Raw genomic sequence first — 57,671 nt, forward strand, 5'->3', positions numbered from 1 at the left:
ACTGATCTGGCCTGGCTCACCGACGGGTACGCCGCCGTCACCGCTGTCCGGGCCCTGCCCGACCTGGTGGTGCCGACGGCGGAAGCCGGCGGCCCTGCCGTCGGCTGATCCACCCGGTACCGGCCACCCGTTCCGTCGCCGGATGGCGGTGGGGCGGGTGGCCGGTACCTCGTCAGGTCAGGTCGCGCCGGCGATGGGGGTCGTCGGTCAGCTGTTCAGCCTGGCCAGCAGCGCGTTGGCCATGCCCTGCTCGCCCCTGGCGTTGGGGTGGAAGGGGGCGGCGGCGTTCTGCGGGACCAGCCCTTCGACCCAGCGGGTGCCGCTGCTCTTGCACGTGTCGCGGCCGACCGACGGGGCGTAGACGTCGGCGTAGGTGGCGTTGTTCGCGGCGGCGGTGCTGGCGAGCATCCCGTTCAGGGACTTCTGGACGCCGCGCAGGTACGGCACGTCCTGGTAGGCGATCGGGACCACCGGCCAGCAGCCGTAGCCGCTGTCCGGCACGATCGCCGGGTAGCCGAGCACCACGACCCGGGCGCCCGGCGCGGCACGGTGGACGGCCTGCAGCACGGCGGTCACCTTCGGCGCCGTGGCGGCGATCCTGGCCTGCAACTGGTCGACGCCACCGGCGGTGTACCGGTTCTTGCACGGAGACCCGAGGGGGCTGCTCAGGCTCGCCTCGGCGCAGTCGGTGATGATGCCGGAGAAGCCGATGTCGTTGCCGCCGATCTGCACGGTGACCAGTGTCGTGTCCGGGGTGACCGCGCTGAGCTGCGGCGGCAACGAGATGCCCAGTGCGCCGCTGCCGCCGACGAGGATGTCCTCGGTGGTGGCGCCGGAGCAGCTCACGTCGGCGAGCGCCGACGAGCCGACGGAGGCGGCGACCAGCGACGGGTAGTTGCGGTTGGAGCGCAGGCAGTTCAGGTCGACCTGGGTGGGGATCAGCGGGCCGGAGGTGTACGAATCACCCAACGCGACGTAGCGCCCGGTGGGCGCGGCGGCGTTGGCCGGTGCGGCGAGGGTGAGCAGCACACCGGCGGTGGCCGCGGCGAACGCGGCCAGCCGGCTGGCGGCCCGGAGGAACGGCAGGCGGGGACGGGTCATGGCATCTCCCAGCGGGGATCATGGTGGGTGCCGTGATTCTGTCCGCGCCGTCGTCGCACGTCAATATCGACGGCCATTGTCGCCGCGGGCCGTCGAGCGGAACGCGGCGGCGGCTCGGCCACCCCTTCCGCGCGCGGGAAGGTCCGACGCACTAGCATTGCCGCAGTCCGGGACGGCTCTGCTGAAACGAGGCGAAATGCGTTGGCTCCAGCGACTGCTGGGCGGCGGGCGGGTGCAGCTCGATCCGGAACGGCAGCAGGCTCTGCTACGCGACGTCCAGCACCGGTACGGCGCCCACGCGCAGCTCCGGTTTCCCGAGCAGGTCGAGGCCGTCGCCGGGATGCTGAACGGCGACGACGACGGCGTGGTGGTGGCGGCCCGGATCGTGAACCAGGTCGCCGACGAGGCCTACGTGGACCTGCAGGCCCAGGCCCAGGACGTCCACCGGCGAACGGGTCGCCGTCTCCTGGTGCACCGCCGCAACTACCGGCCGCTGTGGATGGAGGCCGGCCGAGCCCTGCGCTGGCCGCTGTTCGCGTTGCCGTGCGGCTTGCACCCGTACGCGCAGGTGGCCGCCGCCGTCGCGGTGCTCGGCGGCCAGGCTGCCCGGCTCGACCGGGTGACCGACCCGAATCCTCTCGTGACCCGCGTGTTCGAGGTGCTCGACCTCACGACCGCCGGCTGGGAGTACGGCCGGGTGCGGGTGGACACCGACGCCGCCGCCCTCGCCGATGGACTGATCACGAGCGCCGGACAGATCCTCGCAGCCATGGACGACCCGCCCCGGCTGCCACCTCCGGTGCGTGAGCTCATGCGCCGCAACAACACGCTCGACGTGCACGATCCGGCCAGCCCCCGGGTGGTGGGTGGGTTCAATCCGGGCGCCAGGATGCGCGAGCAACTGCTGGCCTGACGGCACCGCGACGGTCACCCGGTCGTGCGGCCAGGTGTGACGCCGTGCACCGGCCGGCTGGAGCCGACGCCGGTAACCACCTCGCGCTGAACGTCCTTGTACGCGGTCGGCAGCCGGCTCAGTCGTCGCGGGCCACGACCGGCGGCTGCGGCGACATCCCCAGGACGGACGGCGTGCGGAGCCGCACGCGCCGCGCTTTCGCGAGAAAGGCTCCAGTTCGGAGCGAAAACCGCAAAGAACTCGATCCCACTTCAACGTATATCGCACTGGGGGGCTTGCCACAAGACCGGGGTATTGCCGCAAAATCGGCGGCCGGACCCAGAATTGACGAAGAAATGGGGCACGCCGTGCGTGTGTTGTTGTCGATCCGCGGAAGGCGCGGTGACCTCGAACCGCTGGTGGCAACGGGCGTGCGGCTGCGGCTGGGGGCGGCTGCCGTGGCGGTGTCGCGATGATCGAGCAGTACGTCTTGGATCTCCAGGACGTCGACGACACGCAGGTGCCCATCGTCGGCGGCAAGGGCGCGCACCTGGGGGCTCTGTCGCGGATCGACGGCATCCACGTGCCCGCTGGCTTCTGCGTCACGACGGACGCCTTCCGGCGGATCATGGCCGAAGCGCCGTCCATCGACGATCAGCTCGACCGGCTGTCGCGCCTGGACCCGGACGACCGGGAGACGACCCGCGCGCTCAGTGCGGAGATCCGCCGTACCATCGAAGCGGTCGTCCTCCCCGACGACGTGGCGGCGGCGATCGTCCGGGCCCTCGCCCGGCTCGGGGAGCGGGCTGCCTGTGCCGTCCGGTCCAGTGCCACGGCGGAGGACCTGCCGACGGCCTCCTTCGCGGGCCAGCAGGACACGTACCTGAACGTGGTGCGGCAGGAGGCGATCCTCCAGCACGTCAGCCGGTGCTGGGCCTCGCTCTTCACCGAGCGGGCCGTGACCTACCGTCGACGCAACGGCATCGACCACCGCGCGGTCCAGATGGCCGTGGTCGTGCAGAAGATGGTCTTCCCGCAGGCGGCCGGCGTCCTGTTCACTGCCGACCCCGTCACGCACCACCGGAAGGTCGCTGTCGTGGAGGCGAGCTTCGGCCTCGGCGAGGCCCTCGTCTCGGGGTTGGTGAACGCCGACGCCTACCGGGTGCGGGACGGTGAGATCATCGCCAAGGCGATCGCCGCCAAGCGACTTGCCATCCACGCCCTGCCGGGCGGCGGGACGGGGCAACAGGCGATCGACTCGGAGCGGCAGGAGCAGCCGGCCCTGACGGATGCGCAGGTCGTGCGGCTGGTGCGGCTCGGCCGGCGGATCGAAGCCCACTTCGGCCACCCCCAGGACATCGAATGGTGTCTGGTCGACGACGACTTTCAGATCGTCCAGAGCCGGCCGGTCACCACGCTGTTCCCCATCCCCGAGGCCGGCGACGACGCGAACCACGTCTACGTCTCCGTCGGTCACCAGCAGATGATGACGGACGCCATGAAGCCCCTGGGGATCTCCATGTGGCAGCTGACGGCCATGGTGCCGATGCACGAGGCCGGCGGGAGGCTGTTCGTCGACGTCACCGGGCGCCTGGCCACGCCCGCGAGCCGCGCCGGCCTCCTGGAGATGGTGGGGCGGTCCGATCCGTTGATCAGGGACGCGCTGGAGACCGTCCTCGGCCGCGGCGACTTCATCCCGTCGCTTCCCGACCAGGGTCCGGCGGGGCCGCCCGCTGGCGGCGCGCCGGCCCCGATCGAGACCGATCCGGCCATCGTCACCGAGCTGATCGAACGCAGTCAGGCGGCCCTCGCCGCCTTACGGCGCGACATCCGGACGAAGTCCGGACCGGCGCTGTTCGACTTCCTGCTGGAGGCCTTTGAGGAGCACAAGCGGGGCCTCGGCGATCCGCTGAACATGCAGGCGATCATGGCGGGCATGGAGGCCACGTGGTGGCTCAACGACAGGCTGTACGAGTACCTGGGCGAGAGGAACGCCGCCGACACGCTCACGCTCTCCGCGCCCGACAACGTCACGTCGGAGATGGGACTGGCGCTGCTGGACGTCGCCGACGTCATCCGCCCGCACCCGGAGGTGGTGGCCTTCCTGCGGGAGGTCGAGGACGAGGGCTTCGTGGACGAGCTGCCCCGGCTCCCGGGCGGCCGGGAAGCGCGCGACGCCATCCGGGCCTACCTCGACAGGTACGGCATGCGCTGCGCCGGCGAGATCGACATCACGAGGCCACGCTGGAGCGAACGCCCCACCACACTCGTGCCCCTCATCCTCGACAACATCAGGAACCTCGAGCCGGGCGCCCGCGAGCGGCGCTTCGCGCAGGGGCGCCAGCGGGCGGCGCGCAAGGAACAGGAGGTCCTGGAGCGTCTGCGGGCCCTGCCGGACGGGGAGCGCAAGGCGGACGAGACGAAGCGGATGATCGACCGGGTCCGGACCTTCATCGGGTACCGGGAGTACCCGAAGTACGTCATCGTCAGCCGCTACCTCAGCTACAAGCAGGCCCTGCTGACAGAGGCCGAGCGCCTCGTGCGGGCCCGCGTGCTTTCGGAGCCGGAGGACATCTTCTACCTGACGTTCCAGGAACTCCACGACGTCGTGCGCACCAACGAGGTGGACGACCAACTCATCCAGCGGCGCAAGGACGCGTTCAGGTCGTATCGGACGCTCACCCCGCCCCGGGTGCTCACGTCGGAGGGCGAGGGCATCGCCGGCGCGTACCGGCGCGAGGACGTGCCGACCGGCGCGCTGGTCGGCCTCCCGGTCTCCGGCGGGACCGTCGAGGGGCGGGCCCGCGTCGTCCTGGACCTGGCCGAGGCCGACCTCGAACCGGGCGACATCCTGGTCACCGCCTACACCGACCCGAGCTGGTCACCCCTGTTCGTCGCGATCGCGGGACTGGTGACGGAGGTGGGCGGCCTCATGACCCACGGGGCGGTCATCGCCCGGGAGTACGGCCTGCCCGCCCTCGTCGGGGTGGAGCAGGCGACCCGGCTGATCCGCAACGGACAGCGGATCCGCGTGCACGCGACCGACGGCTACGTCGAGATCCTGTCCTGACCGGCCACGGGGCGGCGACCGGGCGCGCGCAGCCGATCACGCGTTGACATCCGGCGTCCCTCCACTCCAGACTGGCGCCACAACTCAACCAACGCGCGTGCGTGCGGGGGAAGTCCGGTCGAAGTCCGGCGCTGGCCCGCAACGGTAGGCCGTCGAGGTGCACCTCCGACGGCGAGCCCGAATACCCGACGTACGCGCAGAATCCGCTCCCCACCCGTCGTGGCCCACGGGTCGGAGTCCCGGTCGACCCCTGCGCTGCGGCGGGTGGCCGGGCTTCTGACGACCGCCGGGCCGGAAAGGCGCTTCCGATGGTCGTCCGCCTGAGCCGGCACCGCCTGCTCACTCTGTTCTGCGGCGTGCTCGCCGCCCTCACCCTCGCCACACCGGCATCCGCCCACGCCTCCCCCACCTCGCCTGCCGGGATCGGCCGGTCGGAGGCCGCGGCCGGCTGGCTGGCCCGGCAACTCGTCGCCGGCGAACGCCTCGAAGTCGTCTTCGACGGCGTCACCTACCCCGACCAGGGCCTCACCCTCGACGCGGTGTTCGCCTTCGCCGCCGCCAGCGTCGCCGACGACTCGGGGGCCCGGGCGCTGGCCTGGGTCACCCGGCCGGACATCCGCGACGCCTACCTCGGCGACGGCGCCACGGAGGCGTACGCGGGCGCGACCGCCAAGCTCGCCCTCGCCGTCCAGGTGCGCGGCGGCGACCCCACCGACGTCGGCGGCGTGGACCTGATCGCCCGGCTGCGCTCGCTGCAGGCCCCCGGCGGCCGGTTCACCGACCGGTCGGCGTACGGGGACTACAGCAACACCTTCAGCCAGTCCTTCGCCCTCCTCGCCCTGGACCGCACCTCGCAGGGCACGCCCCCAACGGCCGCCGCCTGGCTGGCCGCCACCCGCTGCCCGGACGGCGGCTACCCGCTGCTGCCCGCGCAACCGGTCTGCACCTCCGACGTGGACGCCACCGCGCTCGCGGTGCAGGCGCTGCGGGTCACCGGCCGCCCGACCGACGCCGCCGCCGGGCTGCGCTGGCTGCTGTCCGTGCAACGCGCCGACGGCGGTTTCGCCAACGCCGCAGGCATCCCGAACGCCAACAGCACCGGCCTCGCCGCGCAGGCGCTGCGCGACGGTCACCGGCCGCTGGCCTGGGCCCGCGCGCGGGTGTTCCTCGCCGGGCTACAGGTCGGCTGTGCCGGGGCGCCGGCCGACCGGGGCGCGGTCGACTTCGACGGCGGCGCCTTCGACCCCGGCACCGCCGGCCGGGCCACCGGCCAGGCTGTCCTCGGCCTGACCGGCACCGGGTACGCCCGGCTGGCCGCGACCGGCGCCACCCCGGGCGCACCGGTCCCCGCCTGCCCGTGACCCGTCCCGTCGCTCCACCGATTCCAGGAGGAACCGTGTTCCGTCACCGATCCACCGTCCGTACCCGGCTCGCCGGCCTGTTGGCAGCCGCCGTCGCCGCCGTCGCCCTCACCGCCGTCGAACCCGCCCCCCGGGCCGGGTACGCCGCGGCCTGCACCGGCACCTCCGGTGTCACCGTCGTGGTCGACTTCGCCGCGCTCGGCGGTGGCGTCCAGGTCGCCTGTGCTCCGGGCGACCCGGCCACCGGGCTGGCCGCCCTCCAGGGCGCCGGCTTCACGGTGACCGGCACGCAGCGCTGGGGGCTGGCGTTCGTCTGCCGGATCAACGGCAAGCCGACCGCCGCGGCCGATCCGTGCGTCAACACCCCGCCCGCCACGGCGTACTGGTCGTACTGGCATGCCCCCAGCGGCGGCGCCTGGTCCTACAGCACGTCCGGCGCGAGCAGCTACAACCCGGCCCCGGGCACCGTCGAGGGCTGGTCGTTCGGCGCGGGCGCCCCGCCGAGCATCGCCGCGCCCTGACCGTGGCCGCACACGAGTTGTCACCGTAGTGGTGCACCGGGTGCCGGCCACCGCCCTGGCGTCGCGCGACGTGCGGGCGGTACGGTGTCGGCACCCGGTGCACGCCGGTCCACAACTGCATACGTCCCGAGTGGGGGGAAGCCGGTTCGAAGCCGGCGCTGACCCGCAACCGTGAGCGAGGCCCCGGCCTCGCGAGCCGGAATGCCTCGCCCGGGACGAGCGGCTTCCACTGTCGAGGTTTACAGGGTGAAGTCCGGGCCACCGAGGTCCGTTCCACCCCGCTCATCGCATCACGCGAGCGGGGTGTCGCTGTCCCCGGGTGCTTTCCGGAGCTTCCACCGACCGCTCTGCGAAAGGCACCCCCTCATGTCCCGGTCCCGTTCCCGGCGTCTCGGCGCCGGCGTCGTCGCCACCACAGCGGCGACGATCGCCGCGCTCACCGCCGTACCCCTGACCGTCGTGGCCGCACCCGCCCCGACCCACGCCGCCGCCGCGCGCGATGCCGCCTCCTGGCTGGCCGGCGAGTTCGCCGACGGGGTGCTGCCCGGCCCGTTCGGCGGTCCGGACTGGGGTCTGACCATCGACGGGCTCCTCGCCCTCTCCGCCACCGGGGTGGACGCGCCGGTCCGTCAGGCCGCGACGGCGCAGGTCGCGGCGCATGTGCGGTCCTACAACAGCCTCGACGACTGGGGCATCCCCGGCTTCACCGACGGCGGGTCGACCGCGAAGCTGCTGTACGCCGCCTCCGCAGCCGGCGCCGATCCCACCGACTTCGGCGGCTTCGACCTGCGGACGGAGACCCTGTCGCTGGTCGCCGGGGCGGACGCCGGACACCAGCGGGGGCGGATCACCAGCCGCACCACCGCCGACACCGGTCCGGACGCCAGCAACGCCTTCGACCAGTCCTTCGCCGTGCTGGGCCTGGCTCGCAGCGGCGACGTACCGCAGGACACCGTCGACTTCCTCATCTGCCAGCAGTGCGCGGCCGGTGGGTTCCGGCTCTACCCCGACACCGCCGACGGCCCGTCCCCGTCCTGCGACGAGCAGGCCGGCGCCACCCTCGACGTCGACTCGACCGCGATGGCCGTGCAGGCGCTGCTCGCCGCCGCTGCCGACGGCGCCGCCGGTGCCACCGCGGCGGCCGCCAGGGGCGCGGCCTGGCTGGTGGCTCAGCAGCGCGCCGACGGTTCGTTCGGCGGCTCCGGCCCGACCACCGGCGCGAACTCCAACAGCACCGGCCTGGCCGGACAGGCCCTCGCCGCCGCCGGCCGCGACGCCGAGGCCGCGCGGGCCGCCGGCGCGTTGGCCGCACTACAGCTCACCACGGCACACGGCGGCGCGGCCGCCGCCGACGCGGGCGCCGTCGCCTACAACACCGACAGCCTGACGACGGCCGTCGCGTCCGGGATCACCGACACCGACCGGGACCAGTGGCGTCGAGGCACCGCACAGGCCGTGCTCGGCCTCGTCCAGGTGCCGCTGGGACGCATCGGCCTCGACCCGCCGCCGTCGTCGCCCGGGCCGACCCCGACCGGCACGGCCTCGCCCACCGCTTCCCCCAGCGCCACCACCTCCCCCACGCCCACCGGGTCACCGACGCCCACCGGGACGGCCGTCCCGACACCGAGCCCGTCCGCGACCACCGTGCCGTCGACCCCGTCCGCCCCGGCGTCGACGACCGTCGCCCCGGGCGCGGCCCCGACCACCCCGGGCCTGGGCGGGCTGCCGACGACCGGCGCGGCGATCACCAGCTACGTGCTGATCGCGTTCCTGCTGGTCGGCGGCGGGGTGCTGCTCGTCGTACTCGGCCGTCGGCGGGCGGCGTGACCGTCCGGGCCGCCCGCGCCGGACTGGTCGTCGCCCTCACCGCCGCCGGCACGATGGTCGGATCGGGCACCCCCGCGAGGGCCGCCGGATCGGCCGGCTACTGCCCGGACGCCTCCGGTGTGACCGTGGTGGTCGACTTCAACGAACTCGGCGGCGGAACCGTGGTGCGGTGCGCCCGGGGCGAGCAGTCCACCGGGCTGGCGGCGCTCAAGAACGCCGGGTTCCAGATCACCGGCACGCTGCGCTGGGGCGAGGGGTTCGTCTGCCGGATCGAGGGCAGGCCGTCGACGGCGTCCGAGAAGTGCGTCGACACGCCTCCCGCCAGCGCCTACTGGTCGTACTGGCACGCGGCCAACGGTGGCAGTTGGACGTTCAGCGACAAGGGTGTGCTCAACCGCAAGCCGCCGGCCGGCAGCTTCGAGGGCTGGTCGTTCTCCCTCAACCGCAACGCCAACGACGCGCCCCGGCCGGGCGCCGCGCCGAGGCGTCCCGCGCCACCGCCACCACCACCGAGCCCTCCGCCGCCGGCACCGCCCACCCGGGGCGGCCCGGTCGCCCCACCGCCGGCAGGAGACGGTCGACCGGTCGCGCCACCACCTGCCACCGCGGGCCGGCCCGCTGCGGCAGGACCGATGCCGGGCTCCGCCGGGCCCGCGCCGCTCCCCACCGGTACGCCGACGGCCGGCGGCCCGGTCCCGACACCGAGCGCGGGCGTCGCGGCGCCACCTGCGAGCGCTGCCGTCAGCCCACCGGCGGGCAGTTCCGCCGACCAGCCGGTGGTGACCGAGGTCGCCGCGCCCCGTGACGCTCGCGGGATCCCGCTGGGTACGGCGGCCGGCGTGCTGCTGCTGGTCGTGCTCGGCGTGGGCGGCCTGTTGGCCGCACGGCGGCGGCGGACCGTCGAGCCGGATGACTGACCGGAGCACCCCCCGGGTGGAGAGGCCCGTCGGAGCGGACCGGGCAGGGTCGGTGGGCCGAACGACGCGCCTGCCCCGGGCGCTGCACCCCGGCGCGTGGTGGCTGTGGGCTCTCGGCCTGGCCACCGCGGCCAGCCACACCACCAGTCCGTTGCCGCTGGGCCTGCTCGTCGCCGTCGCCGCGCTGGTGGTCGTCCGGCGGCGGGGAGACGCGCCGTGGGCGCTGGCGTTCCGGATGTACCTGGTGCTCGGCGCGGTGATCGTGGCGATGCGGGTGCTCTTCCGGATCGTGTTCGGCGGCGGGCAGGGCGACCACGTGCTCGTCCGGCTTCCCGAAATCCCCCTGCCCGCGTGGGCGGCGGGAATCCGCCTGTTCGGGCCGGTCGCCGCCGAGCAGCTCCTCGGCGGGTTCTACGACGGGCTGCGGCTGGCCACGATGCTGGTCTGCCTCGGCGCGGCGAACGCCCTGGCCAACCCGAAGCGGCTGCTCAAAGCCGTGCCCGGCGCCCTGTACGCGGTGGGCACGGCCGTGGTGGTGGCCCTGTCGGTCGCCCCGCAACTGGTGGAGAGCGTGCTGCGGGTCCGCCGGGCGCGGCGGCTGCGGGGTGCCTCCGGCAGGGGCGTACGGGCGTTGCGGGGCATCGCGCTGCCGGTGCTGGCCGACGCGCTGGACCGGTCGCTGGCACTGGCCGCGGCGATGGACTCCCGGGGTTACGGCCGCACCCCGGCGGTGCCGGCCGGGCAGCGCGCCGTCACCGGTGCGCTGGTGCTCGGCGGGCTGGTCGGCGTCTGCGCCGGCACGTACGGGCTGCTCGACGCCACCGGCCCCGCTTACCTGGGACTGCCGATGCTCCTCGTCGGCCTGTCGACCGCCGTGGCCGGCATGCTGCTGGCCGGCCGCCGGGTGCGGCGCAGCCGCTACCGGCCGGACCACTGGCGGGGCGCGGAACTGCTCGTGGCCGGCTGCGGGGTGGGCGCCGCCGCGCTGACGGTACTGGCCGGTTCGGTCGATCCGGAGCTTCTCTATCCGCCGGTGAGCCCCCTCACCTGGCCCGAGCTGACGCCGCTGACGCTGCTCGCCGTCGTGGTCGCGGCGGCACCGGCCTGGTTGGCGCCGCCTCCCGCGCTCGCACGGACGTCCGTCGCGCGCAACGCCGGCCCGGCGACCGCACCCCGCGGTCCGGTCGGCGCCGCGCCGGCGGACGGAGCGGGTCGGCTGGCGTCGTCGTTCCCCGCGCCGGGAGGCCCTTCGTGATCGACTTCGACCGGGTGACCGTCCGTTACGCCGAGAGCGACCGCCCGACCCTGCGGGACGTGACGCTACGCATCGACGAGGGCGAGCTCTGCCTGGTCGTCGGTCGGACCGGCACGGGCAAGTCCACGCTGCTGCGGGCGATCAACGGGCTGGTGCCGCACTTCACGGGCGGCACCCTGCACGGCAGCGTGACGGTCGACGGCCGGGACACCCGCCGTCATCCGCCGCGGGACCTCGCCGACGTCGTCGGCGTGGTCGGGCAGGATCCGCTGTCCGGGTTCGTCACCGACACCGTCGAGGAGGAGCTCGCCTACGGGATGGAACAGCTCGCCCTGCCGGCGCCGGTGATGCGCAAACGGGTCGAGGAGACCCTCGACCTGCTGGGCATCGCCGAGCTGCGCGACCGGCCGCTGCGGACGCTGTCCGGCGGGCAGCAGCAGCGCGTCGCCATCGGGTCGGTCCTCACCGCCCACCCGCGGGTGCTGGTGCTCGACGAGCCCACCTCCGCGCTGGACCCCACCGCGGCGGAGGACGTGCTCGCCGTGGTGACCCGGCTGGTGCACGACCTCGGCGTGACGGTGGTGCTGGCCGAGCACCGGCTGGAACGGGTCGTGCAGTACGCCGACCGGCTGATCTACCTGCCCGGCGACGGTCGGGTGGTGGACGGGGAACCGGCCGCCGTGCTCGCCGACGTCGACATCGCACCGCCGCTGGTCGAGCTGGGCCGTCTCGCCGGCTGGACGCCGCTCCCGCTGTCCGTACGCGATGCCCGCCGGCGGGCGGCCGCCCTGCGCCACCGGCTGGCCGACGCCGCCGTGCCGGCCGCGGTGACGGTCCCGGACGGGCCCCCCGTCCTGACGGCCCGCGACGTCGTCGTGCGCTACCCGGGGACGGTCGCCGTGGCCGGCGTCGACATGGAGCTGTCTCCCGGGCGGATCGTGGCGTTGATGGGGCGCAACGGCTCCGGCAAGTCGAGCCTGCTCTGGGCGGTGCAGGGCAGCGGTCCCCGCCAGGGCGGGACCGTCGCCGTCGTCGGCGCGCAGGGCACCGTCGACCCGAAGACCCTGCCGCCGGGCCGGGCCCGTCGGCATGTCGGTCTGGTCCCGCAGACCCCCGGTGACCTGCTGTACCTGGAGACGGTGGAGGCCGAGTGCGACCAGGCCGACCGGGAGACCGGGGCACCGGCCGGCACCTGTCGGGCGATGCTCGACCAGCTCACCCCGGGGCTACCCGCGGACCGGCACCCCCGTGACCTCTCCGAGGGGCAGCGGCTCGCGCTCGCGCTCGCCGTCCAGCTCACCGCCGCCCCGCCGGTGGTCCTGCTCGACGAGCCGACCCGCGGCCTGGACTACCGCGCCAAGCGGCAGTTCACCGCCGTCGTCCGACGGCTGGCCGCCGACGGCCGGGCGGTGCTGATCGCGACGCACGACGTCGAGCTCGTCGCGGCCCTCGCCGACCAGGTAGTGGTGATGGCCGAGGGGGAGATCGTCGCCGCCGGCACCACGGCGGAGGTCATGCTCGCCTCGCCGGCGTTCGCCCCGCAGGTGGCCAAGGTCCTCGCTCCCGCACCGTGGCTGACCGTGGAGCAGGTCGCGGCCGCACTGGCCGCCACCGGGGAGCCGGGGTGAGCGTGCTGCGGGTCGCCCCGCGTACCGCTGTCGTGCTGGTTCTGGCCTCGGCCGCCGCACTGGCGACCTTCACCTGGCCGTTCTTCGTCCCCGCCCATCCGGAGAGCACCGCCCGCACGGGCGAGGCGCTGCTGGTGTTCCTCGTGGTGCTGCCGGTGCTCGTGGCGCTGGTGCTGGCCGAACTCAGCTCCGGCGGCATCGACAGCAAGGCGTTGGCGATGCTCGGGGTGCTCGCGGCCGTCAACGCCGCGCTGCGCCCGCTCGGCGCCGGCACCGCGGGCATCGAGACGGTGTTCTTCCTTCTCGTGCTCGCCGGCCGGGTGTTCGGGCCCGGATTCGGCTTCCTGCTCGGCTCGACGTCGCTGTTCGCCTCCGCGCTGCTCACCGCGGGGGTCGGGCCGTGGCTGCCGTTCCAGATGCTGGCCGCGTCCTGGATCGGTCTCGGCGCCGGCCTGCTACCGACGAGGCTGCGGGGCCGGGGCGAGATCGCTGCCCTGGCCGCCTACGGCGTGCTCGCGGCCTACGGCTACGGACTGCTGATGAACCTGTGGTTCTGGCCGTTCAGCATCGGCGCGGACACCCAACTCTCCTACGTCGCCGGAGCGCCACTGCTGGAGAACCTGCACCGCTTCGCCGTGTTCACGGCGGTCACCTCCACCTTCGGCTGGGACACCGGACGCGCGATCACCACCGCCGTGGCGATCGTCCTCGCCGGCCCCGCGGTGCTCGCCGCGCTGCGCCGCGCCGCACGGCGGGCCGCGTTCGACGCTCCGGTCACCTTCGCCGCGCCCGATCCACAGCCGGACCCACCTCGCACGGGTGGGGACGACCGGGCCGGTTCGTCGGGGCCGGTGGCCGGAGCCGCGACCACCGACCGAGCGGGCGACGTCGCCTGATGTGGCCCTAGACCGCGCGGGCCACGCAGATCCTGGCGTCGAGGCGGGGCCCGGCCTCGTAGAGCATGTACTCCACGCCGCCGTCGGTGCCGAACGTCGGCGACGCCACCCGGCCGTTGTCCGACGCGATCGGCCGGTGGAACACGCCGAGGTGGACCTCCCGGTCGAAGTTGTTGCCGACCTCGGTCAGGTACATGTTGCCGCTGCTGCCGTGATAGGCGACGTACGCGGTGCCGTTGCGCTTCAACAGGTGCGGCGCGGAGATGTCGGTGAGCCCGTCGCCCGACGGCGACACCAGCGGGTTCGGGGAGAACTGCCAGCCGCTCCACCCGTTCGGCGACCAGCCCCAGAAGATCTTCCGGGTGCCCGGCCGGATCGTGTGGGCGCCCATGAACACCATCACGTAGCGGTTTCCCTTGCCGGCCACCGAGTGCTCGAAGACCCGCGCGTACGAGGTCTCGGTCGTGTTGGGCACCAGGTTCGTCGACAGGATCGGCGTCTCGTCGGTGAAGCGGACGCCGTCGCTCGAGCGGGCGACCCGGGTCGTGTGGTTCTCGCCGTGGAAGTACAGGTAGAACTGCCGGGTCGGCGCGTCCCACACGACGTGCGGCGACGACACGTGGCTCACCGTCGTGGACGGCAGCACCCGGTCGACGACGGGATTGTTGGCGTACTCGGTGTAGGGGCCCTCGAGCCGGTTGGCGTAGGCGAGGCAGATCCCGCCGGGCGCGTCGTGCGGCGCGTAGTAGAGGTAGTAGCGGCCGAGGGCGCCGCTGATCTTGTCGTAGACCCCACGCACGCACGGAAAGATGAACTCGCCGGTCGGGTTGTAACGCAACGGCCGGTCGAACGCGTCGCGCACGTACCGGTAGTTGGGGAAGCCGGCCGGTGCGGCGAGCGCCGGCGTGGAGGTCGCGGCAAGGCCGGCGCCGGTGGTCGCGGTCGCGACACCGGCGGCCGCCGCGCCACGCAGCAGCGTGCGTCGGGAGAAGGAGCCTTCCGGGGTACGCGTCATCGCGTTCCCTCCGTTCGTGGGGCGCGCCGACGGGGGCAGGGGGGTGCGGGCAGGCGTCACTCGACCCCGCGTTGAGCGACCGGACGGTGTGGACGTTCGGCGCGGAACGGGTTCGTTGGTCGATGAGTCTGCGCGCGCCGTCTCGGCGGCGTCAAGATGCTAATACGAATTAGCACACGCTCCGGCGGGCCTTGTCCGCGCCGGCCGGCTCGGTCACCTGACGGGAGATCCACCGTCGACCGGGATGGTGTGGCCGTGGATGAAGGAGGCGTCGTCGCTCGCGAGGAAACAGACCGCCCGGGCCACCTCGTGGGGTTCGCCGTACCGGCCCGCGGGGGCTTGCATGGTCAGGTCGTAGAACGGGAAGTCGCTGGTGATCTCCGCGCCCTCGAACGCCGCCGTCTTGATGACGCCGGGTCCGATGCCCACGGCGCGGATGCCCCGGTGGCCGTAGTCGTAGGCGATCTGCTTGGTCAGCCCGATGACGCCGTGCTTGGCCGTGGTGTATTCGGCCCCGACCTCGCTGGCGACCAGACCGGAGGCGGAGGAAACGTTGATCACGACGCCGCTCCCGCGCTCCAGCATGTGGGGAAGCATGGCCTTCGTCGCGAGGAAGACGCCCTTCAGGTCGACGGCCATGACGCGCTCCCACTGGCCGGTCTCGATCTCGAGCAGCGGGAGGTAGGCGCCGAACACGCCGGCGTTGTTCACCAGCACGTCGACGTGGCCGTACGCGTCGAGAGCGGCGCTCACCATGGCGTCGACCGAAGCCTCGTCGGTGACGTCCGCCGCCACCCCCGTCGCGTCTCCCCCGGCGTCGCGGATCCGCTCGACCGTCGCGTTGGCGCGTTCCAGGGAGAGGTCGGACACGACGATCTTCGCCCCTTCCTGGGCGAGCTCCACGCACATGGATTGGCCGAGACCGGAACCGACCTGCTCGGGGCTGTATCCGCCCCCCGTGACGAGCACGACCTTGTCCGTAAGCCCACGCATGACCCATCTCCCGTCCGTTTTCGACCACGCGGATTCAATCTAGTCCCGCGCCACCGACGTCCACCGGGTTTCCCCGAGGTGCCCGAGGACCGCCCGGCGGACGGGTCATGACGCGCAGGGTCGCCGGGCGTGCGTTCCCCTGGCCCGAGGGCCCGGCACCCGCCCGGGTTCGGACGGGTGCCGGGCCCCGACGGTGGAGCGTCGGTGGCGATCGACTCACCGACCTCCACCGGCCCGGGTCACCGCAGGTCAGCCGAGCGGCGGGGCGGTCCAGGAGGACCGGATCAGCTCCCGCTCGGCGGCGGCGAGGTGGGCGGTCGCGGCGAGCCAGGCCCACGCGTACCGGTCCGGGTCGGGATCGGTACGCCGGCCGAACGCGTCCCGGCCGCGCCGGTCGGACTCGTCGGCCAGGGCGGTGGTGAGCGCGGCGGCGGTGGTGAAGCCGGCGCGGCGCAGCGGGCCGGCCAGGCCGGCGCCGTCGCCGCGGGCCGCCTCGGCGACGGCGCGGCGACCGCCCGAGACGGCCAACTCCACCAGCCGGCGGACCCGCCACAGCGGGGACTCGGCAACCGCGTCGGCACCGACGGCCAGGACGGGTCCGGTCGTCTCCGCCGGGTCGCGCGGCGGCAGGTGGCCGCCCTGGAGCTCGTCGTAGCCGAGGTCCGCCCGGCCGTGCCAGTCCGCCGGCAGCCGCAACGTGGCGGCGGCACCGGGCACCGGGCCGACCGCGAGCGGTCGCAGCGTGCTGGCCCGGTCCGGGTCCAGCCGGCCGACCACCCGGACCCGCAGGCCGGGTCGGGAGGCGAGCCGCCGCAGGTTGGCCACGTGGGCCAGCATCGGGTGGGCGTCGACCGGCACCAACCGGATCAGCGGCCCGTCCGGCACCGGCGCACGCTCGCCTCCTTCGTCGGTGGCGGGAGCCAGCTCGCGGGCCAGCACCTGGTCACCGACGGCGCCCACCACCATCAGGTCACCGCCGAACAGCGCGGTCCCCGCCCGGGCCGGGTCCTCCGGGTCGTCGGTGGCGAGTTGCGCGGTCACCACCTCGGCCAGCGGGCGGCTGAAGAGTCGCGCCAGCGGCCCGGTGGACCAGTCGGTCCCGGTGAGCGGGGTGGCCCGGACCCCCTTACCGGCGCCGAGCCGGCCGTCCGGGGAGACGGTGGTGCCGGTGATCCGCAGGCCGCCACGGGCCAGCACCACGTGGTTGACCGCGACCGCGCCCATCTCGGTGACCGCCCGGGCGCAGTCGCGGGCCCGGTCCGGACCGCCCGGTTTCACGTCGCCGAAGGAAAGCTGACGCCCGTCGGCGGCGACCAGGTGGGTGACCACCCCGGCGTACCCGGTCGCGCTGATCACCGGTTCCCGGCAGACGCCGTACACCTCCAGGGTGCCGTCCGGCTGGTAGGCCCGCCGCAGGACGCCGACCAGCGCCGGGTCGGCATCGCCGGCGGCCAGCCGGCCGGCGACGTACAGCAGGTCGTGCAGCACCTCGACCAGCTCGGCCAACCGGTGGCCGCTCTGCCGCCCCCGGTGTGCGCGCAGCCCACGTACCGTGCGCAGCGCGGCGCTCTCGGCCCGCGGCAGGCCGGCCAGCCGGGCGCCGTGGGCGGCCCGCAGCAGTTCGGCCTGGGGCACCGCCCCGGCTGCCGGCACGCCGGCCGCGAGCACCGCGGCGGCCGCCCGCCACAGCGCGCCGGCCGCGGCCCGCTGCGCCTTCGTCGGTGCCGCGCCAGCCGACTTCCTGGTACGCGCGGTGCGGCCGGACGTCGCGTCGGCGCTGACCGGCGTCGAGGACACCGCGGCGGTGGACGCCGGATCGGGGTGGGCGGCCGGGTCGGCGACCGGGCAGGCGAGCAGGACGGCGGTGCGGTGCAGGCAGCGGGGCGCCAGCAGGCAGCTGCACCGCGCCTGGTGCGGGTCGGTGACCGCGCCCGTCGCTCCGGGCGTCAGGGTGACCAGCGACTCCGGGCCGCAGTCGACCGAGACGCCGCCGTCGACCGGGCCGACCGGTACGCCGGCCAGCCGTTCGACGGCGGCGTCCAGCCGCCTGTGCAGCCGGGGTGGCAGGGCTGCCACCGCCGCGGCGGCGACCGCCGGCAGCACCGGCGGCAACCGGTCGGTGTCCACGGCGGTGGCTGTGCGGTCCGTCAACGTGATCCTCCGCGGATGCGGTCGCCCACCCAGCGGGCGAGTTCGAGCGGGCTGAGAGCGGCGACCGGCATCCCGGCCGCGACGAGCTGCTCGGCGACCGGCACCGAGTAGCAGGGCACTCCCCTGTCGTTCAGCGCGGCGCAGCCGAGCAGGTGCACGCCGGAACCGACCAGCGTGCGGACCTCACCGAACAGCCCGGCGAGCGGATAACCCTCCTCGAAGTCGCTGACCACCGCGACGATGGTGCGGCTCGGCACGGTCACCAGCGAGCGGGCGGCGGCCAGCCCGGCGGCGATGTGCGTACCGCCACCGACGCGCACCTCCAGCAGCAGCGACAGCGGGTCGTCGACCCGGTCGGTCAGGTCGACCACCTCGGTGGAGAAGGCGAGGAAGTGGGTGGACAGGGTGGGCACCCCGGCCAGTACGGCGGCGGTCAACGCCGACCACACCACTGACGCCTCCATCGAGCCGGACACGTCGACCACCAGCACCAGCCGCCAGTCGGCCTCCTTGCGGGTGCGGCTGTTGAAGACCGGGCGTTGCGGCACCACCACCGTCCGGCCGTCGCCGAGCCGCTGGGTGTGCGCCAGGTTCGCCCGCAGCGTACGGGCCAGGTTGATCCGGCCACCGGGACGGCTGGTCGGACGCGGGTTGGTCAGCCCGGTCAGCGCCGGACGCACCTGGGTGGCCAGCTGCCTGGTCAGCTCCTCGACCAGCCGCCGCACCAGTGGCCGCAGCTTGGCCAACTGCCCCTCGGGCAGGCCACCGGCCAGCGACAGCACCGAGGTCAGCAGTTCCATCGAGGGGCGCACGGCGGCCGGGTCGAGTTCGGCGAGCACATCGGTACGGCCACTCTCGGCCGCCCGGGCGATGACCTCCTCGCGGACGGCGGTGCCGAACAGCGCCTCGAGTTCGTCGGCCCACTCGCGGGCGGTCGGGAAGGAGGCCTCCTGGCCACCGCCGGCCGCCTGACCGAGATCGGTGGCGCCCTCGCCCTGGCCCGCCCCGTACAGCTCGTCCAGGGCACGGGCGTAGCGGCGGGCGTCGGCCGGCAACCGGTCGGGCTGGCGGCCGAGCAGCAGCCGCCACCGGTCACTGGCGGTGAGCCGGGCGTCCGGGGTGTCCACCCCGGGCGTGGCGCCGGCATCGGCGTCGACCTCGGTGGGGCCGGTCGGCGTGCCCGGGACGGGGAGGTGGCGGGCGAGCAGGGCGGCCCGACCGGCCGCGTCGGCGGCGGCCCAGCGGGCCAGCAGCTCCGGCGGGGCGGACAGGCTCAGATCGAGCCGGTCACCCAGCCGTTCGGTGACGGTGTGCAGCAGCCGGTCCCGGGCCGCCGGGGTGAGCACGTCGAACCCGCCGCGCAGTGCGGGCAGCCGGTCCAGGAAGTCGGCGTCGGGGAGCCGCTCGATCCGTTCCAGCAGCGGGTCCAGCGCGACCGGGGCGGACTGCAACAGCGGGTGCGCCCCGGTGAGCAGGCCGCCGAGCAGCCGGCGCAGGTGCCGTCGAGTGTCCGGTCCGGTCGCCGCGTCGATCCAGCCGGCCACCCGGGTCCCCAGGGTCTCCAGGTCCGTCAGGTCGAGCAGCACCCGCGCGGCCAGGGCGGCGCCCTGGATCAGCGGCGAACCGGCGCGGGCCAGGTGGTCGAGGGCCTCGTCCAGGCGCAGCCCGATGCGATCCTCGCCGGCCCGCACCGCGAGGTCGACCAACGCGGCGGCGTCGGCCGGGGTGTCGCTGCCGGCCAGGCCGGGCAGCCCGCGCACCGCCGCGTCCAGCAGCACGACGGCCAGCTCGGCCGCCTGGGCCCGGCCGTCGGCGGTGGTGCCGGGCAGGTGCTCGCGGCGTAGCGCCTCCAGCAGGTCCAGTGCGGCCAGCAGCTCGGGCAGCGTGCCGGTGCCCGGCAGCACCGTGGCGGCCAGGTCGAGCCGGTCGGTGACCAGCTCCGGCAGGTCGCACCGGGCGACGTCGCGCAGCCCGGTGAGCAGCTGCGCGGCGGTGGGGCCACCGTCGGCGGCCTCCCGGCGGAACCGCTCCCGAAGGGTGCCGGCCGCGGCCAGCGCGGCGGTCACCCCGCGTACGCCGACCAGGTCCAGCCGGGCCGCCACGGACGGCGTCCAGGCCAGCTGCCAGCGGGTGGTCAGGGCGGCGCCGTCGCCGGTGCCGGAGACCGCGATGGGCTCGCCGTAGCCGACGCCGCAAACCTGGAGGCGTTGCAGCAGGATCTCCCGCCGCCCGTCCAGCTCGGTGCGCAGCGGGTCGAGCCGCACCTCGCGGGCCTTGGGACTGCCCGGGTCGGGCAGCCGCAGCGTGGCGAGTTCCGCCTCGACCGCCGGGCCGAGCCCGGAGCGCGGCGTGCCGGGGGCGATGCGGCCCCGTTCGGCGCCGACCAGCACGTTCTCCAGGGCCTTGGCCAGCGCTCGGCCGCGGCCGAGCAGTTCACCCTGGCCGAGCACGGTGGTCACCGCCTCCAGCACCTCGCCCCGGCCGGGGGCGGGCAGGTTCCGCAGCCGGGCCAGGTCGTCGGCGAGCCGTACCGTCTCGGTGGCCTCGCCGGTGCCGGCGGTGTGACCGGCCGCGCGGAGTTCCCGGCACACGTCGGTGACCGCCCGGGCAGCGGCGGCCCGGATCCGTTCCGGGTCGCCGGCGGCGGTGAGGACGGACTGCTGCCAGCGCGGGTCGCGGATCCCGGCCGGGTAGCCGGACCGGGAGTCGAGCAGGTCGAACGCGTACGGCACCAGCGAGGTGACCGCCGTGCCGCCGCCGTCGGTGGCGGCCGGTCCGGGCGGGGTCGTCACGGACCGGACCGGATCGGCCGGGGCGGTGCCGGGACGGGTGGGCGCGACGTCGACGTCGGCGGTCGACGGGGTGGCGACCAGGGCCGGGGCGTGGAAGGCGCCGACGACGGCGGCGACCCGCCGGCCGTCGACGCCGGCCTCGGCCAGCACCCGGCGCATGTGCCGCTCGCGGGCCAGGTCCCGGGCCGGTACGCCGTCGCGGTCGGCGCTGTCGGTACGCATCGCCCAGCCGACGCCGAGCGCGGCCCGGCGGACCGCCTCGGGCGGGCAGCCCGGGGCACGCACCTCGACCACCCGGTCCCACAGGTCGTCGCCGTCGCGGCCGGTGCCGCTGGCGCTGAGCGCGGCGGCGTAGGACCGGCGCAGGCCGGGCACCGGCTCCCCCGCGTCCGGTGCGGGACCGCCACCGGCGGCCGGCTCGGCACCGGCAGTCGGGGCGGCACCGGCAGTCGGGTCGGGGTCCGTGGCGCCGGCGCTCCAGCCGGGGTCGGCCAGCGGCAGGTCGCAGCAGACCACCTCCACGCCGTGCCGCCGGGCCCAGCGGATCGCGGCCAGTTCCGGGGAGAAGTCGGCGAACGGGTAGAAGCCCATCGGCCCGTCCGCGCCGTGGCTGCCGACCAGGGCCAGCGGGGCCCGGGCAGCCGGATCGGACAGGTACGGCAGCCAGCGCTGGAAGTCGGCCGGCAGCTCGATGCAGACCACCTCGGCCCCGGCGGCGTCCAGCAGCGCCGGCACCACCGCCGCCAGCGCCGGGCTGTGGTGCCGCACCCCGATCAGGTACGGCCGCACCGAACCGGCGAGCGCGTCGACCACGGCGCGCGGATCGGCCGACGTCGCATCGGCCCTCACCGGGTCGGCGGCCGACGTCGCATCGGGCGTCGTGCTGGAGAGAGTCGTCACCGCAGGCTCTCCCGCAGGTCCCAGAGCCGGCGCCACATCGCCGAGCCGTCCTCGGCGCGGCGACGGACCGGGCCGTCCCAGTAGCCGAGCAGCCGGGCGTGGTCGTTCTGGTCGTCCTTGCGGACCACGCCGAGCAGGTGCCCGGGCACCAGGTCGAGCGCGTCCCCGCCGGGCAGGTACGCGGCGGCCAGGCCGAGCGACGCCGCCACCTGCACCGCCTCGGCGGTGGACATCACCGTGCCGGGCCGTTCCACGTCCCAGCCCTCGCCCGACCGGCCGGAACGCAGGTCGCGGAACACGGTGACCAGGGCGTCCAGCACCGCGTCGTCCACCGTGTACGCCGCGCCGGCGCGCTGCACGGCGGCGGTGGCCTGCTGGCGGACCAGGTCGGTCTCGACGTCCGCGTCCGAGATCGGGTGGATGGTCTCGAAGTTGAACCGGCGCTTGAGGGCCGAGGACATCTCCGACACGCCCCGGTCCCGCAGGTTGGCGGTGGCGATCACGGTGAACCCGGGCACGGCGCGGATCAGCCCGTCCTCGGTGCCGGACAGCTCCGGCACGTTCATCCGCCGGTCCGACAGGATGGACACCAGCGCGTCCTGCACCTCGGGCAGGCAGCGGGTGACCTCCTCGATCCGGACCACCCGGCCGGTACGCATCGCGGTCAGCACCGGCGAGTCGACCAGCGCCTGCGGGGTCGGGCCCTGGGCGAGCAGCAGGGCGTAGTTCCAGCCGTACCGGAAGGCGTCCTCGGTGGTGCCGGCGGTGCCCTGCACGGTCAGCGCGCTGGTGCCGCAGACGGCGGCGGCCAGCAGCTCGGACAGCATGGACTTGGCGGTGCCGGGCTCGCCGACCAGCAGCAGGACCCGCTCACCGGCCAGGGTGACCACGCACCGCTCGACCAGGCTCCGCTCGCCGACGAACTTCGCCGGGATGGTCATGCTGGCCGGCAGTCCGGTGCCGTCCGCGCCGGTGCGCCGCTCGGCGGGCAGCTTCAACGTCTCGCCGTCGCTGCCCTGGATGAAGGTGACCACGGCGCGCGGGGTCAGCGCCCAGCCCGGCGGCCGGGCCCCGTCGTCGTACGCGGCCAGGAAGGCCAGCTCGTCGGCGTACCGCTGCTCGGCCGAGAGGACCTGGGCGGCGTTCTCCGGCGCCTCGGAGGGGCGGACGTCTTCCGTCACGGTCACGGGTGTTCCTCGATCTCTCTCTTGGGGTGTTTCGGGACAGGGGTGGGTGGGGCGACGGCGCCGCGACGGCCGGGGAAGGTCGTCGCGGGCGCCACCACCCGCCGGGCAGGGGTCAGCGGCCGGGCAGGTCGGCGAGGCGGGGCCGGTCGCCGTCGCGGAGGCGTCGCCAGGCCCGCCGGTAGAGTTCCGCGGCCGGTTCGAACGGCACGGTCACCCCGAGCGCGGCCGTGCCGTCGGGGGCGAGGTCGAACAGGGCCAACTTCCAGCCCTCGATCGGCACCTGCCCGGCGCCGCGCTCCAGCCACGGGCCGGGCAGGAACAGCGACCGGCCGGCCCGGGACCGGCTGGCCTCGACGACCAGGTCGGTGCCGGCCAACTCGGCGCGCGCCGCCTTCAGCCGCGCCGGCTTCCAGCCCGTCCACCTCGCCGTGTTGCGGTCCGTCGGGTCGGGCATGGCCAGCAGCATCAGGTACGCCGCCGCCGCGTCGGTGCCCAGGCCGTACGCCTCGGCGACCTCGGCGACCACGTCGGGCGCCGACCGGGTGGGATCCTGCGGCCACCAGGTCCCGTCCGCCGCCCGCGCGCCGTCGGCGGGCTCCCCCGCGTCGGCGAGCAGCGCCGCGAAGCGCGGGTCGCGCACCAGCCGCAGCGCCACCTCCACCGGGTACGGCTTGGCCACGTCCCTGCGCAGCGCCGGCAGGTACGGGTCCGTGCCGTCGGCGTCGAGCAGCTCCGGCCGCAGCGCGGGCAACGGTCGACTGTCGTGGGTGGACAGCACGATGGCGCCGTAGCGTTCCCAGCCCGGGCCCGTCTCCGACGGGGTGCCCGCCACCTGCCGGAACTCGGGCAGGTAGACGTACTGCTCCAGGTCGAGCATGAGGTCGGGGTTGGCCAGCCGGTCCCGGATCACGGCCAACGCGGCCGGCAGCGCCGCCCGGCACGGGTCGCCGGCCGGCGTGTGGTGCGCGACCCAGGCCGCCAGGGCGACCGTGGAGCGCAGCACGTGACCGGTGAAGCCCGCCGCGCCTGCGTCGACCGGCCGGGCCCGGTTACCCCTGACCTCGAAGGCCAGGTCGGTGCTCAGCTCGGCCGAGCGGGCCGGGTCGAGCAGCGCCGGCAACGCCTTCGCCGGTTCCCAGCCGGTACGGACCACGCGGGTCGCCTCGGCGAGCAGCTGTTCGGGCACGACCACCCGGCGACCCAGGGCGGCGTTCCATACCGCCGCCGCGGCGGCCACGTCCGTTCCGTCGGTCCACAGCCGGGCCGGGTCGGCCGGCAGCAGCGCCGAGACCACGGCCCGCCGCAGCGTCGCCCTGGCCTCCCGCAGCACCCCGAAGGCCAGCTTGACCTCGCCGACCTGCCTGATCCCGAGCGCCTTGCGCAGCTCGGCCGGCATCGTGTTCGCCGAGTCCGTGTACGGCAGGCCGGCCAGCACCAGCTTCGCGGCGGTGGGGGTGACGCCGGTCAGCTCGGCGAACTGTTCGGCCGCCTCCGGCCGCCAGGGCAGCGGGCCGCGCGCGGCCCACTCGGCGAGGAACCCGGCCAGCCAGCCGGCCGGCCGTCCGTCACCGACGGGCTCCGAGGAGTGCACCGTGTACGGCTCGGGCACGGCGAACACACCGGCCGGGTCGTGGTGCAGGGCGTCGAAGAAGTAGCCGGTGGCCGTGCCGCTGGAGTTGAGGACGGCGACGAACGCCCCGTCGGGCAACGGCAGGATGCCGGGCCTGGGGTAGCGGCGCGAGCCGTCGGGGTTCTTCAGGTCGTCGTCGCGCAGGTGCAGCCTGCACCGGCGCCACCGCCCCGGCTCCGCCGCCGTGCTCAGGTCGAGCCCGTCCAGCTCTGCGAGCAGGGCCCGCAGCGTCTCCCGGTGCTCGTCGGGGGTGACCGCCGCGACGGCCCGGTAGGCGACGGCGGCGACGCCCCCGAGCAGGGACCACCAGTCCAGCGTGGACGGCAGCGACGGCCCGTCGAGGTGCAGCCGCACGGCGGAGCCGTTCCCGCCGGTGGCGGAGCCGTTCCCGCCGGTGGCGGAGCCGTTCCCGCCGGTGGCGGAGCCGTTCCCGCCGGTGGCGGAGCGCCGGATGGTGAACGCCTGGAACTGGGTGAAGACGCCGATCGCGGTGCCCGCCCCGTGGGCCGAGCCGCACAGGCCGTCCAGCGCCGCGCTGAGCTGCCGGTCGGTGGGTCCGGTCACGGTGGCCGTCGGCACCACCGCGACCGGGGCGGACAGCGACCTGGTGAGCCGCTCGGTCACCGCGTCCAGGTCGGTGCGTACCCGGGCGGCCAGCCGCAGCGCCCCGACCACCCCGGCCAGCAGGGCGTCGTGGCTGAGCGCCGGAACCGTCGAGCGGACCAGCTCCACCAGCGCGTCCGTGTCGTCCTCGACGGCGGTCGCGCCGGTGGTGGCGGGGCCGGAGCCGGCACCGACCATGGACGCGGGAACGGCGATGGGAAGGCCGGTGATGGCCTGGGTGGCCACGGTCAGCCCGGATCGCGCCGCCGCACGCGCCGCTTCTTCGGCCAGGATGGCGCGGCGCTCGTCGAGGGCGACCTTCAGCAGTGCGGCGGCGGTCTCCCGGTCCATCCGGCGCAGGGCGGCGGAGCCGTCCGGGTCGCGGGGCAGCAGGTTGCCGAGGAACTGCCGGGCCGGCAGCGGGACCGGGCCGGGGCGGTAGTCCCGGCTGGACGGCGGTCCGGCGGCGGCCGACACCATCCCGTCCGGGTCGACCAGGACGAGACCCTTGAGCACGGCCCGGGGCCGGTCGTCGCCGGGCAGCACCAGCGCCGCGATCGGCTCCTGGCCCGCGGCGACGGTGACGGTACGACCGGCCAGGTCCGTACCGCGTACCGAGCCGTCCGGCAGCGTGGCCACCCGCCAGCCGAGCAGCCCGTCCACGGGGACGGCGGCCGGGGTGGCCCGGTCGGACAGGGCCGGCCGCAGCCAGCTGGCCGGTTCCTGGAGGCGGCTCCCGTCGACCGGGAGGTCGGCCAGGAACCCGGGCAGGCCGCGCCGGCCGTGGGTGTTGGCGACCGGGTCGTACTCGCGCCAGCCGTGGGAGTCGTCGTCCTCGCCGTGCCGGTACACCCAGTGCGAGGTGCCGTCGGTGATGACCGGCAGCTCGGACGGGACGGCCGTGTCACCGGCGTGCAGCACGCCGTCGCCGGTGGTCCGACCGCCGCCGGCCAGCGGCAGGGTGATCTGCTTCCCGCGCGGCTGGCTGCCGTGGTGACGGCCCTGGATGAGCTGCGGTTCGCCGGGTGACGAGTGCCAGTAGCCGCGCAGGTCGTAGTCGAGCGCCTTGGAACGCCAGTAGACCAGCAGGTGGCCGTCGACGTAGTGGTAGCCGGGCTGACCCCACATGTCACCGGCCGGGAGGCGCAGGTCGTGGCGGAGCACGATGCCCTCGGCGCCGATCACGCGCACCGTGGTCGGCCCGCCCAGGATCGCGTACGGCCAGGCCTCCTGCCGGATCACCTCGACCTGCCGGTCGCCGCCGGTCACCTCCTGCCAGGCCAGCTCCCAGTCCGGCCAGCCCAGCTCGTCGAGGATCCCGCCGCGCAGGCTGCGGGCGACGCGCTCGGCGAGGTCGACGCCGAGGGCCTGCCCGAGGTCGCCGCCCCGGCCGGGCTCGCCGGGTCCGTCGAGCTCGTCGGAGACCAGGCGCAGCGCCTCGACCGGGAGCCGGCCCAGCCAGTCCACCGACGCCGGCAGGTACGGCAGCCCGGCGGCGAACCGGTCGCGGATCCGGGCCCGCAGCCAGTCGATCAGCATCGGCCGGACGCCCGGCGTCTCGACCATACGGCGCAGGGCGGGCTGCTGGTCGTCGAGCTGGTCGAGACCCCGGCGCAGGGCACCGGTGAACCGGTCGTCGCCCGCCACGGCGAGCAGGTCGCGTTCTCCCCCGCGCTTGACCCAGTTCGCCAGGTCCAGTGCCTCGCGCTCCTTCGGCGCGGCCACCGGCAGGTCGAGGGCGAGCAGCAGGTCGAGCAGTTCCAGGTCCCCGTCCGCGCCGAGGGTCTCGCCGCTGTCGGCCAGTTCGACGCGCAGCCGGTCGGCCATCCGCTCGACGAGCGGATACAGCTGCGGCAGCCGGCGGTGGTGGTGGCCGGAGTTGACCCGGCCCACGAAGCGGCGCAGCCAGCCGACGGAGCCGTCCTGCGGGCGGGCCGGGTCCGGTACGTCCGGGTCGGACAGCCCGGCGAGCGCACCGGTGTCGGTCAGCAGTGCCAGCCACGTGACCAGGTCGTCCCGGTCGGCGGGCATCAGGTCGAGCAGGCTGCCGCGGATCGCCGGGTCGCGCCCGGCCAGCGCCGTCACCGCCGGCAGGTGCGCCTTCCACCAGCCGGCCGGCGCCTCGACGGCCACCGGCAACCGGAGCAGCTCGGTCAGGTAGGCCGCCTCGCGCTCGGCGACGGCGCCCGCGCCGGCCTTACCGGCGGCCTTGGCGGCGGCCCGGACCAGCCGGTTCACCACGCCGGCCGACTGGGTGGACGGAACCACGCCGGCGGTCGCGGCCCGCAGCGCCAGCCGGCAGAACCGGTCCAGCGCCTCGCCTGCCGGCAACTGGGCGGACAGCTCCTTGGCGTAGCCCGCCAACGCGGTCGCGGACACGACCTTGGCCGAGGCGAACTCCACGTAGACCTCGTCCAGCCGGTTCAGGTCGACCGGCAGGCCGTGCTGCGCCTCCGCCTTGCGCGCCTTGTTGAACAGCTGCGTCGCGTACGCGTCCTGCCCGGCGGCCAGGAACACCCGCGCCGCCTGCTCGAAGAACGTCGGCAGGAAGTGCGGCAGCGTGCGGGCGAACCGGTCGGCGATGCCCTGGTGCGCGTCCAGGGCGGTTTTCGGACGCGACCGCACCTGCTTGGCCAGCTTCTGCAACTCCGGCACCACCGCCAGGGCGTGCCGGCCGTCCGCCGGGTGGTGCACCAGCACCCACTCCGGGAAGGCCAACGGGCGGCGGGGTCCGAGCCCGACGACGACCGGTTCGGCGCCCGGCGTCAGGCCGAGGAACTCGAGGGCGATGTCCTCGCCCTCGCCGAGGGCCGCGTCGACCAGGCGGACCACCGGTCGGTCGCCGAGGACCGGGTGCCGGTAGGTGCGGGCGGTGAGGGGCACCGCCCGGTCGCCGGCCCCGGCGGTGTCGACCGGCAGCACCGCGCCGGCGGTCAGCAGGCTCTCGACCGAGCCGTCGCCAGCGGTCGTCGTCATCCCGGTCACGCCTTCTTCCCCGTTCCGGTCACGGCGCCGGAGAGGGCCGTCGCCATCCGCATTCCTTCCGACCAGGCCACCGGCCCGACCTCGGTCAACCGCAACGTCGGGCCGTCCACCGCCGACCAGGAGAGGTTGCCCAGGGTCGCCTCGGAGTCCCAGTAGTCCTCGTCGAACCGCATGGCAGCCTCGACCGTGCGGCCGGCCTCCCAGACCCGGCACCTGATTTGCGAGCCGGAGACGCGGAAGCCGAGCGTGGCGGCCCGGGCGGCGAGCCGGTTGGGGACCGTGGTGCCGCGGAAGTCGGTGATGGTCGTGTCGCGCTGCTTCAGCTCGTCGGGTCTGCCCCAGGTGCCCCGGTGCAGTTGCTCGATCCGCTGGGTGACGTCCAGTTCGTCGGCGAACTCGCGCAGGTCGGGCAGGTCGGGCAGGCGCACCGGGTGCGGCAGCGTGGCGGTCGCCGGCGAGAGCCGGACGGTGTCCCCGTCGAGGTTGACCACGCGGAGGTCGCCGGTGTCGGTGACGTCGCGCAGGAAGCCCGGCTCGGCCGGGTCGTCCCCGAGGACCACGAGGTCGCGCAGCGCGTCCTGCCAGGCCGGGTCCGGCCAGACGCGGGCCAGCAGCCCCGTCGGCACCGGCAGCGAGGACACCACCCAGGCGTCGACCCGGGCCAGGCATTCGGCGGCGTGCCGGTCCAGCCACTGGGCGAGCTGGCGCAGCCGGTCCACCTCGGGGTCGTCGCGCAGCGCCTTCGGCAGCGTCTTCAGGGGACGGCCACCGGCGCGCGGGCCGGTGGACCGGGCCGCCACCTTTCCGTCCACGAGGGAGATCTCGTACGAGTCTCCCACCGGTAGCCAGGCCATCAGGAACACCCTCCGCAGTGGCAGAACAGCCAGAATTCGTGAGGAATCGGCCGTGATCGACAACGAGGGCACGCTAACAGTAGTGACCGACACGACAGCGACCCATCGGCCGAGCAGCCGAGGCGCGGTCAGCGGGACGAGCGGACGCGATCCGCCGAAGCCGCAGGTCCGGCCGGTCCGAGCGCGCCCCGAACGGTCGGCTTGCGGCCCGACGGGAGGCGAAGTGATGATCTAGGTCACACCAGCCGACCGGCGGTTGGCGCCTGCGTCGACACGTCGGGGCAGACGCTGGCCGCCCATCGGCGGCGCGGGCGCGTGGTCGTGCCTGATCGGGAGCGCGACCGGTGGCCGCCGGCGGGTGCGGCCTGGCGGCGGCCAAGCCGGATCACGATGTCGGCGCGCCGCCGTGGTGGTCGAGCACCTTGCCGAGCAACGCGACCAGGGCCTGCCGTTCGGTGGCCGACAGCGGGGCGAGCAGCTCGTCCTGCACGTCGTCGAGCGCGCGGTCCAGCCGCCGCAGTTGCCGCGCGCCCGCCTCGGTGCTGGTGACGATGTTGCGTCGGCGGTCCGCCGGGTCGGCGCTGCGCGCGACGAAGCCCGCCCCCTCCAGCTCGGTCACGGCCGCGACGACGTCGCTACGGTCCATGCGGCAGCGCCGCCCCAGCTCCGCCTGACTCGCCGGACCGAACTCCCGCAACGCCGCGAGCACCCGATAGTGGTAGCCCCGCGCGCCCGCGGTGGCGAAACCCTGGGAGACGAGCCGCCGCGCGTGCACCGCGGTCTGAGTGATCAGCCAGCTCGCCTTCGTCGCGAGACGATCCGGTGTCGGTTCCACGGGTGACCATGCTAACAGGCCGTTGGTGTCGCCAACGATCTGCCATATCGTTGGCGGCGCCAACAATGGAGGATCGAGATGTCACCCGTGACCGACCGCGCCGAGATCGCCGAACTCGTCGCCCGGCTCGCCCACGCACTGGACGAGCGGCGCTTCGAGGACCTGCGGACCGTCTACGCCCCCGACGCCGAGACCAGCAGTCCACGCGGGGCCCTGCACGGCATCGACGACATCATCGACGTCCTACGGCGGACGAGCCCCGAGGAGGAGTCGACCCAGCACCTCAACACCGACGTGGTGGTGGATCTCGACGGCGACCACGCCGAGGTCAGCACCCATCAGCTCGTGTACTTCTTCCGTCGGGGCGAGGCGCCGCACCGGACCGCCGGTGTCCAGGCCCGCTACGCCGCCACGCGTACGCCGACCGGCTGGCGCTTCGCGCGGGCCCGGATCTCCCCGCTCTGGCAGCACGTCTCGTAGCCGCTGGGAACGGAGCCCCTCGCCGCCGGCGGCGAGGTGGCCGGCGGCCCGGCAGCCGTCGAATACTCGGCTGCGCACGACGCGGCTCGCCCCTAGGCTCCCGAGCTACGCGCCGGCAAGGCGTGCTGTCGACAGCGGCCACACCGCCGATCGGAGATGCGCAGGAGATGACGAGTCAACTGTTCGCGCTCAGCTTCGATGCGAACCAACCTCTGCGGCTCGCCCGGTTCTGGTCCGGGGTCCTGGGCTGGGACCTGGCCGACGACCCAGGCGACGGTGTCGCGCTGCTGCCCAGTGACGACACCGGGTTCCGGATCCGTTTCCTCCCGACCGGGAGGCCGAAGGTCGGCCCGAACCCGATGCACTTCGACCTGACGAGCACGTCCCTCGAGGACCAGCGGCAGACGGTGGCCAGGGCGCTGGACCTCGGCGCGGAGCACATCGACATCGGGCAACGCCCCGAAGAGGGTCACGTCGTGCTCGCCGATCCCGACGGCAACGAGTTCTGCGTCATCGCGCCGGGCAACAACTTCCTCGCCGACTGCGGATTCGTCGGGGCGCTGGCCTGCGACGGCTCGCAGGAGGTCGGCTACTTCTGGAGCGAGGCGCTGGGGTGGCCGCTGGTCTGGGACCAGGACCAGGAGACCGCGATCCGTTCACCGCTAGGCGGCCCGAAGATCACGTGGGGTGGTCCACCCCTGAATCCGAGGACAGGCAAGCAACGACTGCACTTCGACGTCGCTCCGCCTGCGGACGGCGACCAGCAGACGGAGGTCGACCGGCTGCTCTCCCTCGGGGCCACCCGGATCGACATCGGCCAGGGCGAGGTCAGCTGGGTGGTCATGGCCGACCCCGACGGCAACGAGTTCTGCGTGCTGACGCCCCGGTAGCCACCCGAGACGGCGAGCAGGAGCAGAGCGCCCGGCGGGATGGCGGCGCCGGTCGCCGGGTCGGCTGCACGGACGACCGGGGATCGGCATGGTCAGCGGCATTCGGCTGCCACGGTGCGCCGGGACGGCAGCGGTCGGCGGCCGTCCCGGCGGAACTACCGGTTCAGCAGGTGGTGTTGCGGGCCGGGACCCAGCCGTCCACGGACGGGTACTCAGCGCCGTGACCGTAGATCCAGGCGTCGTCGTCGACCGCCGAGACCTGACCGTGCCAGCGGAACCCGCGGCCGGCAGTCAGGGTGAGCAGCACGTGGCTGTGCGGCGCGGCGCGCAGCCAGGTGTTCTCCCGGAGGTTGCAGACGATGCCCCACGCGTCGCTCGCCGAGGCCGGCGCGGCCACCACAGCCGTACCGGAGAAGACGACGGTCATGACCGTCAGGATGTGCAGAAGGCGGCGTTTCACTCGCGTCCCTTCGACTGTGGATGATGCCGGCCCCCGATTGTGGTCGATGGGTACGCCCCCGATGCCACGGGGGGCAGCATCACGTCGGCGCACCGCCCGGCAGCCGCCACTCAGTGGAAGGAGTCGTAGAAGTCGTTCAGCACGTCGTGCACGTTGTCCCGGTCGAACTTCTCGATGCCCAGGATCAGGGCCAGCAGCTGCGCCGTGTCCTTGGGGATCTGGCACTTCGCCTCGGCGACGAGTTCGTCGAGCATCCAGTGCAGGAGTTGGGCGACGGGCGTCCGGGCGGCGAGGTCGGAGTTGATGGTGAACCGGATGGTGCCGTCCGAGTTGACGACCGTCGAGTGGTTCAGCATCTTCGGCTCGACCCGCACCACCAGCCGCCCCTCCGCCCGCATCAGCGCCAACATCGCCGCGTGCAGCGCCTCCAGGTACGCCCCGATCAACGGCGCGTACGCCCGGTCCTGCGGCAGGTCGGTGAGCACGAGAGCGACCGGCTTGGGCAGGTCGGTCCTGGTGAGGTCGAGGCGGGTGAAGTCGTAGGTGCGCACCCACGCGCGGGTGATGCGGGACGCGAGCACGGTGTGCAGCGCGTCCATCCGGGGCGCGGTGCGTCCCCGCATGGCGGCCACCTCCGCGTCGGTGGGGAACGGGCCGCCCTGGCCCAACGCCTCGCAGACGGTCTGCTCGAAGTTGGCGGCGTTCTGCAGGGCGATCTGGCCCTGCAGGTAGTAGGCGGCGTTGCGGTGGCGGTAGACGATGTCGACCGTCGGATGGTCCGCCAGGATGTGCGTGCCCTCGTGGGCGAGCGTGGCGGCGAGCTCCCACAGGTGCATCGTCCCGTCGAGCGCGGAGCGTCCCACGTTGATGATGGCGGTGTCACCCTGACCGCTGGCCAGTGCGCCCATCCCGTCGGGCAACGACAGGTTGCACACGAATCCCGACCGTCGACCGTCGGTGCGCTTGAGCACTGCCTGCAGTGCCGTGACCGTCTGCGCGAAACGCGCCTTGGCCACCGATGAGGTGGACCCGAACAGACGCGCGAACGCGGTGTTGACGGCGACGTGCGTGGGACTCGTGTCGTCGTTCATGACGTCGACGATCCTGGTCTTCAGTTCGTCCAGAGCGGCGATGAGATAGGGGTTGCCGACGGCGGAGGGCACGACCCCGTCGAGCGAGTCCTGCACCTCCTTGAACAGCGTGGCCGCCTGGTGCATCGTCGCGCCGCGTTCCGAGATCTGTTGCAGCCAGGTCCCGACGGCCAGGGCGGCGGCCTTGTCGAGCCGGGCGGTCAACTGGTCGCGGCGCAGCCCTGCCGGCAGTGCCCCGACGATGGGGCGCAGCCGCTGCAGTTCGCAGGCCATCAGCACCCGGTAGGTCTGGAACACCTCGCGCCGGCCGAGATCGAGTGCCTTCCTGGTCGCTTCGTCGGGAAACGGGAACATGTGGAGGGCTCCTTCGCTCTGCCGGCCCGGCCCGGTCGGCCGAACGCCCGCAGAGAGGTAGCACCCGAAAGGCCATGGCAGTCAGTAGCGCGTCGGTCATCGGACAGTGAGTGCACCCTCGCCCGCGCGCCGCATCCGAGCGCTGTGCGGCTTTCGCCGGCTTGACGGCAACTCCCGCCATCTGACATCACCCGCCGGCGCCGGATGTATCTACTTGCGTCGATCGGACTCCGTAAGGATGTCCACCCGCCCACGCCACCACCTCGGGGCGAACGGCGATCCCCCATCATCGGGAGGAAATGTGTCTACCAGACTCGCAGGAAGAGCGCGTCGTTCGACGCTCGCCCTGCTCACCGGCGCGGCACTGGCGACGCTGTTGTCCGTCACCGCGGCCGGCGCCGCACCACTGGCCGGCCCGGCGGACGGCCCCGCCACCGCCGCCGCGGTCGACGTGTACATGAAGGACACCACCGCCGACGTGGGCCTCGAACCGCACGCGCTGAACCCGCTCTGGCAGAGCCCGGACATCAAGGTCTGCCACACCGCCATCGAGTGCGCGACCAGCCAGAACCCGATCGTCGGCCAGCGGAACTACATCTTCATCAAGCTGCGCAACCCCGGCCCGTACGGCGACAGCGTCATGGAGGAGGGCACGATCTGGGTCTACCGGACCACGCCCGGCGGCGGGGCGGGCTGGCCGGGCGCGTGGACGCAGATCGGGGCGATGGCGGTGCCGGTCTACCCGGGCGTCACCACGGTCACCATCCCGTGGGACAACGTGCCCGGCCCGGGTCACTTCTGCCTGCTGGCCCGCTGGGTCTCCGCCAACGACCCGATGACCTTCGAGGGACCGGACATCGGCGTCAACACCCGCAACAACAACAACATCGCCTGGCGCAACGTGGACTCGGTGGCGGTGACCGCCGGCGGCCTGGCGCAGATCCGGCCGTTCGCCATCGGCAACACGCTGACCCGGCCGGCCCGCAGCAGCGTGGTCTTCAGCCAGACCGGGGCGCCGTTCCAGGCCGCCGGTGGCCGGCTCGTCGCCGACCTCGGACCGACCCTGTTCGAGCGCTGGGCCAAGGGCGGCAAGGCCGGCAAGGGTGTCCGCGAGGTGGGCCGCAACCAGGTCGAGATCGTCGACATCGGCCAGGCCAGCCTGGACAACCTGGAGCTCAACCCCGGTGAGCGGCTCGCCTTCTCGCTCAGCTTCACGGCGGCCGTGCCGACCCGGGAGCAGATCGCCGTCAACGTGACCCAGATCGGCCCGGACACCACCGGCGCCGCACGGGCCGACCTCGGCGGCGTGCGGTACGACATCACGGTGGCCCAGCGGGCCGGATAACGCCCCCGAGGGGCAGGGACGGAGGTCGCGGACGGGGCCCGCGACCTCCGTTCCACCCGTCCGGCCGGTGTCCCGGGCGGACCCGCCTCGCCCGGTCCCGCCCGGTGTCCGCTCAGCGCAGGGTGACCCACGCGGTCGCCACCGCGTACCCGGCGGTGCGGGCGCAGAACTGGACCGGACCGGCGGGCGGCATCCCCATCGAGAAGTAGCCGACCGCGTCCACCGGCACCTCCTCGTACGGGCCGACGGCGGTCCGGACGGCGACCCGCCCGCCCCGGGCCGGTGAGAGCTGCCCGACGATGCCGGTCGGGGTCAGCTCGATCTCGACCACCACCGCACCGGTGCGGAACGTCAGCGTGCGGGCCGAGCCGGCGGAGCGGGTGGGACCGGCCGGTTCCGGATCGCAGACCGAGTCGAAGGTCAGCTCGGCGAGGGCCAGCTCGGCGTCGACGGTCCGCCAGCTGAACGCGGCGAGGGCCGCGGCCAGGAACTCCTCCGGCACCGGGCCGGAGTCCCGCAGTGCGGCCCTCAACTCGGCCAGCAGGGCGTCGTCAGCGGCTGGCGGCCACGGCTCCATCCCGGTCACCTCCGCTCCCCTCGTCACCCGGGCGCGCCCTGAGGAAAGGGGCGAGTGCCGGACAGTTCCGCAGCTTGTGCAGGCACCGGGCCTGGCTCGGACCGACGCTACCCACCGGCATGTCCAACCGCGCGCCGATCTCGCGGTAGCTGACCGGCGGATCGGCCAGCAGCAGGGCCAGCAGGTCCCGGCAGCGCGGCGGCAACTGCGCGAACGCCTCCCGCAGCGCCTGCTGCCGCTCGGCGCGCAACAGGTCCTCGTCCGGGGTGGCCGGGTCCACCAGCAGATGGGCGCCGACGTGCCGGTCGACCGAGTCGTCGTACGGGTCGAACGGCTGGGTCCGCCGGCCGAGGCGAAGCAGCCGGTAACACTCGCGTCGGGTGGTGGTGACCAGCCAGGCGGGCAGGGCGTTCGACTCCCGCAGCCGTCCCAGGTGCTCCACCGCACGAAGCCAGACGGTCTGGTTCACGTCCGCCGCGTCGACCTGGTCGAGTCCGTGGGACCGGATCACCGAGAGCACCAGCGGGGTGTAGCGGCGCACCAACTCGCCCCACGCCCGCTCGTCACCGCAGGAGGCGGCGGCGACCAGCCCGACGGTGCTGCGCTCGCTCACCGGTACGACGCCCGGCGCGCCGGTGCCGACGACCTCACGCGACGAGTACGCCGTAGTCGGGATGCCAGCGGGGGCCGGCGACCAGGGCGGCCCGGGCCGCCTCCGCGCCGAGCCCGGCACTGGTCATCAGCGCGGCCAGCCGGCCGGCGACGTGGCCGGTGGCGAACGAGGTGCCGGTCCAGGCCGCGAAGCCGTCGAAGTATCGGATCGGCTGGCCCGGCAACTGCAGCCGACCCCTGACGTAGGTGCTGCTCCGGTCCCCCAGGGCACAGGCGTCCACCCACGACCCGTAGCTGCTGTACGGCGCCGGGACCGGTCCGGTGGCGCTGGCACTCACCGCGCCCACCGCCAGGACCCGGTCCAGGGCGGCCGGCCAGGCCCGCCGGCTGGTGCCGGCATTGCCCGCCGACGCCACCACCGCCCTGCCGGGCAGCCCGGCCAGGGCGTTGACCAGCGGCAGCGGAGGCTGATCGTCCTGGGTGAAGTAGCCCAACGAGAGGTTGACGACCGACACCTGCGGACCGAGCCGACCGAGGGCGGCGACCAGCATCTCCTCGTCGCCGACGCCGGTCGCGTTCAGCGCGGCCTCGGGATCGAGACGTACGCCCGGCGCGGCCTGCCGGACCACTCCGGCGACGAAGGTGCCGTGGCCGCCCTGGAGTGCGAGCACGTCAGCGCCGACGTAGAGGGCGTCCTCGTCGTCGGCCTCCGGAAGGTAGCTGCCGGCCAACCACTGCGGATGGCGGGAACCGGCCAGCCGCCAGATGCCGGTGTCGCAGATCCCCACCGTCACCCCCGCCCCCTCACCCGCGCGCGCCGGATCCGGTGCCGGGAGGGCAGCGGCGACCCGGGGCGGACCGCCCGGGTTGCCCATGATGTTGCCGAAGCCGAGCAGGGCGTGGTGCGGCTGGACCAGGGGCACCGGCTGCCCGGGCCACTGCTGCGGGTCGCGGAGCCTGGTCACCACCGACGGGATGTCGGTCTCGGTGGCGAAGAGGAGTCGGGCGACCCCGCCGAAGCCGACGCCCTCGGTGACCGGGTGGCCGTAGCTGCGCAGCCGACCCACGACCCGTTGCACGTCGGGGTGGGCCACCAGCAACTGCCGGGGCCGGTAAAGAAACTCCCGGCCCTTGACGGCGTGGCGGCGCAGGTCGGGATCGGCGGCCAGGGCCTCCAGGAAGACCCGCTGGTAGGTCTCGTCGGGCGACTCGGCGGCGGCGGCCGGGCCGGCCCGCCCGACGAGACCGAGCGGCACCGCCGCGGCGGCCAGGGCGGACCAGGCCATGACCTGCCGGCGGGACAGCCCGGCGGGCGGGCGCGACGCGAAGGAGTCGTCAGGCGGCACCGGTCCTCCAGGCGGTCGAAGATGCGTGGTCGGCGGCGCGCCGGGCAGCTACGGAAGCGCTCTCCGAGGCACCGGACGATTATTTCAGAGGATAGTCGAGTGTCAATTGATCGTCGGTCAGGCGACTGATACCCGATCCGCCTCGAGGCAATTGACCGGGGAGCGCGACTGCGGGATTCTTCTTGGCATGGCCGACAGCACCGTTCCCGGTGCCGTCCAGGCCCAGGCCGCGCTCGACGCCGTCCAGCGCTACCCCCACGAGGCGATCGCGATCGCCCGGCAGGTCCTCGCCGTCGGCCACCCCGACGCCGACGAGCGGTCCACCGCCGAACGCGCCATCGGGCTGGCCCTGCGGGAACTCAACGACCTGCCGGGCGCCCTGCGGCACCTGCGCCGGGCGGTGCGGGTCACCGACTCGCCCCGGGCACGGGCGCTGGCCCGGATGAGCCTCGGGTACGTCCTGGCCAACGCCGGGCGCACCGGCGCGGCGCTGCGCGCGGTGACCCTCGCACTGCCCCGACTGACCGGTGCCGACGCCGGCCGGGCCCGGATGCAGCGCGGCGTCGTGCTGCACTACCGGGGGCGGTTCGACGAGGCGGTCCGGGACTACGGCATCGCGGTGGAGATCGCCCAGCGCGAGGGCGACCTGCTGCTGGAGGCGCGGGCGCGCAACAACCGTGGACTGCTCAACGCCCACCGGGGCACCAGCCGGGACGCCGACGACGACCTGTTCCGCTCCGCGGCCATCTTCAGCCGGCTCGGGCTCGACCTGGCCGCCGCCGACGCCCGCTGGAACATCGGCATCGCCGCCGGCCAGCGCGGCGACGTCGCGGGCGCGCTGCGCAGCTTCGCCGCCGTCGGCGACGAGTACCGACGGTTGTCGGTGCCCCGGCCGGCGCTGCTGTTGGACCGCTTCGAACTGCTGCTCTCCGTGCCGCTGGTCGACGAGGCGGTCGAGGTCGCCACGTCCGCCGTGACGGAGCTGCGGCGGCGCGGCATGGCCTCTGATCTCGCCGAGGCGCTGCTGGCGCGGGCCCGGGCGGCGCTGCTCGCCGGTGACCTGGACACCGCCGCGACCGCCGCCGCCTCGGCCCGGGCCCGCTTCCGCCGCCAGGGACGGCGCATCTGGGCCGCCTTCGCCCGGCACGTCGAACTGCGCGCCGAGTTCGCCCGGGGCACCCGGTCGACGGCCCTGCTCACGGCCATGGTGCGCACCGCCGGGCAGCTCGACGCCACCGGCTGGCCCTCGCCGGCACTGACCACCCGGATCGAGGCCGCCCGGCTGGCCGAGGCGATGGGCCGGCCCGCCCGGGCGGCCGAGCTGCTGGCGGTGGCGGCCCGCGCGCACCGCCGGGGCACCGCGCCCCACCGGGCCCAGGGCTGGTACGCGCTCGCGCTGCGGCGCCGGCTCGACGGGGACCTGCGTGGGGCGGCCCGGGCCCTGCGCCGGGGGCTGGGGGTGCTCGACGGCCACCGGGCCTCCCTGGGTGCCACCGAGCTACGCGCGCACAGCGGGGCGTACGGGCACGAACTCGCCGCCGAGGGACTGGACATCGCCGTGCGCACCGGCACGCCCGCCCAGGTGCTGGCCTGGGCGGAACGCTGGCGGGCCAACGCCCTGCGGATGCGCGCGGTGCAGCCGCCGCAGGACCCCGAGCTGGCCGCTGCCCTGGCCGAGCTACGGATGGTCAGCACCGCCCTGGAGGACGCGCTGCTCGCCGGGCACCCCGGGTACGCGCTGCGGCGCAGCCAGGGTCGGCTCGAACAGCGCATCCGCGAACTGGCCCGGGGCGCGGACGGCGGGGCCCGGGGAACGGACGGCGGCGACCTGGTGGCACCGCCCACGGTTGGCGCCCTCGCCGCCGCGCTCGGTGACGCCGTGCTGCTGGAGCTGGTGGCGCACGGGCCACGGCTGCGGGCGGTACTGGTCCGCGACGGCCGGACCAGCCTGCACGACCTCGGCCCGCTCGACGAGGCGCTGGGCCGGGCCCGCCTGCACCGCTTCGGCCTGCGCCGGCTGGTCACCACCGGCGACTCGGCCAGTGCCCGGGCCGGGGTCGAGTTCGCCACCACCGCGCTGGACCAGCAGCTCTTCGACCCGGTACGCCGGCTGCTGCGCGACCGGCCACTGGTGATCGTCCCGATCGCCGCGCTGCACGCCGTACCCTGGTCGGGCCTGCCGACCTGCGCCGGCCGACCGGTGACGGTGGCGCCCTCGGCGACGGTCTGGCTGCGCGCCGTCGGGCGGATCGTCCCGGCCGGCCCGCCGGTGCTGGTGGCCGGGCCCCGGCTGCCCGCCGCCGAGACCGAGGTACGTCAGCTCGGCGCGGCCCTGCCCGGCTCCCGCCCCCTCACCGGCTGCGCCGCCACGGCCGACGCGGTCACCGACGCGCTGAACGGGGCCGGGCTGGCGCACATCGCCGCGCACGGCGCCTTCCGCGCCGACAACCCGCTCTTCTCCACCCTCGAACTGGCCGACGGGCCGTTGACCGCGTACGGGTTGGAGCGGCTGACCCGCCCACCGGGCTGCGTGGTGCTCTCCGCCTGCGACTCCGGCCTCTCCGGCGTCCGGCCGGGCGACGAGGTGATGGGCTTCACCGCCGTGCTGCTGGCCCTGGGCACCCGCAGCCTGATCGCCACCGTGCTGCCGGTCCCGGCCGACCTGACCACCGCGCTGATGCTGGACCTGCACCGGCGGATGCGTGCCGGTGCTCCGCCGGCGGTGGCGCTCGCCGAGGCCCAGCACGCGTTCGACACCGCCGGTGGTGGTGCCGCCCATGCCACCGCCGCCGCCTTCGTCTGCTTCGGCGCCGGCTGAGACAGGCCCGAGCCGGTGGGGAGCCGCCTGGTGTCGAGCGACCGGCAGGAGAACGGCGACGTGGGCGACGATCAGTAAGCTCGTCCACCTCGGATACGCCGCAGCACAGCCAGGACTATCGCCGCCCGCTCGCACTGGGCGAGTTCGGCGACCTGCCGTCACCAGGTCGACTCGGGTTCGTGGCGACGTAGGTCGCGATGATCGCGCCCGTGCTGGTCACCTGGCTGTCGGCCAGCCCCAGCGGACGGTGGGCGCCATCGTCGCCGAACAGGCGCTTGCCGCCGCCGCCCACCACCAGCGGGTCGATCATCACCCGGAGCTCGTCGACCAGGCCGAGGTCCAGCAGGGTCTGGAAGAGACCGGGACTGCCGATCAGATGCAGGTCCTTCCCCGTCTCGGCCTTCAGCGCGCGCACGGCCGCCTCGATGTCATCTGGCAGCAGTGTCGAGTTCGCCCAGCCGAGCGGCTCGTCGAGAGTCGTCGAGGCGACGTACTTCGGTAGCGCGTTCAGGGGCTCGGCGAGCACCTGCTGATCCTCCGGCGCGTTCGGCCAGTGGGCCGCGAAGATCTCGTACGTGCCCCGCCCCAACAGGTAGCCGCCCGCGCCGCGCACGTTCTCGATCACCCAGCCCATCGACAGTTCGTCGAAGTAACGGGCATGCCAGCCACCGTGTCGGAAGCCGCCGGTCACGTCCTCGTCGGGATAACTGGGTGCCTGCACCACCCCGTCCAGCGTCATCCACTCGTTCGCGATCACTTTCCGCATCCCGGCTCCTACCGATCGTTCGGTTCCGCCGCTCCACCCGCACGGCGGAACAGCCCTGTCACCCTCGAGGACGGAGCCGGGCGCCCGTCTTCGACATGACCCGCGAGCGCGAAGACGGACCCCTACTGCCGGCCGGTGAAGTCCTCCACGTGGTCGCGGGCCCACTGCGCGAACGTCAGTGCGGGCCGGCCCAGCAGGTGCCGGACGGTGTCGGTGACCGGCTCGGGTTGCGTGATCATCGCCGCGTGGCCGGCGATGATCGCGGCGGCTACGCCCGCCGGCATCGTGGGGAACAGCTCGGCGGCGGCCTGTGCGGAGTCCATCTCCTCGTAACGCAGTGTCCGGCCGAGCGCGGCACCGATCGCTGCGAGCTGCTCGACCTGCGTCAGTTGCTCGGGGCCGGTCAGGTGGTAGGCCGCGCGGTGGTGCCGATCGTCCGTCAGCAGCCGCGCCGCCACCGCCCCGAGGTCCGCCTCGTGCACCAGGGCCCGTCTGGCCTGGGGAACGAACCACCGCAGTACGTCCGACTGCTGGATCTGCGGCGCCCACGCCAGGGTGTTCGCGGCGAAGCCGCTGGAGCGCAGGAAGGCGTACTCGGCGGCCGATCCTGCGATCAGGCCCTCCAGATGGGCGTGGGAGCCCAGGATGGTCCCGTCCGGCCCGGCGGCGCCGTCGGGGTCGTCCGGCACGCCGTTGGCGGACAGATAGACGATGCGCCCGACCCGCTCGGCCAGCGTCGACACCAACCGACCGGCCGCCTGGTCGGCCGTGACCGACGGAAAGACGAGGAACAGCGCGTCCACACCGTCCAGCGCGGCGCTCAGGCCGTCGGCCGCGGTGAGATCACCGCCGACCACCTCCACCTGGGGCCCCAGGGCCTCCGCTGCCCTCGCGGGATCGCGGGACAACACGCGCACCCGCACGCCCTCGGCCCCGACGAGCCGGGCGACGACCTGCCCGCCCACTCGCCCGGTCCCCCCGGTCACCAGTACCGTCCGCTTCACGCTCATACCGACCACGCCCTGATCCGCTCGACCGAACCTGCCGTGTCGACCGTAGAAGTTGAAGTGGGCTTGAGGGCAAGCGCCGGCGAGGTGCCGGCCCACAATGGCCGGCTGGGACTCCGGCAGCCCCGACGACCATCCAGGGCGGACACCGCAGAGCCCGTGTGGGCGGGAGGTGCGTGCGGCGGCGGCCCGGCGCGGGTGGTTCTCCGCGCCGGGCCGCCGGACGGGTCAGCTCGCGGTGCAGGTGGGCGTGCCGGTCGGGCCGGTTCCGGTGCCCTGGAAGCCGAACTCGGTGGTGGCTCCGGCGGAGAGCCGGCCGTTGTAGTCGACGTTGCGGAACGTCACGGCGCCGCTGGTCCCGGTGGCGCGCGCGCTCCACGTGTTGGTGACCGTCGCGCCGCCCGGCAGGGTGAGGGCGACCGCCCAGCCGTTGATCGCCGCGGCGCCTGCGGTGACGCGTACCGTGGCGACGAAGCCCCCGTTCCACGAGTTCAGCGACACCGTCGCGGCGCAGTCGCCGGACGGTGGCGGGGTGGTGGGCGGCGGGGTGGTCGGCGGCGCGGTGGTGGGCGGCGGGGTGGTGCCGCTGTTGAGGGCGTCGAGGGTGGCGGTGTACGCCGGCTTCTTGTTGCCGCTGCCGTCGAAGAGCAGCGGGGTGCCGCTGGCCCGCCAGGAGTCCGTGTCCCGGATGCCCCACACGGTGATGCCGGTGCAGCGGGTCACGGCGAGGCAGGCGCGCACCACCCGGCCGTAATTGTCGGCCTGCGTCTGGCCCGAGCCCTCGATGTCCAACTCGGTGATCTGCACGTCCACGCCGAGGTTGGCGAAGCGCTGCAGGTTGGCCTGGTAGTCGGCGGGCACCGGGGAGGCGCTGTTGAAGTGCGACTGGAAGCCGACGCAGTCGATCGGCACGCCCCGGGCCTTGAAGTCCTGCACCATGGCGTACACCGCGTTGCTCTTGGCGTTCTGCCCGTCGGTGTTGTAGTCGTTGTAGCACAGCTTGGCGGTCGGGTCGGCGGCGCGCGCGGCGCGGAACGCCACCTCGATCCAGTCGTTGCCGGTGCGTTGCAGGTTCGAGTCGCGGCGGGCCCCGCTGCCGCCGTCGGCGAACGCCTCGTTCACCACGTCCCAGGAGTGGATCTTGCCACGGTAGTAGGTTGCCACCTGGGTGACGTGGTTGACCATCGCCTGGCGCAGCGCGCTGCCGTTGAGGTTCTGCGCCCACCCCGGCTGCTGGGAGTGCCAGGCAAGGGCATGGCCGCGCACCTGCATCCCGTTGGCGCGGGCGTGGTTGACGATCCGGTCGGCGTTGGCGAAGGTGAACTGGCCCTGGGACGGCTCGGTGGCGTCCCACTTCATCTCGTTCTCCGGGGTGACCGAGGTGAACTCCCGGTTGAGGATCCCGACGTACGTGGCGTCGGAGAGCTTGTGGGCGGCGACCGCGGCGCCGAAGTAGCGCCCCTTCTCGGCGGCGGACGCCCCCAGGGTCGTGCCGGCGCTGGCGCCGGACGCCACCGCGACCGTCGTGGCGGCGACGGCGAGACCGACCACGGCCGACGCCAGCGCGACGCGTGACCGCCGGCGGGTCACCGGGCGCCCGCTGGCACGGGCGAGCATGTTGTCCATGGCAGAGCCTTTCGATGAGCCGAATGGAGGAGAAGGTCGCCTCGGCAACCGCCCGCCACGGCGTGGGGCCGGTGGAGTGGTCGCCCGGAGACCACGCCGCCGTCAGCATCCTCGACACCGTGAGTTGATCGAAGCCCTTCCATCGGACCGTATCGGAACATCTCCGGAACCTCAACGCCCGGTTATCGGATTCTTCCGACTGGTGCGCGCCGCATCGTCGCCCCTGACAGGGTCACACCCTGCCCGCGAGCCGGATCGGCATCGACCGGAACACCGGAAGTTTCGGAGGTCAGGACCCGCGACGCAGGACGTCGACCAGGGCGGCCGGGTCGATGGTGGACGGTCGGTCGCTGACCTGCCCGTCACCGAGTTCGACGATCCGCCAGACGCCGTCGGCGCGCAGGGCCAGGTCCACGGTCACGAACGGCAGCCCCAGCGCCGCCACCGCACCGCTCACCGGGCCCGCCTCGAACGCCTCCGGCGGCGTGTCGTGCGGACTGTCGGGGTGGGCGCCGACGAGGACGCAGACGCCGTCGACCCACCACGTGCGGACCTCGGCGGTGGTGAACCGCTCGAACCGGCGCAGGACCAGGCCGCCGACGAGGTCGTCGCCGCGCAGGTCGAGGAAGCGGCTGGCGACCCGCCAGGCGGCATCGCCGTCGTCGAGATCGGGGATGAACGCCGCCTCGTGCCAGTGGTGCTTCATCGACTTGGTGAAGTCGCGCAGCACCGCCGCCCCGCCGCCGAGCGCGCGCCTCGCCCGGTCGAATTCGGCACGCTCGGCGCCGACCGTCCACGCCGAGCGGGGCGTCAGCTCGGCCAGGCCCGGGTACCAGCCCGGCAGCTCGTGGGCGCGCCGGTACTGCTCGCCGCTCGTACGCAGGCTGACGCCCCGTCGGGCCAACGCGTCCGCGAAGGCGGCGTACTGCTCGCTGCGCAGCATCCAGCCGCGGTAGACCGCGACGCCCTCGGCCCTCACCCGCGACACCGCCCGCGACACGTCGTCGCCACGGGCCAACGCGTCGTGGTCGACGACGGCGACCTCGTCGCCGGCCTCCCGGGCGGCGCGTGCCTCCGGCGCGAAGTGGGCGTCCGGGTGGCGCGGTCGTAGCGGGTCCGAGGCGACGATCAGGAGCACGGATGCATGCTGCCCCATCGGCGTTGACGACGCGAGCGCCGCCGGGCCGGCGCGGGGCCGGCCGGCGGCACTCCGCCCGTCGCGAGGAGTCGGTCCCCGCTCCTATGCTGAGCCGATGGACCTGGAGTTCGGTGGTGAGCTGTGGTTCTGGCGTGGCCCCGCGCCGTGGCACTTCGTCACCGTCCCCGAGGACGGCTGCCAGGAGTTGGCCGCGCGATCCGCGGGCGTGAGCTACGGCTGGGGCATGATCCCGGTCGCGGCCCGGATCGGGAAGACCGGCTGGAGCACGTCGCTGTTTCCCAAGGACGGGCGCTACATCGTGCCGGTGAAGGCGGCCGTGCGACGGGCCGAGGGGCTGGCGGTGGGAGACACGGTGACGGTCCGGCTGGCCGTCAACGGGTGACCGTTCCACAGCACGAACAGCGCGGCCGGCGCGGTGCCGCCACGAGACCCGCCCTGATCGCGGCGGCGCAGCAGTAGCGCCGGGGCGGATCGACAGGGTAGAAACATGCCAACCCTTCTTTCACAGCGTGATAGAAGTCGCGATGGCGAGAGAGCGCTCTCACAAGGGCATCGTCCCCCGCCGCCGCCCCACGAGGAGGTCGACGACGACCGCGAGCCGGCCATCGGGCGCGCCCACCCGCGCCGCGCCGGAACACCTCCCCCACCACGTCGCCGAGCCCGGCACCGCCCCGGCCGGCGGAGAGGACGAACGATGAGAATGCAGTCCCCCGACGCGCGACGGCGGCTCCGCCGGACGCTCGCCCTCGGCCTGGTGCTGACGGCCGTCGCCAGCACCACCGGCACGGCCGCCGCCGCCGGACCGGCCCGGCACGGCGCCCCGGACTTCGGGCCCAACGTGACGATCTTCGACCCCGACACACCGGTCGCCGAGATCCAGGCGACCCTCGACGCGGCGCACGCCCGGCAGGTCGACGCCGAGATGGGCACCGCGCGGCACGCGTACCTCTTCAAGCCCGGCAGCTACGGTACGGACACGCAGCCCCTACACGTGAAGGTCGGCTACTACACCGAGGTCTCCGGCCTGGGCGCCTCCCCCACCGACGTCACCGTCAACGGCAAGATCGAGGCCTACAACCGCTGCCTCGAAGGCGGCGGGACCGGCAACTGCATCGCCCTGGTCAACTTCTGGCGCACCCTGTCCAACCTGTCGCTGTCCGTCAACGCCACCGGCCAGGACGGCTGCCGCTCCTCGGCGAACTTCTGGGCGGTCTCCCAGGCGGTCTCCATGCGCCGCCTCGACATCAGCGGCGGCGGCCTGTCCCTGATGGACTACTGCACCGCCGGCCCGCAGTACGCCAGCGGCGGCTTCATCGCCGACTCCCGGCTGCCGGCCACCACCAACGGCTCCCAGCAGCAGTGGCTGACCCGCAACAGCGAGGTCGAGAGCTGGTCGAACGCGGTGTGGAACCAGGTCTTCGCGGGCACCGTGGGCGCCCCCGACGACGCCGACTTCCCTGACCCGCCATACACCACGCTGGACACCACGCCCCTGAGCAGGGAGAAGCCGTACCTGTTCGTCGACGACCGGGGCCGCTACCAGGTCCGCGTCCCCGCCGTGCGGCGCGACAGCCGGGGCATCTCCTGGGGCGACGGCATGACGCCGGGGCGCACCATCGGCATCCGGGACTTCTTCGTCGCCAAGCCGTCCGATCCCGTGCACGTCATCAACGCCCAGCTCGCCCGCGGCAAGCACCTGCTGCTCACCCCCGGCGTGTACGACATCGCCCGCAGCATCGAGGTCAGGCGGCCCGACACCGTGGTCCTCGGCATCGGCCACGCCACGCTCACCGCCGTGAACGGCGCCGTACCGCTGGACGTCGCCGGCGTGCCCGGCGTCGTCGTCGCCGGGGTGACCATCGACGCCGGCCTGACCGAGTCGCCGGTGCTGCTGCGCGTGGGGCGCGAGCACGGCCGCAACGCCAGCACCCCGCGCAACCCGATCACGCTCTCCGACGTGTACTTCCGCGTCGGCGGTCCGCACATCGGCAGGACGCACACCGCGCTGGAGGTCAACGCCGACCACGTCCTGATCGACCACACCTGGGTGTGGCGCGGGGACCACGGCGTCGAGGGCTTCACCCAGGGCGTCAACGGCGACACCGACCGCTGGCGGACCAACACCGGTCGCTACGGCGCCGTCATCAACGGCGACCACGTGACGGCCACCGGCCTGTTCGTCGAGCACTTCCAGCGGTACAACACGGTCTGGAACGGTGAGCACGGCACGACGATCCTCTACCAGAACGAGCTGCCGTACGACCCGCCGACGCAGGCCGACTGGATGAACGGCGCCGTCGAGGGCTGGGCCGGGTACAAGGTCGGCGACCGGGTGCGACACCACACGCTGCACGGCGGCGGGGTGTACGTGTTCAACCAGAACAACCCGTCGATCCGCACGGCGAACGGCTTCGAGGTCCCCGTCGCCCCGGGCGTCAGGCTGCACCACGTCATGACCGTGAACCTGAGCGCCGGCACGATCGACCACGTGGTCAACGGCGTGGGCGCGGCGGCCGACACGACGCGGGTCGGCGAGCCCGTCTACGTCACGCGGTATCCCGCCGGGTAACTCCTGCGGGAGTCCGGGTCGGACGGGGCGCGCACCCCGCCCCGTCCGCCCCGTCCGACCCGGTCGTCAGCCGGCGCAGTTGTTGTTGCGCGCGGGCTGGGTCAGCTTCTCCTGGGTGCCGAACTTCGCGTAGACCCGCAGGTAACACGGCAGCTCGACGTCGCCGTAGTAGCTCTGCACCTCGTTGGCGTAGTGCGTGGTGCCGCTCTGCGCGACCTGCCAGCCGCCGGCGTCGCCCGACTGGATCTCCCAGTAGACGTCGCCGGAGCAGCCCTGCAGGCCCTGCGACCAGGCGATGATGTTGGCCCCGTTGTAGATCTCGGACTGCACGAGCGTGCAGCTCGCCGCCTGCGCCGGGCTCGCGCCGGCGAGCAGCCCCACGGTCAGCATCGCTCCGGCTCCGACCGCCGACATCAACTTACGCATGCTCGATCTCCTCCACGATGGACGGCAGGTGTCCACCGGAGGGTATCCCGTTCCGGAGATAAGCTCCACGACCATCGTCGATATTGGCGAAAAGTTTTACCGGCTCCCCTCCGACAGCCGCCGACCGTCCCGCGACGGCCTCGCCGCCGCCCCGCCTCCGCCTGCGCCGCGCCGGCCTGGGCCGAGGGGACCACGTACGCCGCCGGCAGCCGGGTCAGCTATGCCGGGCGCTCCTACCAGGCGCTGGTGACGCACACGCCCCCGCCGGGCGCCGGCTGGAACCCGGCCGCGACGCCCTCCCTCTGGACCGACCTCGGCGCCTGTAACGGCGGTGGCACGCCCGCACCCACCCCGACCGCCACGTCGGGGCCCTCTCCCACCCCGACGCCGACGCCCACCGCGACGCCCACCCCGCCCGGTCCGGGCACCTGCGCCGGCAGGCCGAAGCCGGCTGGCAAGGTGCTCCAGGGCTACTGGGAGAACTGGGACGGCGCGGCCAACGGCGTCCACCCGCCGCTGGGCTGGATCCCGATCACCGACGCCCGGATCCCCGCGCACGGGTACAACGTGATCAACGCGGCGTTCCCCGTCATCCGCGCCGACGGCACCGTGCTCTGGGAGGACGGCATGGACGCCACCGTCAAGGTGCCCACTCCCGCCGAGATGTGCCGTGCCAAGGCGGCCGGCCTGACCATCCTCCTGTCGATCGGTGGCGCGACCGCCGGAATCGACCTCAGCTCGGCCGCGGTCGCCGACCGGTTCGTCGCGACCGTCGTACCGATCCTCCAGCGGTACAACTTCGACGGCATCGACATCGACATCGAGACCGGGCTCACCGGCAGCGGGAACATCTCCCAACTCTCCCCGTCGCAGGCGAACCTGATCCGCATCATCGACGGGGTGCTCGCGCGGATGCCGGCGGGCTTCGGCCTCACCATGGCGCCGGAGACCGCGTACGTCACCGGCGGCAGCGTCACCTACGGCTCCATCTGGGGCGCGTACCTGCCGATCATCAAGCGGTACGCCGACAACGGCCGGCTCTGGTGGCTGAACATGCAGTACTACAACGGCAGCATGTACGGCTGCTCCGGCGACTCCTACCCGGCCGGCACCGTGCAGGGCTTCACCGCCCAGACCGACTGCCTGAACGCCGGGCTGGTCGTGCAGGGCACCACCATCCGGGTCCCGTACGACAAGCAGGTCCCCGGACTGCCGGCGCAGCCCGGCGCCGGGGGCGGCCACATGGTCCCGGCGACGGTGGCCCAGGCGTGGAACACCTACCGGGGCGGCCTGAAGGGCCTGATGACCTGGTCGCTGAACTGGGACGGGTCGAAGGGCTGGACCTTCGGCGACAACGTCCGGGCCCTCCAGGGCCGCTGAGCCGCCGCGCACCCCGTCCGCCGACCGCGCGGTCGTACCCCTGCTTCGAGCAGGGCCGGCCGCGCGGTCGGCGGCGGCGCCATGCGCTCAGCCGGCCAGCCAGTTCCGGATCTCGTCGCCGTGCTCGTCGAGGCCCGGCGGCGGCAGGTCGTAGCGCGCCGGGGTGGCGCTCAGGCCGATCGGATGGCGGATGCCGGGCACGCCGCCGGTGGTGACGACCGGGTCCAGCCCCAGTTCCCGCGCCAGGTCGACGCCCCCGGCGACCGTGTTGATGGGGGCGCACGGCACGCCCGCCGCGCGCAGGTCCCGGAACCACTCGTCGCGGCTGCGCAGGACCAGTCGCGCGACCAGGAGGGGCCGCAGGGCCTCCCGGTTGACCGTGCGGTCCTGGTTGCGCCCGAACCGGGGGTCGTCAGGCAGTTCGGGCAGGCCGAGGACCTGGCACAGCTTCCGGAACTGGCCGTCGTTGCCGGCGATGACGACGAGGTCGCCGTCGGCGGTGGGCAGCGGTTCGTACGGGAACAGGCTCGGGTGCCCGTTGCCCATCCGGAACGGCGTCGCGCCGCCGGCGACGTGGCCGCTGGTCTGGTTGACCAGGCCGGACAGCGCGGAGGAGAGCAGGTCCACCTCGACGTGCTGGCCGGTGCCGCAGCGGTCGCGGTGGTGCAGCGCGGCGAGGATGCCGACGGCAGCGTGCAGGCCCGCGATCACATCGAACACGGCGACCCCGGCCTTGTAGGGCGGGCCGTCCGGCTCACCGGTGAGGCTCATCAGACCGGACGCGGCCTGGACCACGAGGTCGTAGCCGGGCAGGTTGGCGCCGGCGCCGGCGCCGAACCCGCTGATCGAGGCGTAGACGATCCGCTCGTTGACGGCGGCGACGCTGTCGTAGTCGAGACCGAAGCGCCGCAGGCCGCCGGGCCGGAAGTTCTGGATCATGACGTCGGCGCGGCGGGCCAGTTCCCGGGCGACGGCCAGGTCGTCGGGGTCGGCGAGGTCGAGGGCGATGGACCGCTTGTTGCGGTTGACGCCGAGGTAGTAGGTGGAGGTGCCCTCCCGCACGGGCGGCAGCCAGGTCCGGGTGTCGTCCCCGCCGGGCCCCTCGACCTTGACCACCTCGGCGCCGAGGTCGGCGAGGAGCATGGTCGCGTACGGTCCGGCGAGGATCCGGGAGAAGTCGGCCACGAGGATGCCGCTGAGCGGCCCGGACCGTTGCTCCCCCATCGCCGTTCCCCTTCCCGTCGACGCCACGGCCGGCGCGGCGGCGTCGTGGCACCTGCCGGGGGGCGCGTGGCGATGGCAGGACCACGATGGCACAGCGGGCGCGACGGACGTCGGTCGCCCCGACGGTCCGGGCCGGGGCGGACGGCGACGGGTCGCCGCCATCCGCCGAGCGGGTCAGCCCTTGCGCCACTTCTGGTTGGCGGTGCCCGCGCAGTCCCAGAGCTGGAGCTTCGCGCCGTCGGCGCTGTTCCACTCCCGGATGTCGACGCACCTGCCGGCCTGGATGTTGACCAGGTCACCGGCCGCGGTCAGGGTGAACCGCTGCGCGCCCGTACCGTTGCACGTGTAGAGCTGGACGACCGCGCCGTTGCCGGTCGCGCCGCCGTCGACGTCCATGCACTTGTTGTTCTGGCTGCGCAGGGTGTCGCCGGTGAACGTCCACTTCTGCGCGTCGGTGCCGTTGCAGTTCCACATCTGCAACTGCGCCCGGTCGACGAAGTTCGAGTTCGGCACGTCGATGCACTTGTTGTTCCAGTTGCTCAGCACGGGCACCGCGCCGCCGGGGTTTCCCGGTCCGCCGCTTCCGGCGCCGAACGGGCTCAGGACGAGCCCGGCCGCGCGGGGGTCGCCGTCGTGGACCAGGGACTCGAACGCGCCGACGTCGTCGAAGGCGAAGGCGTACGCCCTGCCGTCGGTCATGTTGGCGTGGATGACGCGGGCGTAGTGGTTCGTCGGGTTGTTGCGGTAGAACTGGGCGGCGTCGGTGCTGGGCTGGGTGTCGACGGTGCCGAGCGTGCCCCGGTTCAGCGCGGCGCAGAGCGTCCGGGAGATCGGGCCGACGACCGGGTCGTTGGGTGCGGGCAGGTCCCCGTCGCAGCCCCAGACGCTCGCCGAGGAGGGCCGGTTGAAGGAGGCGACCCGCTGGCCGGCACTGTTGGTGAAGGTCATGACGTTGCCCGAGGTCCGCCCGAAGTAGCGGGTGTTCGGCTGGTCGGCGAACGGCACCACGGTCAGCGTCCTGGTCGTGTACGCGTTCCAGGCCGACGCGATGTAGGAGTCCAGGTAGGTGGCGCTGAACAGACCGGCGCCGGCCGCCTTGCCGGGCGCGAGGACCCGCAACACGGTCCCGTCGGAGCGGGTGTGGACCGTGTTGGCCCAGCCCGGCTGGGACCGGATGCCCTCGATGATCGCGTTGCGGCCCCCGGCGACGACGTCACCGGTGCGCTTGGTGACGCCGGTGGCACCGGTCACCGTGACCGCGTGCGGCACCGCGAACATGTCGACCTGTGAGCTGTTGAGCCACAGTCCGGCGTCGTTGTAGGTGAACTCGCTCCAGTCGAACAGGATGTCGCGGTTGGCGTCGCCGGCCGCCCACGGCGCGGGTTGCACGAGGCCGTCCGGGGTGAGGAAGAACTTGAGCTTCTCACCGAAGGAGAAGTAGACGCGGCCGGAGAACCCGCGCGGGAACCGGATGGTCGTGCTGCCGCCGTTTCCGGGCCCCGGGATCGACGCGTCCGGCGCGGGCGACGGCGGGAGCTGCCCGCCCGACCAGGGGACGAAGGTGCCGCCCTGGTTGACGTAGCCGAGGCGGCCGCTGGACAGCTGCACGCCGATCACGTACAGGTGGACGGCCTCGCCCCGGCCGGTGCTGTTGGTGACCGTGACGGGCAGCAGCGCGGGGCCGACGGCGTGGGCGGGGGCTGCGGCGAGGGTCACCGGGACGGCGGCGACCAGCGCGGACACGGCGGCGAGCAGCCTTCTTCGTAGCTTCACGGAAGGTCCTCCTCGGGGTGGTGGGGTGCGAGAGAGCGCTCTCTCAGCGTCGGGCCGGGGCGGCTCTCCTGTCAATAGACGCAGACCAATGCGACCCCCGCACGCCGGCTCGTGGACCGCCTGCTCCGGGTGGAAGGTGGCGGAGGCACGGTCGGCGCTCGAACTCACCGCCTCCGGCTGGAGCAGTCCGGCCCGGTGGCGCACGACGGGCCCGGGAAGTGCTGCGACTCCGGGATCAGCGCCGTGGCGGAGCGGCGACGCTGCGACGGGAGACCAGGGAGGGCGCGACCGTCTGCCGCAGCGGGCCGGCGACGTCGGATTCCATCTGCGCCAGCAGCAGGTCCAGGCTCGCCCGGGCGACCGCGGCGAAGTCGGGCCGCACGGTGGTCAGCGGCGGAATGAAGTACGCAGCTTCGGGCACGTCGTCGAAGCCCACCAGGCTGATGTCGTCCGGCACCCGCCGGCCGTGCTCGTACAACGCCCGCAGCACGCCCAGCGCCAGATGGTCGTTGGCCGTGAAGACCGCGGTGACCTCGGGCATCCGGGCCAGCATCTGTCCGCACCGGTACCCCGCTGCCGCCGACCAGTCCGCCGGCAGCAGCGGTGGCAACTCGGCGCCCGCCGCCTGCAACGTCTCCCGCCATCCGTCGATCCGGCCGGCGCTGTCGAACCAGTCCGACGGCCCGGAGACATGCCAGACCGTCCGGTGCCCGGCGTCGAGGAGGTGCTGCGTGGCGGCGCGGGCCCCGGCGACCTGGTCGACCGTGACCAGGGGCACCGGACGGCGCGGGTCGCCGTCGACGGTGACCAACGGAACGTCCTTGGGGAGCCGTTCGAGGGCCTCCCCCGCCGACTCGACCGGCGCGATCACCACGATGCCCGCGACCCGGTGTGCGAGGTGCCGCTCCACCGCCGCCGAGATGGACTGGTCGTCGAGGTCGCTCACGCTGCCGACGCTGACCGCGAACCCCGCCTCGGCGGCCGCCTGGTCCAGGGCCGCCAACAGCGAGGCCGGGCCGTAGAGGGTGGTGTTCTGTGCGACCACGCCGATCACCTGGGACCGACCGGTGACCAGGGCCCGCGCCGCGCGGTTGGGCCGGTAGCCGAGTTCGGCGATGGCCGCCTGGACCCGCAGCCGGGTCTGCTCGCGTACGTTGGGGTGCCCGTTGAGGACCCGGGACACCGTCTGGTGGGAGACGCCGGCGAGGCGAGCCACGTCCGTCATCGCAGGACCGCGCACGGCCACCTCACCTCTCCCGCCCGCCCCGTCCGGCGACTGCGCCACGTCCGACCTCGACGCAGCGCCTTCGTGACACGGAAACACCGCCGCCGCCAGCCGGCGCGTGTCGCGGTTGGCCGGGGCTGGACCGCCGACAGTCTACGGCAGCGGTACCGCCGGCCCTGGTGCGGCTGAGCCGGCGACCGGGGCGCGGGCCCGCGACACGGCCCGGGCCGGCCGACCAGGGGCCCCGCACCGGACGCTCCCGCGGGTCGTCACGCCGGGTCGGCACCCCAGGCGGCGTGCACGAGGGCGGGAAGCACCTGGGCGGCCGGACCGCGCAGGTTCACGTCGGACACGGCGTCCAGGGGCGTCTCCTGCGGGTTGACCTGCACCACGGTGGCGCCGAAGCGGGCAGCCACCTGGGGGATCTCGGCGGCGGGATACACCAGGCCCGAGGTCCCCACGGTCACCAGCAGGTCGCACGTGGACGCCGCCTCCACGGCGGCCTCCAACCCGGCGGTCGGCAACGCCTCCCCGAACCACACCACCCCGGGTCGGACGGGGCCCGCGCAGTGCGCGCACCGGGGCGGAGGCACGCGCCGGCCGTCGTCCGGTTCCTCCGCAGCCTCGTCCGGCATCGGCGCCGGACGGGCGCAGGCCGAGCAGCGCGGCGCGAAGAGGCTGCCGTGCAGGTGGATCGGCGCGACCGAGCCGGCGCGCTCGTGCAGGTCGTCGACGTTCTGCGTGACGACGACCGTGCCGGGTACGCGTGCCTCGATCGCGGCCACGGCCACGTGGCCGGCGTTCGGGCGGGCCCGCCCCACGGTGGCGCGTCGCCACTCGTACCAGCCCCAGACCAGCGCGGGATCCTCGCGGAACGCCTCCGGTGTGGCGAGCCGCTGCGCGTCGAAGCTGCGCCACAGGCCGGTGAGGGCGTCGCGGAAGGTCGGCACACCGCTCTCCGCGGAGACGCCCGCGCCGGTGAAGATCACGACGCGGCGCGCCTGCGCCAACAGCGCTGCGGCCTCCCGCATCGACCGCTCCCCCATCGTGCCTGCTCCCTTCGACCCGGAACCCCGTCGGGCAAGACTAGTGCGGTCTCCGGGACGGTCCGGCGGGACAGCGCCGGCTGTCGAACCCGGGCGCCGAGGCGGCGCGGGGCTTCTTCGAAGATGCGCACTTCGCCGGCCTCCGCCCGCTCCTTTTCTCGGCACGCGGACCGGCCGGGCGTCGAGGGCGAACCGGCCGACCTGCGCAATTGCTTCACCGGCCGGCGCGATCGCCGGAATGGTAACCGGAAATGGGAATCCCACGACACCGGGTGAGGGCTGGTGTGATCGCGTACGGCCCGACAAGAATGGGCCAGGCGCTCCAGCGGAAAGGCGTGTCGTCCATGATTGCACCGAAGGTCGTGTCCCGGGACGAGTGGGTCGATGCCCGAAAGGAACTGCTCGACCGCGAAAAGGAGATCACCCGCCTGCGGGACAGGGTCACCGCACTCCGGCGCGAACTGCCGGCCGTCGCCGTCGAGAAGGACTACTCCTTCACCGGTCCCGCCGGCGCCGTCCGGCTAGCCGACATGTTCGAGGGACGACGACAGTTGATCGTCTACCATTTCATGTTCGACCCGGAATGGGCCGAGGGATGCACGAGCTGCTCGCTGCTGGTCGACAACTTCGGGCACCTCACGCACCTGCACGCCAGTGACACGACACTCGCCGTGGTCTCCCGCGCGCCGTTCACGACCCTCGCGGCCTTCAAGAGCCGGATGGGCTGGCGCTTTCCCTGGTACTCCTCGCACGGCAGCGACTTCAACTACGACTTCCACGTCACCATGGACCCGGCCGTCGCCCCGGTGGAATACAACTACAAGGACGCCGAGACCCTGGCGGCCCAGGGCCTCACCCACCACCTGCAGGGCGAGGCCCACGGCCTGAGCGTCTTCGTCCGCGACGGCGACCGGATCCTGCACACCTACTCCGTGTACGGCCGCGGCCTCGACCCGCTGCTGAACACGTACAACTACCTCGACCTCACGCCGCTGGGCCGGCAGCGCTACGTCAACGAGTTCCCCCACCACGACACCTACGACACGGACGCGGCCGGCAGCCACAGCCACTGACCACCCGCCGCCGACCGGCGACGTCGGTCATCCGGGCACACAGTTGTTGCTCTTGCGCCTGACCGTGTACTCGGTGTCGTCGTGGGTGATGCCCGACGGCGCCCCGTCGAAGTACGCCTCGACCTTCTCCCAGCCCCGGCGCTGCTCGTAGTGCAGGTGCGGCGCCCCGGAGTTGCCGGTGCTGCCGACCCGCCCGATCTGCTCGCCCTGGGCGACCCGCTGACCGACCCGGACCAGCGGCGGTTCGAGCAGGTGCAGGTACTGCGTCTCCCACTTGCCGCCATGGTCGATCTTCACCCAGTAGCCACCGCCGCGGCCACGCGGCCCGTCCGGGTCGTCGGGCGTACGGCCGCCGAGCGATCCGTTGATCCCCGCCACGGTGACCTCCCCCGCGTAGGACGCGAGCACCGGCCGCCCCCACGCCTTGCCCTCGGTCGGGAACAGGTCCACGTCGTAGTCGTCGTGACCGGGATAGGTGCCCAGTTGCCACGTCTCCCCGCACGCGACGGGAAGCTGGAACAGCGGGCGCGGACCCGCCGGCCGCACCAGCGGCACCACCACCGCGACGACGAGGACGGCGACGGCGAGGACCACCGCGACCGCGCCGGAGACGAGCACGACCCGGGTGCGGCGGCTGCGGACGCGGCGGTGGGTGCGGGGGGTGGTGGGGCGACCGGTCGTCACCGGCCCGAGCATGGCAGACGCCGGCAAGGCGACCCTCCCCGGGCGACTGGCATCACCCGCAGGCCCTTCGACGGGGCGGCCCTCCGACCGCCACAATGGTCGGCGTGCGGAGATCAACACGACGGCTGCTCGGCGAACTGGACGCGCTGGCCCACCGGGAGCGGATGGCGACGCTCGCCCGCCGCGCCCGCGAGGCGGCCGCCACGGGCGAGCTGCCGGAGATCCTGGCGGACCTGCGCGCCGGGGCGTCCTCGTACCACCGGTTCCTGGCCGTCACCGCCGCCGAGATCGTCGGCGACCACGCGGCGGTGCGGGCGGCGCTGGGCGACCGGCACGGCACGATCCGCGCGGTCGCCGTGAAGGCGGGCCTGCGCGTCGGCTGGCTCGCCGGCGACGACCTGCGCGCACTCGTCCGGGACGCGCCGGCCGACCTGCGTCACCTGGTCTACCGGTCGCTGCGGCACCTGCACCGGCCGGCGGTCGCCGACGGCCTGGTCGACGGCGTGCTGGGGCGCTTCGGGGCCGTCGAGGCGGTCGCCCTGCTGCCCGCCTGCGGGGCGGACACCGTCCGCCGGCTGCTGCCGGTCGTCGAACACGCGTTGCCGGGCTCGGTCTGCCTGGCCCGTCGCCACGGCGACGTGGTGCTCGACCACGCCGAGTCGACGCTGCCCCACCTTCAACCCGCCGAACGGGACCGCTGGTGGACGGTGCACGGCAAGAGGGTCCTGGTCGCCGGCCGGCGCCGACCGGAACGCGCGCTGACGCTGCTCGAACGGTATGCGCCCACCGGGCACCTCCCCGACGACCTCGCGCACTACGGGCCGCTCGCCGCGTCCGCGCCGCGACGGGTGCTGGCCCTGCTGACCGCGCCGTCCCGCGCGGGCTGGGTGGGTTACCAGTGGCTGCCCCCGGCGCTGCTGCGTCGGCTCGTCCGGCTGCCGCAGGCGGACCTGGTCGCGCTGGGCCGGCGGGTACGCGGCCACAACAACGCCCTGGACCGGCTGTTGGGGGCGCTACCCCCGGCGCGCCGGGGCGATCTGTACGACGCCGTGTTCGCCGACGTCGAGACGGCCACCCGGATCCCCGACGCGTCGCTGATGGAGGTGCTGCCGCACGACTGGCGGGAGCGGGAGGCACGCCGGGTGCTCGCCCTCGACGACGTCCGCCACGACGAGGCGCAGGTGCGGACGTGGAGCGCCCTGCTGCCCTGGCCGGCGGCGTCGGCGGCGCTCACCCCCGCCCTGCGCGCCGCCGACGCGCACGACCGGGCCGTCGCGTACCAGCTGCTCCTGGCCGCCGCCCGGCGCAGCCGCCACCCCGCGGCGGCGGCCGAGGCCCTGACCAGGCTGGACCGGCTGCGCAACGAGCAGGACCCGGTCCGGGCCGTGGCGCTGACGGAGCTGGCGGACCTGGCCCCGCTGCTGCGCGCGGACGCCGTCGAGGCGCTGACCCGGATCACCGTCGACGCCACGACCACCCGCGACGCGTCGACGCGCACCCTCGCCGCGCTCGGCACCCTCGCCGCCCGGGTGCTGGGTCGGCACGCCGACGAGCCGGCCCTGCTGCGGTGGGCGCTGGACACCCTCGACCGGCTCTTCGGCGGGCACCGGCTGCCGCCGCTGGGGCGCTTCGACGAGACGCTGCGCCGCGGCCAGGAGACGCTGGTCTTCGCCCGGCTGCGCGGATGGCTCGAGGCCGGCATGGCCCGGGGGCAGTTCACCGCGTTGTTCGCGGTGACCCGGGCCCTGGGGCGGCGGGCGTGGCAGCTGCCCGAACTCCAGGAGCTGCTGCGCCGCGCGACGACCCCCGGCACCGTGGCCGCCGTCGTGCGGGAGGCCGTCGAGCTGTGGCTGGCCGACCCGAGGACCCGGGCGCAGCGGGTGGCGTACGTGCTCGACTCCGACAGCTCCACCGTCACCTTCCCCACGGTGTGGCGGACCGTCAGCGCCCGACGTACCGACCTGCTCGACCGGGTGCTGCGTCACCCGCCGAGGGGTGCCTTCCTCACCGCCGGCACCCGCTGGATCCCGGGCCGGCCGGTACGCGTCGAGCGGTGGCTGCCCCGCCAGCAGGAGGCGTTCGTGCGGCTCCAGGCGCGCCTCGCCGCCGACGCCGGCACCCCGCTGCACCACCGGGCCGCCGCCGTACGGGCCGCCGCGCGGGTGCCCGACGCCGGGCGGGAGTTGGTGCTGCGCCACGTCGGCTCGCCGAACGTCACCCTGGCCGAGGCGGCCCTGGAGTCGCTGCCGTGGACCGACCGGCCCGCCGAGGCGCTGCCGCTGCTGCTGTCGCACGCCGACGACGATCGGGCCAGGGTCGCCCTGTAC

General features: G+C 74.1%; 42 protein-coding genes, 1 pseudogene and 2 riboswitches (1 of these 45 running past the window's edge). Of the genes and pseudogenes, 19 read left to right on the forward strand and 24 right to left on the reverse strand.

Annotated elements, in window-relative coordinates; genetic code table 11:
- Nucleotides 1-207: 207 nt before the first annotated feature.
- Nucleotides 208-1,101: an SGNH/GDSL hydrolase family protein gene (locus ACPXCB_RS22955; RefSeq protein WP_151455239.1), complete on the reverse strand. Its 894-nt coding sequence runs from the start codon at nucleotides 1,099-1,101 to the stop codon at nucleotides 208-210.
- 196 nt (nucleotides 1,102-1,297) lie between these two features.
- Here ACPXCB_RS22955 and ACPXCB_RS22960 point away from each other — a divergent pair, with 196 nt between their 5' ends.
- The 9 genes from ACPXCB_RS22960 (at nucleotide 1,298) to ACPXCB_RS23000 (ending at nucleotide 13,468) form a co-directional block, all read left to right on the forward strand.
- The gene (locus ACPXCB_RS22960; protein WP_425877600.1) at nucleotides 1,298-2,014 is read left to right on the forward strand and encodes a hypothetical protein; all 717 of its coding nucleotides are present in this window, start codon (nucleotides 1,298-1,300) and stop codon (nucleotides 2,012-2,014) included.
- A gap of 451 nt (nucleotides 2,015-2,465) precedes the next feature.
- Nucleotides 2,466-5,063: a rifamycin-inactivating phosphotransferase gene (gene rph, locus ACPXCB_RS22965; protein WP_425877601.1), complete on the forward strand. Its 2,598-nt coding sequence runs from the start codon at nucleotides 2,466-2,468 to the stop codon at nucleotides 5,061-5,063.
- Between the two features lie 83 nt (nucleotides 5,064-5,146).
- Nucleotides 5,147-5,270: riboswitch (cobalamin riboswitch) on the forward strand.
- Between the two features lie 101 nt (nucleotides 5,271-5,371).
- Nucleotides 5,372-6,424 (forward strand): peptidase, encoded by a 1,053-nt coding sequence (locus ACPXCB_RS22970; protein ID WP_425877602.1) that lies wholly within the window; start codon nucleotides 5,372-5,374, stop codon nucleotides 6,422-6,424.
- Nucleotides 6,425-6,459: 35 nt separating this feature from the next.
- Nucleotides 6,460-6,945 (forward strand): hypothetical protein, encoded by a 486-nt coding sequence (locus ACPXCB_RS22975; RefSeq protein WP_425877603.1) that lies wholly within the window; start codon nucleotides 6,460-6,462, stop codon nucleotides 6,943-6,945.
- Between the two features lie 111 nt (nucleotides 6,946-7,056).
- A riboswitch (cobalamin riboswitch) is annotated at nucleotides 7,057-7,173 on the forward strand.
- Nucleotides 7,174-7,311: 138 nt separating this feature from the next.
- Nucleotides 7,312-8,772, forward strand: a complete 1,461-nt coding sequence (locus ACPXCB_RS22980; protein ID WP_425877604.1) for a cell wall anchor protein — start codon at nucleotides 7,312-7,314, stop codon at nucleotides 8,770-8,772.
- Nucleotides 8,769-9,689 carry a hypothetical protein gene (locus tag ACPXCB_RS22985; protein WP_425877605.1) on the forward strand — a complete coding sequence of 307 codons (921 nt, stop codon included), beginning with the start codon at nucleotides 8,769-8,771 and terminating at the stop codon, nucleotides 9,687-9,689. The genes ACPXCB_RS22980 and ACPXCB_RS22985 overlap by 4 nt, the downstream gene beginning before the upstream one ends.
- The gene (locus ACPXCB_RS22990) at nucleotides 9,682-10,944 is read left to right on the forward strand and encodes a CbiQ family ECF transporter T component (RefSeq protein ID WP_425877606.1); all 1,263 of its coding nucleotides are present in this window, start codon (nucleotides 9,682-9,684) and stop codon (nucleotides 10,942-10,944) included. Before ACPXCB_RS22985 ends, ACPXCB_RS22990 begins: the two co-directional genes overlap by 8 nt.
- Nucleotides 10,941-12,572, forward strand: a complete 1,632-nt coding sequence (locus tag ACPXCB_RS22995) for an ABC transporter ATP-binding protein (RefSeq protein ID WP_425877607.1) — start codon at nucleotides 10,941-10,943, stop codon at nucleotides 12,570-12,572. Before ACPXCB_RS22990 ends, ACPXCB_RS22995 begins: the two co-directional genes overlap by 4 nt.
- Nucleotides 12,569-13,468, forward strand: a complete 900-nt coding sequence (locus tag ACPXCB_RS23000) for an ECF transporter S component (RefSeq protein WP_425877608.1) — start codon at nucleotides 12,569-12,571, stop codon at nucleotides 13,466-13,468. Before ACPXCB_RS22995 ends, ACPXCB_RS23000 begins: the two co-directional genes overlap by 4 nt.
- Before the next feature lie 7 nt (nucleotides 13,469-13,475).
- Here the strand turns inward: ACPXCB_RS23000 and ACPXCB_RS23005 are convergent, their stop codons facing one another.
- From ACPXCB_RS23005 to ACPXCB_RS23040, 8 genes are all read right to left on the reverse strand, one after another.
- A complete protein-coding gene (locus ACPXCB_RS23005) occupies nucleotides 13,476-14,483 on the reverse strand; it encodes a hypothetical protein (protein WP_425877609.1) in 1,008 nt (335 codons plus the stop codon).
- A gap of 213 nt (nucleotides 14,484-14,696) precedes the next feature.
- Nucleotides 14,697-15,476: an SDR family NAD(P)-dependent oxidoreductase gene (locus ACPXCB_RS23010; RefSeq protein WP_425877610.1), complete on the reverse strand. Its 780-nt coding sequence runs from the start codon at nucleotides 15,474-15,476 to the stop codon at nucleotides 14,697-14,699.
- 249 nt (nucleotides 15,477-15,725) lie between these two features.
- Nucleotides 15,726-17,627, reverse strand: coding sequence for a hypothetical protein (locus ACPXCB_RS23015; protein WP_425877611.1), 1,902 nt, complete (start codon nucleotides 17,625-17,627; stop codon nucleotides 15,726-15,728).
- Nucleotides 17,624-21,319: a vWA domain-containing protein gene (locus ACPXCB_RS23020; protein ID WP_425877612.1), complete on the reverse strand. Its 3,696-nt coding sequence runs from the start codon at nucleotides 21,317-21,319 to the stop codon at nucleotides 17,624-17,626. Before ACPXCB_RS23020 ends, ACPXCB_RS23015 begins: the two co-directional genes overlap by 4 nt.
- Nucleotides 21,316-22,506, reverse strand: a complete 1,191-nt coding sequence (locus tag ACPXCB_RS23025; RefSeq protein WP_425877613.1) for an ATP-binding protein — start codon at nucleotides 22,504-22,506, stop codon at nucleotides 21,316-21,318. Before ACPXCB_RS23025 ends, ACPXCB_RS23020 begins: the two co-directional genes overlap by 4 nt.
- 112 nt (nucleotides 22,507-22,618) lie before the next feature.
- A complete protein-coding gene (locus ACPXCB_RS23030) occupies nucleotides 22,619-27,715 on the reverse strand; it encodes a hypothetical protein (RefSeq protein WP_425877614.1) in 5,097 nt (1,698 codons plus the stop codon).
- Between the two features lie 5 nt (nucleotides 27,716-27,720).
- Complete coding sequence (locus ACPXCB_RS23035) at nucleotides 27,721-28,578, reverse strand: DUF4132 domain-containing protein (RefSeq protein WP_425877615.1); 858 nt, start codon at nucleotides 28,576-28,578, stop codon at nucleotides 27,721-27,723.
- 385 nt (nucleotides 28,579-28,963) lie between these two features.
- Nucleotides 28,964-29,413 (reverse strand): MarR family winged helix-turn-helix transcriptional regulator, encoded by a 450-nt coding sequence (locus ACPXCB_RS23040; RefSeq protein ID WP_425877616.1) that lies wholly within the window; start codon nucleotides 29,411-29,413, stop codon nucleotides 28,964-28,966.
- Nucleotides 29,414-29,491: 78 nt separating this feature from the next.
- On the opposite strand from ACPXCB_RS23040, the gene ACPXCB_RS23045 reads away from it, so the two are divergent.
- Nucleotides 29,492-29,893 (forward strand): nuclear transport factor 2 family protein, encoded by a 402-nt coding sequence (locus ACPXCB_RS23045; RefSeq protein ID WP_425877617.1) that lies wholly within the window; start codon nucleotides 29,492-29,494, stop codon nucleotides 29,891-29,893.
- Between the two features lie 167 nt (nucleotides 29,894-30,060).
- Nucleotides 30,061-30,783 (forward strand): VOC family protein, encoded by a 723-nt coding sequence (locus ACPXCB_RS23050; RefSeq protein WP_425877618.1) that lies wholly within the window; start codon nucleotides 30,061-30,063, stop codon nucleotides 30,781-30,783.
- Nucleotides 30,784-30,946: 163 nt separating this feature from the next.
- Here ACPXCB_RS23050 and ACPXCB_RS23055 read toward each other — a convergent pair whose 3' ends face one another.
- Entirely contained in the window at nucleotides 30,947-31,210 is a 264-nt protein-coding gene (locus ACPXCB_RS23055; protein WP_425877619.1) for a hypothetical protein, read from the reverse strand.
- 143 nt (nucleotides 31,211-31,353) lie between these two features.
- Nucleotides 31,354-32,688: a hypothetical protein gene (locus ACPXCB_RS23060; RefSeq protein ID WP_425877620.1), complete on the reverse strand. Its 1,335-nt coding sequence runs from the start codon at nucleotides 32,686-32,688 to the stop codon at nucleotides 31,354-31,356.
- 301 nt (nucleotides 32,689-32,989) lie between these two features.
- On the opposite strand from ACPXCB_RS23060, the gene ACPXCB_RS23065 reads away from it, so the two are divergent.
- Entirely contained in the window at nucleotides 32,990-34,033 is a 1,044-nt protein-coding gene (locus tag ACPXCB_RS23065) for a hypothetical protein (RefSeq protein WP_425877621.1), read from the forward strand.
- Between the two features lie 112 nt (nucleotides 34,034-34,145).
- Here the strand turns inward: ACPXCB_RS23065 and ACPXCB_RS23070 are convergent, their stop codons facing one another.
- The 3 genes from ACPXCB_RS23070 to ACPXCB_RS23080 are packed head-to-tail and all read right to left on the reverse strand — an operon-like array spanning nucleotide 34,146 to nucleotide 36,568.
- Complete coding sequence (locus ACPXCB_RS23070) at nucleotides 34,146-34,610, reverse strand: hypothetical protein (RefSeq protein ID WP_425877646.1); 465 nt, start codon at nucleotides 34,608-34,610, stop codon at nucleotides 34,146-34,148.
- A complete protein-coding gene (locus tag ACPXCB_RS23075; RefSeq protein WP_425877622.1) occupies nucleotides 34,585-35,223 on the reverse strand; it encodes an RNA polymerase sigma factor in 639 nt (212 codons plus the stop codon). The genes ACPXCB_RS23070 and ACPXCB_RS23075 overlap by 26 nt, the downstream gene beginning before the upstream one ends.
- Before the next feature lie 34 nt (nucleotides 35,224-35,257).
- Nucleotides 35,258-36,568: a S8 family peptidase gene (locus tag ACPXCB_RS23080; protein ID WP_425877623.1), complete on the reverse strand. Its 1,311-nt coding sequence runs from the start codon at nucleotides 36,566-36,568 to the stop codon at nucleotides 35,258-35,260.
- A 187-nt stretch (nucleotides 36,569-36,755) separates the two neighbouring features.
- On the opposite strand from ACPXCB_RS23080, the gene ACPXCB_RS23085 reads away from it, so the two are divergent.
- Nucleotides 36,756-39,386, forward strand: a complete 2,631-nt coding sequence (locus ACPXCB_RS23085; RefSeq protein WP_425877624.1) for a CHAT domain-containing protein — start codon at nucleotides 36,756-36,758, stop codon at nucleotides 39,384-39,386.
- Nucleotides 39,387-39,501: 115 nt separating this feature from the next.
- On the opposite strand, the gene ACPXCB_RS23090 is transcribed toward ACPXCB_RS23085, so the two are convergent.
- From ACPXCB_RS23090 to ACPXCB_RS23105, 4 genes are all read right to left on the reverse strand, one after another.
- Nucleotides 39,502-40,152 (reverse strand): dihydrofolate reductase family protein, encoded by a 651-nt coding sequence (locus ACPXCB_RS23090; protein ID WP_425877625.1) that lies wholly within the window; start codon nucleotides 40,150-40,152, stop codon nucleotides 39,502-39,504.
- A gap of 122 nt (nucleotides 40,153-40,274) precedes the next feature.
- Nucleotides 40,275-41,162 (reverse strand): SDR family oxidoreductase, encoded by an 888-nt coding sequence (locus ACPXCB_RS23095; RefSeq protein WP_425877626.1) that lies wholly within the window; start codon nucleotides 41,160-41,162, stop codon nucleotides 40,275-40,277.
- 225 nt (nucleotides 41,163-41,387) lie between these two features.
- The gene (locus ACPXCB_RS23100) at nucleotides 41,388-42,785 is read right to left on the reverse strand and encodes an endo-1,4-beta-xylanase (protein ID WP_425877627.1); all 1,398 of its coding nucleotides are present in this window, start codon (nucleotides 42,783-42,785) and stop codon (nucleotides 41,388-41,390) included.
- Between the two features lie 289 nt (nucleotides 42,786-43,074).
- Nucleotides 43,075-43,923 (reverse strand): ATP-grasp domain-containing protein, encoded by an 849-nt coding sequence (locus ACPXCB_RS23105; RefSeq protein WP_425877628.1) that lies wholly within the window; start codon nucleotides 43,921-43,923, stop codon nucleotides 43,075-43,077.
- 115 nt (nucleotides 43,924-44,038) lie between these two features.
- On the opposite strand from ACPXCB_RS23105, the gene ACPXCB_RS23110 reads away from it, so the two are divergent.
- Nucleotides 44,039-44,326: a DUF1905 domain-containing protein gene (locus tag ACPXCB_RS23110; RefSeq protein ID WP_425877629.1), complete on the forward strand. Its 288-nt coding sequence runs from the start codon at nucleotides 44,039-44,041 to the stop codon at nucleotides 44,324-44,326.
- Between the two features lie 318 nt (nucleotides 44,327-44,644).
- Nucleotides 44,645-46,513, forward strand: coding sequence for an adenylyl cyclase (locus ACPXCB_RS23115; protein ID WP_425877647.1), 1,869 nt, complete (start codon nucleotides 44,645-44,647; stop codon nucleotides 46,511-46,513).
- A gap of 66 nt (nucleotides 46,514-46,579) precedes the next feature.
- On the opposite strand, the gene ACPXCB_RS23120 is transcribed toward ACPXCB_RS23115, so the two are convergent.
- On the reverse strand, nucleotides 46,580-46,939 hold the full coding sequence (locus ACPXCB_RS23120; RefSeq protein ID WP_311412262.1) for a hypothetical protein: 360 nt from the start codon (nucleotides 46,937-46,939) through the stop codon (nucleotides 46,580-46,582).
- Here ACPXCB_RS23120 and ACPXCB_RS23125 point away from each other — a divergent pair.
- Both ACPXCB_RS23125 and ACPXCB_RS23130 read left to right on the forward strand, forming a co-directional pair.
- Nucleotides 46,862-47,185: pseudogene (locus tag ACPXCB_RS23125) on the forward strand (carbohydrate-binding protein); the annotation flags it as partial. The gene ACPXCB_RS23120 and the pseudogene ACPXCB_RS23125 overlap by 78 nt on opposite strands.
- Nucleotides 47,186-48,319, forward strand: coding sequence for a chitinase (locus ACPXCB_RS23130; protein ID WP_425877648.1), 1,134 nt, complete (start codon nucleotides 47,186-47,188; stop codon nucleotides 48,317-48,319). It begins immediately after the preceding pseudogene.
- An 87-nt stretch (nucleotides 48,320-48,406) separates the two neighbouring features.
- Here the strand turns inward: ACPXCB_RS23130 and ACPXCB_RS23135 are convergent, their stop codons facing one another.
- The 4 genes from ACPXCB_RS23135 to ACPXCB_RS23150 form a co-directional block, all read right to left on the reverse strand.
- Entirely contained in the window at nucleotides 48,407-49,543 is a 1,137-nt protein-coding gene (locus ACPXCB_RS23135; protein WP_425877630.1) for a CaiB/BaiF CoA transferase family protein, read from the reverse strand.
- A 174-nt stretch (nucleotides 49,544-49,717) separates the two neighbouring features.
- Complete coding sequence (locus tag ACPXCB_RS23140) at nucleotides 49,718-51,316, reverse strand: glycoside hydrolase family 64 protein (RefSeq protein WP_425877631.1); 1,599 nt, start codon at nucleotides 51,314-51,316, stop codon at nucleotides 49,718-49,720.
- A gap of 235 nt (nucleotides 51,317-51,551) precedes the next feature.
- Nucleotides 51,552-52,541: a LacI family DNA-binding transcriptional regulator gene (locus ACPXCB_RS23145; protein WP_425877632.1), complete on the reverse strand. Its 990-nt coding sequence runs from the start codon at nucleotides 52,539-52,541 to the stop codon at nucleotides 51,552-51,554.
- A 269-nt stretch (nucleotides 52,542-52,810) separates the two neighbouring features.
- Nucleotides 52,811-53,572 (reverse strand): SIR2 family NAD-dependent protein deacylase, encoded by a 762-nt coding sequence (locus ACPXCB_RS23150; protein ID WP_425877633.1) that lies wholly within the window; start codon nucleotides 53,570-53,572, stop codon nucleotides 52,811-52,813.
- Between the two features lie 359 nt (nucleotides 53,573-53,931).
- Here ACPXCB_RS23150 and ACPXCB_RS23155 point away from each other — a divergent pair, with 359 nt between their 5' ends.
- Nucleotides 53,932-54,660, forward strand: a complete 729-nt coding sequence (locus ACPXCB_RS23155) for a DUF899 domain-containing protein (RefSeq protein ID WP_132237847.1) — start codon at nucleotides 53,932-53,934, stop codon at nucleotides 54,658-54,660.
- Between the two features lie 27 nt (nucleotides 54,661-54,687).
- Here ACPXCB_RS23155 and ACPXCB_RS23160 read toward each other — a convergent pair whose 3' ends face one another.
- Nucleotides 54,688-55,356, reverse strand: a complete 669-nt coding sequence (locus tag ACPXCB_RS23160; RefSeq protein ID WP_425877649.1) for a M23 family metallopeptidase — start codon at nucleotides 55,354-55,356, stop codon at nucleotides 54,688-54,690.
- A gap of 92 nt (nucleotides 55,357-55,448) precedes the next feature.
- On the opposite strand from ACPXCB_RS23160, the gene ACPXCB_RS23165 reads away from it, so the two are divergent.
- On the forward strand, nucleotides 55,449-57,671 hold the 5' portion of the coding sequence (locus ACPXCB_RS23165; RefSeq protein WP_425877634.1) for a hypothetical protein. It continues 1,119 nt past the right edge of the window; 2,223 of the gene's 3,342 nt are visible here — the first part of the coding sequence; the start codon lies at nucleotides 55,449-55,451; its stop codon lies off the right edge, out of view.

The organism is Micromonospora sp. DT62, from assembly GCF_049847285.1.
Classification (GTDB): Bacteria; Actinomycetota; Actinomycetes; order Mycobacteriales; family Micromonosporaceae; genus Micromonospora; species Micromonospora reichwaldensis.

What these genes read in the sequence shown, in the direction of transcription:
- ACPXCB_RS22955 (WP_151455239.1), bottom strand. Translation starts at nt 1,101, where the DNA reads ATGACCCGTCCCCGCCTGCCGTTCCTCCGGGCCGCCAGCCGGCTGGCC.
- ACPXCB_RS22960 (WP_425877600.1), top strand. Translation starts at nt 1,298, where the DNA reads ATGCGTTGGCTCCAGCGACTGCTGGGCGGCGGGCGGGTGCAGCTCGAT.
- rph (WP_425877601.1), top strand. Translation starts at nt 2,466, where the DNA reads ATGATCGAGCAGTACGTCTTGGATCTCCAGGACGTCGACGACACGCAG.
- ACPXCB_RS22970 (WP_425877602.1), top strand. Translation starts at nt 5,372, where the DNA reads ATGGTCGTCCGCCTGAGCCGGCACCGCCTGCTCACTCTGTTCTGCGGC.
- ACPXCB_RS22980 (WP_425877604.1), top strand. Translation starts at nt 7,312, where the DNA reads ATGTCCCGGTCCCGTTCCCGGCGTCTCGGCGCCGGCGTCGTCGCCACC.
- ACPXCB_RS22990 (WP_425877606.1), top strand. Translation starts at nt 9,682, where the DNA reads ATGACTGACCGGAGCACCCCCCGGGTGGAGAGGCCCGTCGGAGCGGAC.
- ACPXCB_RS23005 (WP_425877609.1), bottom strand. Translation starts at nt 14,483, where the DNA reads ATGACGCGTACCCCGGAAGGCTCCTTCTCCCGACGCACGCTGCTGCGT.
- ACPXCB_RS23010 (WP_425877610.1), bottom strand. Translation starts at nt 15,476, where the DNA reads ATGCGTGGGCTTACGGACAAGGTCGTGCTCGTCACGGGGGGCGGATAC.
- ACPXCB_RS23030 (WP_425877614.1), bottom strand. Translation starts at nt 27,715, where the DNA reads ATGACGACGACCGCTGGCGACGGCTCGGTCGAGAGCCTGCTGACCGCC.
- ACPXCB_RS23035 (WP_425877615.1), bottom strand. Translation starts at nt 28,578, where the DNA reads ATGGCCTGGCTACCGGTGGGAGACTCGTACGAGATCTCCCTCGTGGAC.
- ACPXCB_RS23045 (WP_425877617.1), top strand. Translation starts at nt 29,492, where the DNA reads ATGTCACCCGTGACCGACCGCGCCGAGATCGCCGAACTCGTCGCCCGG.
- ACPXCB_RS23050 (WP_425877618.1), top strand. Translation starts at nt 30,061, where the DNA reads ATGACGAGTCAACTGTTCGCGCTCAGCTTCGATGCGAACCAACCTCTG.
- ACPXCB_RS23055 (WP_425877619.1), bottom strand. Translation starts at nt 31,210, where the DNA reads ATGACCGTCGTCTTCTCCGGTACGGCTGTGGTGGCCGCGCCGGCCTCG.
- ACPXCB_RS23060 (WP_425877620.1), bottom strand. Translation starts at nt 32,688, where the DNA reads ATGTTCCCGTTTCCCGACGAAGCGACCAGGAAGGCACTCGATCTCGGC.
- ACPXCB_RS23070 (WP_425877646.1), bottom strand. Translation starts at nt 34,610, where the DNA reads ATGGAGCCGTGGCCGCCAGCCGCTGACGACGCCCTGCTGGCCGAGTTG.
- ACPXCB_RS23085 (WP_425877624.1), top strand. Translation starts at nt 36,756, where the DNA reads ATGGCCGACAGCACCGTTCCCGGTGCCGTCCAGGCCCAGGCCGCGCTC.
- ACPXCB_RS23090 (WP_425877625.1), bottom strand. Translation starts at nt 40,152, where the DNA reads ATGCGGAAAGTGATCGCGAACGAGTGGATGACGCTGGACGGGGTGGTG.
- ACPXCB_RS23095 (WP_425877626.1), bottom strand. Translation starts at nt 41,162, where the DNA reads ATGAGCGTGAAGCGGACGGTACTGGTGACCGGGGGGACCGGGCGAGTG.
- ACPXCB_RS23100 (WP_425877627.1), bottom strand. Translation starts at nt 42,785, where the DNA reads ATGGACAACATGCTCGCCCGTGCCAGCGGGCGCCCGGTGACCCGCCGG.
- ACPXCB_RS23110 (WP_425877629.1), top strand. Translation starts at nt 44,039, where the DNA reads ATGGACCTGGAGTTCGGTGGTGAGCTGTGGTTCTGGCGTGGCCCCGCG.
- ACPXCB_RS23115 (WP_425877647.1), top strand. Translation starts at nt 44,645, where the DNA reads ATGCAGTCCCCCGACGCGCGACGGCGGCTCCGCCGGACGCTCGCCCTC.
- ACPXCB_RS23120 (WP_311412262.1), bottom strand. Translation starts at nt 46,939, where the DNA reads ATGCGTAAGTTGATGTCGGCGGTCGGAGCCGGAGCGATGCTGACCGTG.
- ACPXCB_RS23135 (WP_425877630.1), bottom strand. Translation starts at nt 49,543, where the DNA reads ATGGGGGAGCAACGGTCCGGGCCGCTCAGCGGCATCCTCGTGGCCGAC.
- ACPXCB_RS23145 (WP_425877632.1), bottom strand. Translation starts at nt 52,541, where the DNA reads ATGACGGACGTGGCTCGCCTCGCCGGCGTCTCCCACCAGACGGTGTCC.
- ACPXCB_RS23150 (WP_425877633.1), bottom strand. Translation starts at nt 53,572, where the DNA reads ATGCGGGAGGCCGCAGCGCTGTTGGCGCAGGCGCGCCGCGTCGTGATC.
- ACPXCB_RS23155 (WP_132237847.1), top strand. Translation starts at nt 53,932, where the DNA reads ATGATTGCACCGAAGGTCGTGTCCCGGGACGAGTGGGTCGATGCCCGA.
- ACPXCB_RS23160 (WP_425877649.1), bottom strand. Translation starts at nt 55,356, where the DNA reads ATGCTCGGGCCGGTGACGACCGGTCGCCCCACCACCCCCCGCACCCAC.